The 40,529-nt window shown below is 43.9% G+C and carries 35 protein-coding genes, 1 rRNA gene and 2 pseudogenes (1 of these 38 only partly in view); 21 read left to right on the plus strand and 17 right to left on the minus strand.

From position 1 onward, the window contains the following. Positions 1-27 carry the end of a sulfate ABC transporter substrate-binding protein gene (locus Xbud_RS13300; RefSeq protein ID WP_244589955.1) on the plus strand. The gene continues 957 nt to the left of window position 1, outside the view, so only the last 27 of its 984 coding nucleotides appear in the window; its start codon lies off the left edge, out of view; it ends in the stop codon at positions 25-27. A gap of 83 nt (positions 28-110) precedes the next feature. Here Xbud_RS13300 and tpiA read toward each other — a convergent pair whose 3' ends face one another. Together tpiA and Xbud_RS13310 are read right to left on the minus strand one after the other, a co-directional pair. Beyond that, positions 111-878, minus strand: coding sequence for a triose-phosphate isomerase (gene tpiA, locus Xbud_RS13305; RefSeq protein ID WP_099136515.1), 768 nt, complete (start codon positions 876-878; stop codon positions 111-113). A gap of 133 nt (positions 879-1,011) precedes the next feature. After that, a complete protein-coding gene (locus Xbud_RS13310) occupies positions 1,012-1,632 on the minus strand; it encodes a DUF1454 family protein (RefSeq protein WP_099136516.1) in 621 nt (206 codons plus the stop codon). Between the two features lie 79 nt (positions 1,633-1,711). Between Xbud_RS13310 and Xbud_RS13315 the strand changes: the two genes are divergently transcribed. Further along, on the plus strand, positions 1,712-2,149 hold the full coding sequence (locus Xbud_RS13315; protein WP_099136517.1) for a DUF805 domain-containing protein: 438 nt from the start codon (positions 1,712-1,714) through the stop codon (positions 2,147-2,149). Between the two features lie 135 nt (positions 2,150-2,284). Here Xbud_RS13315 and fpr read toward each other — a convergent pair whose 3' ends face one another. Further along, on the minus strand, positions 2,285-3,031 hold the full coding sequence (gene fpr / locus Xbud_RS13320; protein ID WP_099136518.1) for a ferredoxin--NADP(+) reductase: 747 nt from the start codon (positions 3,029-3,031) through the stop codon (positions 2,285-2,287). A gap of 393 nt (positions 3,032-3,424) precedes the next feature. Between fpr and Xbud_RS13325 the strand changes: the two are divergent. Further along, positions 3,425-3,784 (plus strand): annotated as a pseudogene (locus tag Xbud_RS13325) (MFS transporter); the annotation flags it as partial. A gap of 132 nt (positions 3,785-3,916) precedes the next feature. Here Xbud_RS13325 and glpK read toward each other — a convergent pair. Together glpK and Xbud_RS13335 are read right to left on the minus strand one after the other, a co-directional pair. Next, complete coding sequence (gene glpK, locus Xbud_RS13330; protein WP_099136519.1) at positions 3,917-5,440, minus strand: glycerol kinase GlpK; 1,524 nt, start codon at positions 5,438-5,440, stop codon at positions 3,917-3,919. 62 nt (positions 5,441-5,502) lie between these two features. Next, positions 5,503-6,300, minus strand: coding sequence for an MIP/aquaporin family protein (locus Xbud_RS13335; protein ID WP_099136520.1), 798 nt, complete (start codon positions 6,298-6,300; stop codon positions 5,503-5,505). A 323-nt stretch (positions 6,301-6,623) separates the two neighbouring features. On the opposite strand from Xbud_RS13335, the gene zapB reads away from it, so the two are divergent. Continuing rightward, complete coding sequence (gene zapB, locus Xbud_RS13340) at positions 6,624-6,866, plus strand: cell division protein ZapB (RefSeq protein WP_099136521.1); 243 nt, start codon at positions 6,624-6,626, stop codon at positions 6,864-6,866. 92 nt (positions 6,867-6,958) lie between these two features. Here the strand turns inward: zapB and rraA are convergent, their stop codons facing one another. Both rraA and Xbud_RS13350 read right to left on the minus strand, forming a co-directional pair. Beyond that, entirely contained in the window at positions 6,959-7,468 is a 510-nt protein-coding gene (gene rraA, locus Xbud_RS13345) for a ribonuclease E activity regulator RraA (RefSeq protein WP_099136522.1), read from the minus strand. Positions 7,469-7,576: 108 nt separating this feature from the next. Beyond that, a complete protein-coding gene (locus Xbud_RS13350; RefSeq protein ID WP_099136523.1) occupies positions 7,577-8,494 on the minus strand; it encodes a 1,4-dihydroxy-2-naphthoate polyprenyltransferase in 918 nt (305 codons plus the stop codon). A 284-nt stretch (positions 8,495-8,778) separates the two neighbouring features. Between Xbud_RS13350 and Xbud_RS13360 the strand changes: the two are divergent. Further along, positions 8,779-8,997, plus strand: a pseudogene (locus Xbud_RS13360) (IS1 family transposase); the annotation flags it as partial. Positions 8,998-9,303: 306 nt separating this feature from the next. Here Xbud_RS13360 and hslU read toward each other — a convergent pair. The 5 genes from hslU to priA form a co-directional block, all read right to left on the minus strand. Further along, a complete protein-coding gene (gene hslU, locus Xbud_RS13365; protein WP_099136525.1) occupies positions 9,304-10,635 on the minus strand; it encodes an ATP-dependent protease ATPase subunit HslU in 1,332 nt (443 codons plus the stop codon). A gap of 11 nt (positions 10,636-10,646) precedes the next feature. Further along, complete coding sequence (gene hslV, locus Xbud_RS13370) at positions 10,647-11,177, minus strand: ATP-dependent protease subunit HslV (protein ID WP_099136526.1); 531 nt, start codon at positions 11,175-11,177, stop codon at positions 10,647-10,649. Positions 11,178-11,305: 128 nt separating this feature from the next. Continuing rightward, on the minus strand, positions 11,306-12,154 hold the full coding sequence (ftsN, locus tag Xbud_RS13375; protein ID WP_099136527.1) for a cell division protein FtsN: 849 nt from the start codon (positions 12,152-12,154) through the stop codon (positions 11,306-11,308). Positions 12,155-12,229: 75 nt separating this feature from the next. After that, the gene (cytR, locus tag Xbud_RS13380) at positions 12,230-13,255 is read right to left on the minus strand and encodes a DNA-binding transcriptional regulator CytR (protein WP_099136528.1); all 1,026 of its coding nucleotides are present in this window, start codon (positions 13,253-13,255) and stop codon (positions 12,230-12,232) included. 309 nt (positions 13,256-13,564) lie between these two features. Next, positions 13,565-15,763: a primosomal protein N' gene (gene priA, locus Xbud_RS13385; protein ID WP_099136529.1), complete on the minus strand. Its 2,199-nt coding sequence runs from the start codon at positions 15,761-15,763 to the stop codon at positions 13,565-13,567. A 222-nt stretch (positions 15,764-15,985) separates the two neighbouring features. Here priA and rpmE point away from each other — a divergent pair, with 222 nt between their 5' ends. Further along, positions 15,986-16,201 (plus strand): 50S ribosomal protein L31, encoded by a 216-nt coding sequence (gene rpmE, locus Xbud_RS13390; protein WP_047682798.1) that lies wholly within the window; start codon positions 15,986-15,988, stop codon positions 16,199-16,201. 112 nt (positions 16,202-16,313) lie between these two features. On the opposite strand, the gene metJ is transcribed toward rpmE, so the two are convergent. Next, positions 16,314-16,631, minus strand: coding sequence for a met regulon transcriptional regulator MetJ (gene metJ / locus Xbud_RS13395; protein WP_099136530.1), 318 nt, complete (start codon positions 16,629-16,631; stop codon positions 16,314-16,316). A 292-nt stretch (positions 16,632-16,923) separates the two neighbouring features. On the opposite strand from metJ, the gene metB reads away from it, so the two are divergent. The 4 genes from metB (at position 16,924) to Xbud_RS13420 (ending at position 24,191) form a co-directional block, all read left to right on the plus strand. Continuing rightward, entirely contained in the window at positions 16,924-18,084 is a 1,161-nt protein-coding gene (gene metB / locus Xbud_RS13400; protein ID WP_099136531.1) for a cystathionine gamma-synthase, read from the plus strand. Positions 18,085-18,086: 2 nt separating this feature from the next. Then, entirely contained in the window at positions 18,087-20,522 is a 2,436-nt protein-coding gene (locus Xbud_RS13405) for a bifunctional aspartate kinase/homoserine dehydrogenase II (RefSeq protein ID WP_099136532.1), read from the plus strand. 172 nt (positions 20,523-20,694) lie between these two features. Then, a complete protein-coding gene (ppc, locus tag Xbud_RS13410; RefSeq protein ID WP_099136533.1) occupies positions 20,695-23,331 on the plus strand; it encodes a phosphoenolpyruvate carboxylase in 2,637 nt (878 codons plus the stop codon). Positions 23,332-23,558: 227 nt separating this feature from the next. After that, on the plus strand, positions 23,559-24,191 hold the full coding sequence (locus tag Xbud_RS13420) for a hypothetical protein (RefSeq protein ID WP_099136535.1): 633 nt from the start codon (positions 23,559-23,561) through the stop codon (positions 24,189-24,191). Between the two features lie 80 nt (positions 24,192-24,271). On the opposite strand, the gene metF is transcribed toward Xbud_RS13420, so the two are convergent. Next, the gene (gene metF, locus Xbud_RS13425; protein WP_099136536.1) at positions 24,272-25,159 is read right to left on the minus strand and encodes a methylenetetrahydrofolate reductase; all 888 of its coding nucleotides are present in this window, start codon (positions 25,157-25,159) and stop codon (positions 24,272-24,274) included. A gap of 259 nt (positions 25,160-25,418) precedes the next feature. On the opposite strand from metF, the gene Xbud_RS13430 reads away from it, so the two are divergent. Next, a complete protein-coding gene (locus Xbud_RS13430; RefSeq protein ID WP_099136537.1) occupies positions 25,419-26,228 on the plus strand; it encodes a DUF3800 domain-containing protein in 810 nt (269 codons plus the stop codon). Between the two features lie 147 nt (positions 26,229-26,375). Here Xbud_RS13430 and argE read toward each other — a convergent pair whose 3' ends face one another. Next, complete coding sequence (gene argE, locus Xbud_RS13435) at positions 26,376-27,533, minus strand: acetylornithine deacetylase (RefSeq protein WP_099136538.1); 1,158 nt, start codon at positions 27,531-27,533, stop codon at positions 26,376-26,378. Between the two features lie 129 nt (positions 27,534-27,662). Here argE and argC point away from each other — a divergent pair, with 129 nt between their 5' ends. The 5 genes from argC (at position 27,663) to oxyR (ending at position 33,328) form a co-directional block, all read left to right on the plus strand. After that, on the plus strand, positions 27,663-28,667 hold the full coding sequence (gene argC, locus Xbud_RS13440) for an N-acetyl-gamma-glutamyl-phosphate reductase (protein ID WP_099136539.1): 1,005 nt from the start codon (positions 27,663-27,665) through the stop codon (positions 28,665-28,667). A 37-nt stretch (positions 28,668-28,704) separates the two neighbouring features. Further along, on the plus strand, positions 28,705-29,478 hold the full coding sequence (gene argB / locus Xbud_RS13445) for an acetylglutamate kinase (RefSeq protein WP_099136540.1): 774 nt from the start codon (positions 28,705-28,707) through the stop codon (positions 29,476-29,478). A gap of 62 nt (positions 29,479-29,540) precedes the next feature. Next, positions 29,541-30,797 (plus strand): argininosuccinate synthase, encoded by a 1,257-nt coding sequence (locus Xbud_RS13450; RefSeq protein WP_099136541.1) that lies wholly within the window; start codon positions 29,541-29,543, stop codon positions 30,795-30,797. Positions 30,798-30,831: 34 nt separating this feature from the next. After that, complete coding sequence (argH, locus tag Xbud_RS13455) at positions 30,832-32,211, plus strand: argininosuccinate lyase (RefSeq protein ID WP_099136542.1); 1,380 nt, start codon at positions 30,832-30,834, stop codon at positions 32,209-32,211. Positions 32,212-32,410: 199 nt separating this feature from the next. After that, on the plus strand, positions 32,411-33,328 hold the full coding sequence (gene oxyR, locus Xbud_RS13465) for a DNA-binding transcriptional regulator OxyR (RefSeq protein ID WP_099136544.1): 918 nt from the start codon (positions 32,411-32,413) through the stop codon (positions 33,326-33,328). Here oxyR and sthA read toward each other — a convergent pair. Beyond that, complete coding sequence (gene sthA / locus Xbud_RS13470; RefSeq protein WP_099136552.1) at positions 33,320-34,717, minus strand: Si-specific NAD(P)(+) transhydrogenase; 1,398 nt, start codon at positions 34,715-34,717, stop codon at positions 33,320-33,322. The two genes, oxyR and sthA, sit on opposite strands and share 9 nt — an antisense overlap. A gap of 210 nt (positions 34,718-34,927) precedes the next feature. On the opposite strand from sthA, the gene fabR reads away from it, so the two are divergent. Together fabR and Xbud_RS13480 are read left to right on the plus strand one after the other, a co-directional pair. Continuing rightward, positions 34,928-35,638 (plus strand): HTH-type transcriptional repressor FabR, encoded by a 711-nt coding sequence (gene fabR / locus Xbud_RS13475; RefSeq protein ID WP_244589954.1) that lies wholly within the window; start codon positions 34,928-34,930, stop codon positions 35,636-35,638. 24 nt (positions 35,639-35,662) lie between these two features. After that, positions 35,663-36,037 carry a YijD family membrane protein gene (locus Xbud_RS13480; protein WP_099136545.1) on the plus strand — a complete coding sequence of 125 codons (375 nt, stop codon included), beginning with the start codon at positions 35,663-35,665 and terminating at the stop codon, positions 36,035-36,037. A gap of 126 nt (positions 36,038-36,163) precedes the next feature. On the opposite strand, the gene trmA is transcribed toward Xbud_RS13480, so the two are convergent. Then, a complete protein-coding gene (gene trmA / locus Xbud_RS13485) occupies positions 36,164-37,267 on the minus strand; it encodes a tRNA (uridine(54)-C5)-methyltransferase TrmA (RefSeq protein ID WP_211283527.1) in 1,104 nt (367 codons plus the stop codon). 184 nt (positions 37,268-37,451) lie between these two features. Here trmA and btuB point away from each other — a divergent pair, with 184 nt between their 5' ends. The 3 genes from btuB to Xbud_RS13500 all read left to right on the plus strand — a co-directional run. Beyond that, complete coding sequence (btuB, locus tag Xbud_RS13490; protein ID WP_099136547.1) at positions 37,452-39,266, plus strand: TonB-dependent vitamin B12 receptor BtuB; 1,815 nt, start codon at positions 37,452-37,454, stop codon at positions 39,264-39,266. Then, positions 39,211-40,074, plus strand: coding sequence for a glutamate racemase (gene murI / locus Xbud_RS13495; protein ID WP_099136548.1), 864 nt, complete (start codon positions 39,211-39,213; stop codon positions 40,072-40,074). Before btuB ends, murI begins: the two co-directional genes overlap by 56 nt. A gap of 374 nt (positions 40,075-40,448) precedes the next feature. Then, positions 40,449-40,529: ribosomal RNA gene (locus tag Xbud_RS13500) — 16S ribosomal RNA — on the plus strand; the annotation flags it as partial.

The raw sequence follows: 40,529 nt of genomic DNA on the forward strand, positions 1-40,529 counted from the left end.
ATATTTGATGAGATTATCCGGCGCTAATAATGGTTAGAAGAAGTAAAATTGGAAGAATAACCGCTACCAGATAACTTGGTGGCGGTTATTTTGTAACTGTTTGAGGCGTATTATGCCTTTTTCGCTTCCGCAGCTGCTTTCACGATAATAGCAAAAGCATCAGCTTTCAGTGATGCACCACCAACCAGAGCACCGTCGATATCTGGTTGGGTAAACAATTCAGCCGCGTTGCCAGCATTAACAGAGCCGCCGTATTGGATGATAACTTGCTCAGCAATGGCTGCATCTTGTTTAGCGATGTGGTCACGAATGAATTTATGGACAGCTTGGGCTTGCGCAGGTGTTGCTGATTTGCCGGTTCCGATTGCCCAAACTGGCTCGTAAGCAATAACTGTACCTTCGAAAGCTTCTGCTCCCAATGTGTTAAGAACAGCATCAATTTGGCGTGCACATACTGCTTCAGTCTGGCCAGCCTCGTTTTCTTGTTCGGTTTCACCAATGCACAGAACCGGGATAACACCTTGTTCTTTCAGGACAGCAAATTTTTTTGCAATGAACTCATCGCTTTCTTTGTGGTAAGTGCGGCGTTCAGAGTGGCCGATGATAATATATTTTGCGCCCACATCTTTCAGCATTTCTGCGGATGTTTCGCCTGTGAATGCACCAGAAAGATTAACGCCAACATCTTGTGCACCCAGAGCGATACGGCTGCCGGCCAGTGCATTTTTTGCCAGAGAAACATACACAGTTGGTGGTGCGATAGCGACGTCACAGCCGTCAACGTTGCTCAATTCTTTACGCAGGCCTGCAATCAGGTCGTTAACCATGTGGGTACTGCCATTGAGCTTCCAGTTACCCATAACTAATGGATGTCGCATATTTTTTCCCTCCAACCAGAAAATAATTAAATTGCGAACTGAATTAATATTCTTCAATGAATGGTTTCATACCATTTAAGTGGAAGGCCGACAGTATAAAGATCATCGGCCAGAATAGCTCTGCGCTATGTCACTAATTTTCATTTACTGGCACGTCAGATAGCGATAGCTTAATCGGTTCAATAGCGAAGGTCATTATATTTTCGCTGCTGTTTACGATAATATAGCGTATTGCTCCCATTTTCCGACTGTAAAATGACTGCTTTTCTGCCATCTTAAGAAATTTCTCCATTTGCTCTTTAATTTGTTCTGGAGAAAGTGTTGGTTCAAATTGGCCGATCAGGGCAACGATATACTGTTTGGTCAGCAAAAGGTTCTGTTCTTTTTCCTGCTCATTTTGGGATGGCAGTAATGTAATTTGCAGGCTTTTGATTTTCTCATTACCTCTCTCCAGCACGGCTGAGGAGTAGATTTTTTCATTGATTTTACTGGCGGCGCGGATAAAAGGCAGTGATATATCTTTGCTCGCAATGACCTTATATTCATGCAGAAGAGTTTCAGGGTGTTTTTTATTGTATTTTTCCCGGAATGTCGGGATGGTATCTTCAAAAGCCGGGGAATCTGGCAAGAGATACATTAGTTGCGGGCGTATATCTGATGTGACAGAAGGCTCACCCGCAGCGGTTGAGAATGGTAAACCGATGCCAAAAGCGATTAATATTGTCACCAGAAGTTTATTTATGCCTGTTTTCATGTTGTTACTCGCCGAGTGTCAAGCGCGGAAATAAAGTGTAAATAGCAGAAAAACAGCATCCACAATTGGAAAAGAGTACATGACATTACAACAATGGGGATTCTCATTCAAAGGTCGCATTGGGCGACGGGAATTTTGGGTCGGAATCGGTATCTGCTTCGCTCTGATTTTTATACTCCTGACTCTGCATGGAATGAATGTTCTCCCCATGAATTATGCAGCGGTAGGCACGGCCTTGATATTGTATCCGACAGCAGCAATTTTTTCGAAACGTCTGCATGACCGCAATAAACGTGGTGGATGGACGTTACTGCCAGCATTGGCCTGGGTGTTGCTTTCCCTTGATTGGAGCGCAATGGCACCGATCTGGCAATGGGGGATTGGCCGTTTTATTCCGACACTGATTTTTGTCATGATTATACTGGATTGTGGTGTATTTCGTGGAACAAAAGGGCCAAACCGTTTTGGCGAATCGGCAGAAAGAGTTGATCACATTTCTGCTGACAATCCGGTATAAAAACGTTGATTAACTGTATATATCTAATAAATTTATATACCTAACAGATTTCAAGATACCGCCAATAAAGCGGTGTCTTGAAAGATGAAGTTCATTGAAGTAAAGGTTATAAGAAGTAAAGGTCATGGTTGTTTGTTACCAGTATTGTTCGCTGGTAACATGGCCCGGTTTACGGCGCAGGTGTTTTTCCATGCCGCGTTGTTCTTTCAGTAGTTGCCGGGTATCTCTGACCATTTGAGGGTTTCCGCACAGCATCACGTGGCTATTTTCTGCCTGCATTGATAAACCGACCGCTGCTTCCATTTCACCATTTTCAATGAGTGCCGGGATCCGCCCCGTCAATGAATTCTGGCATTTTTCCCGACTGACGATAGTTTGGATCCGCAGTTTTCCCTGAAAAGATTTCTCTAATTGCTGCATGAGTGGTAAATAACTTAAGTCCTGCCCCAGCCTGACGGCATGCACCAGAACGATATTTTCAAATCGCCCCAAATCATTCCCTTGTTGAAGAATAGAAAGGTAAGGCCCGATGGCTGTCCCGGTCGAGAGCATCCATAGGTTTTGGCAGTCAGGAATTTCATCAAGGATAAAAAAACCTGCTGCTTGTTCTGTGACCAGTAATTCATCACCTTTCTGCAAGGCAGCAAGTCGCGGACTGAGCTTTCCTTCCGGCACGGTGACTAAATAAAACTCAAGATTATCGTTATTGGGAGAATTGACGTAAGAATAAGCCCGTTGAATGCGCTCCCCTTCAACTTCGAGAGCAAGTTTTGCAAATTGGCCCGCAGTGAATTTTTCTATTGGTGCACATAGCTTGATACTGAATAGTGAGTCTGTCCAATTGATTATGTCGGTGACTTTTCCTGTAACCCAGTTTGCCATTGCATTTAGCCTCTCTACACGATACTGAGTGAATAACAATACGGAGTGAATAGATGGAGTGAACTGGCGCTCCTTTGGCGAGATTTTACGTGATTGAGAGAAATAGCCTTATCGATTACGTGTTACAGTCTAATTGACTATGTTTTTGCTATATTATCGAGGTTATATGTACACTTTTATTGATATTTATGGAGAATATGACTGTCATTTTTTCATCTTATAAAATTGTATACTACTAAGAAAAAATATAAATTGACTGGGAAAATTCAATCTAATGAAGTCAGTAAGTCAAGTTTGCTTATTAACAACCTGGAGGCTTTGTTATTGCTGTTATTCCTTAAATGAAACCGGGTACACGTGTATTTTGTTTAAATAACATTGTATGTGAATGCGATGAGAAAAATAGTACATTTTAATTTATTGCTGATGTTAATTGCGTTGGCCGCTGTCGGGCAGATGACCCAGACAATTTATGTTCCAGTTATTGCAGATATGGCGAATCACTTCGGGAAACCTGCGGGTGAAGTACAGCGTGTCATGGCGGCGTACTTATTCTCTTATGGGCTCTCACAGCTCATTTATGGACCATTATCGGATAAAATTGGCCGTCGTCCGGTTATTTTGACAGGAATGTCAATTTTTCTGGTTGCCACAACTTGTGCACTGTTTTCCGCCAGTTTATTGGTACTGGTAATAGCCAGTGTATTTCAAGGCTTGGGTACGGGGGTTGGAACATACAGTCGGATAAAGCCGGGTAGCATCGGCAGGCAACAAATATCAAGGTTAAAAAGCTCTGACAGAGCCGTACTGTCATGTCAGAAGTACGGCAATGTCAGAGTTTCATGTTTCAGTGCGGGATTTATTTCACCTTGAAGGTTTGTTTTTTTAAGCGCGATCTTCCCATTCTTGAGCGCGGGCAACTGCTTTTTTCCAACCGTTGTATTTGTGATTACGTTCTGTAGTTTCAATACTTGGACGGAATTCTTTTTCGATGGTTGCCTTACTCTTGACTTCGTCAAGATCTCTCCAGAAACCGACGGCTAAACCAGCAAGGAAAGCGGCACCTAGAGCTGTGCTTTCGCGTATTTCAGGGCGCTCGACACGTGTGCCGAGGATGTCAGATTGGAATTGCATCAAGAAGTTATTGGCAACCGCACCACCGTCTACGCGCAGTGCTTGCAGGCGTGTACCAGAATCGGCCTGCATTGCATCCAATACATCACGGGTTTGGTAAGCAATGGATTCGAGTGTGGCACGAATAATATGGTTGCTGTTTACTCCACGAGTCAGGCCGAAAATGGCACCACGGGCGTAAGGATCCCAATAAGGTGCTGCAAGACCGGTAAAAGCCGGAACAACATAAACGCCATTACTGTCTTTTACTTTTTTGGCGAAGTATTCGGAATCTGCTGCATCTGCAATAAGTTTCAGTTCATCACGCAGCCACTGAATAGACGCACCGCCTACGAATACTGCTCCTTCCAGCGCATAGTTGACTTCACCTCGTGGCCCACAGGCGATGGTAGTCAGTAGACCATGATTGGAGCGGACGGCATCGGTTCCCGTGTTCATCAGCAGGAAGCAGCCTGTGCCATAAGTGTTTTTTGCCATGCCAGGATGGACGCATAACTGGCCATAGAGCGCAGCTTGTTGATCTCCTGCGATTCCGGCGATAGGAATACGCGTACCGCCTTTACCACCGATGTTGGTCTGACCATAAATTTCCGAAGACGTTGCAACTTTTGGCAACATAACGCGAGGAATACCTAGCTCATCAAGGATTTTCTGATCCCAGTCTAGATTATGAATGTTGAACAGCATGGTACGGGAAGCGTTGGTGTAATCAGTGACATGCACGCGACCTTGCGTCATTTTCCAAACCAACCAAGTGTCAACTGTGCCGAATAACAGTTCGCCATTTTCAGCACGCAGGCGGACACCTTCAATATTGTCCAGGATCCATTTTATTTTTGTGCTGGAAAAATAGGGATCGATCACCAGACCAGTGTTATGACGGATATATTCTTCCAGACCCTCTTTTTTCTTCAGTTTGGTACAAATATCTGCTGTTCGGCGACATTGCCATACAATGGCATTGTAAACAGGTTTACCCGTCTCTTTTTCCCAGACGATAGTTGTTTCTCGTTGATTAGTGATACCAATACTGGCAATTTGATCTGTGCGGATATCTGCTTTTGCCAGCACTTCGACCAATGTTGAGCTTTGGCTGGCCCAGATCTCCATTGGATCGTGCTCTACCCAACCTGGCTTAGGGTATATTTGTGGAAATTCACGTTGTGAAATACAGACAATATTAGCGTCGTGATCAAGCACTACTGCCCGTGAACTGGTTGTCCCCTGATCCAAAGCAACGATATATTTTTTATCCGTCATATTTTCTGTTGTCATAACTATAACCTGGTCTTATTCAATAATTTTTTATCTGTTATCATCTGTCAAGGATAGCAAAACTAGGCTCCACGGGGTAAATGGCGGGTAATCAGTTTGCGGTAACCAAATGCACCCAGAATTGCACCAACAATGGGGGCTACCAGCGGAACAAGGAAATAAGGGATGTCCCGTCCACCAGTCAGAGCAATATTTCCCCATCCGGCTAAATAAGCAATTAATTTAGGGCCGAAATCACGAGCGGGATTTAGGGCAAATCCGGTCAAGGGACCAAAAGAGCCACCGATAACAGCAATCAAAATACCGATAATCAGTGGTGCCAAAGGGCCACGTGGAATGCCATTGCCATCGTCTGTTAGTGCCAGAATCAGGCAAAGCAAAACAGCCGCGATGATAACTTCAACAATAAATGCATGGAATACGGAAATTTGTGATGCAGGGTAAGTGGAAAATACTCCAGCCGTGAAAAGACTTTCTTGTGATCCACGAATAATGTTGTGAACTTGCTCATAATCAAGGAAAAGGTTGTAATACATCATATAGACGATAGCTGCGGCGACAAAACCGCCTAACATTTGGGCAATGATGTAAGGAAGTACTTTTTTTCTGTCAAAACTGGCAAATAGGCATAGAGCAATGGTTACTGCTGGATTCAGGTGTGCACCAGAAATTCCGGCAGTAAGGTAAACAGCCAAGGCAACACCAAAGCCCCAGATGATGCTGATTTCCCATAGACCCAGTTGCGCTCCTGCAAGACGGGCAGCAGCAACACAGCCTAAGCCGAAGAAAACAAGCAATGCAGTACCCAGAAATTCTGAAATACATTGACCTGATAATGTTGGAGTGGTGGTCTGACTCATTTCTATATCCTATAAAAAGTACAGAGAGGAGATTAATTATTAGTCCTTTCTTGCTGCGTTCTGGCTACGCAGAGAAAGGTGATGTGAATTTATCGTTAATGAGCGGAAACGAGAAATAGCGAAATTAAAATCTGCGTGTTGCGTCAACAAAATGAGCGAATTCGCATTTAATTGTGGTTTTATTGATCGTTGAAATGTGATCTTATATCCATTTAGGATTAGTCACTATATTTCTCGCTATACCACATATTGGAAGTATGAAACTAGACAGTCGTTAACAGGCTAAATACAATCAAGGCATTGCTTATAAGAGGGGCTCGAGAATGTCATTTGAAGTTTTTGAAAAGCTAGAATCTAAAGTTCAGCAGGCAATTGATACCATCACTTTGCTGCAAATGGAAATTGAAGAATTAAAAGAAAAGAACGCAGCGTTATCTCAGAATGTCCAAAATGTGACAGATAGCCGTGATTCGCTGGTACATGAAAATGAACAGCTCAAACAAGAACAATCAGCATGGCAAGATCGCTTACGTACCTTGTTGGGTAAGATGGAAGATGTGCAGTAAGGTATCCGATAGTTTTGCGGAAAAAGGGCGATAACTGCGCCCTTTTTTATGTATCGTGGAGATTAATGGTAGAGCTATGGTTTATCCGGATATTACATTTCATCATCGTCGCTATCGTCATCCATCTCCAGCGGAACTTCTGATAGGATCATCCCTGTATTATCTGCATAAAGATAATCGCCGGAAAAGAAAGTGACTCCACCAAAATTCACCCTGATATCACTTTCTCCGATGCCTTCGCTGTTGGAGCCAGCAGGAATAGCAGCCATTGCCTGAACGCCAATATCGAGTTCAGCAAGGTGATCTACCTGACGCACGGCGCCGTAGACGACGATACCTTCCCATTCGTTATTGACAGCAAGTTGAGCCAGCTCGGCATCGACAAGAGCCTTGCGTACCGATCCACCACCATCGACGAGCAAAATGCGTCCACGTCCGTGCTCTTCCAGTAAATCATAAAGCAATCCATTGTCTTCAAAGCATTTCACCGTGATGATTTGACCACCAAATGAAGTACGCCCACCAAAGTTGGAAAATAATGGCTCTACCACGTTTACATCTTCTTGATAGATCTCACAAAGTTCGGAAGTATCATATTTCATGGGATTTACGTCTGGTTTATGCAAGGAACGGACAGTATATCCTTTTAAGGCCAGTGTTGGCAAAATCATCAATCTTAAAACGTGTGTATAAAATTGATACGTACTCGCCTAATTAAGTATCAACCCAATGGAAAACAGGATGTTAGTCAATAACGCAGCCTTGACCATTTGTACCAGCTTGGGGCGCATACCTTCGGCAGTTGGATCGCGCAGTACCTGTAACATATGCTGCAATAACAAGGGGAAAGCAAGCAAAAATAACCAATTATACCCGTTGTTTAGATACAAGAGAGTAAAGATGACAAAGCAGAGCATGGCACTTGTAAGCAGTGCTGCATGATAGTAGCGGGCTTTTTTTCCACCTAGCCTGACCGCTAGTGTATTTTTACCGTTTTGGTGATCTGTTTCGATATCACGTAAATTATTAATATTCAACACTGCTACGGAGAGTAAACCACAGGCCGTTGCGGGCAGAACGGTATCCAGAGAAAAAGTATTGGCTTGCAGATAGTAAGTACCAAGGACACTGAGCCAACCAAAGAAAATAAGGACGGAAAGGTCACCCAACCCCATATAACCATACGGTTTAGCGCCTACTGTATAAGTAATCGCAGCGATGATCGCCAGTAAGCCCAGACCCAGAAAACCGATAATATCGCTTGGGCTATGACAGGCAACGATGATGAGAGAAATGCCTGACAAACAAGAGAGCAACACGGTAATTTTCAATGCGGCTTTCATTTGTTGTGCTGTGATCAAGCCTTTTTGCATACCACGCATTGGGCCGATGCGTTTTTCTGTATCACTACCTTTGGTGACATCACCATAATCATTGGCAAGATTGGACAGAATTTGTAGCAGAGAGGCGGTTAATAAGGCCAGTAACGCCACCGACCATTTGAAATGACCCGCCCATGATGCAAGGGCAGATCCGGTCATAATGGCTGCTACGGCAAGTGGAAGAGTTTTGAGGCGTAAGCTTTCCAGCCATGCCTGTATCTGATTGCCTGTTGTTATTGAACTCATATTGATATCAAACATTTCAGTGTAATAGATTTTGGTTTAAGAAAAAGAGAAATGGGAGGCAAGTCAGTCTCCTATTCCGGGTTTCTGGCGGGTTGTCCTCGCCTTGCAGGAGAAACATATAATCCCCCCGATGATAATGGTGCTTATAACTCTAGATAAAATAACCTCACCTCAGCAAATTTGTTCAGGAGCGAGTGCAAATATCGCGGCCCACCAGAATAAATCCAGTACGGCACACACGCCAGCAAAATTAAAAGGCAGATGAAACCAAACATCTTTCGTACATCCGATTTTATTGCACAGATGATTATGCCGTTTATGATTGCCTTCCTGAAGAAGAGTACCTTGTTGGCAAGACATTTATCCAACGTATAGAGAGAACCCTCCTCACCCACCGCCCCGAGGTAAAAAGGCTGAATCGAAAAACGATAGGCTATTCCAAATCGGAAGTGATGCACGACAAAGTAATAGGAATTTCCATTAAACGTGAAAACTATATTTAATGGGTAATCTAACTATTTAATATATGAACATTTTGGGGGAAATCTGTACTTACGTCTGAACCTGAAACACCACAAGGATGTGATGGAAATCTGTGTCAGTACAAATTACTGGAGCCGTTAATTCAGACAGTTCGGCATGCGCATTTTCGAGGGTTACTGAAAGTATAAATCAGTGTCTGTTGGGAGGGTGTTCAGGATTCTGTGTCGCGTTAAATGAACTATTATAATAAGGTTTGTCAGCGGACTGAATGAGAGGCTTGCCTCCCATTCCATTTTTCACTGCTGTTGAGTCAGGCTCTAAACCGATTATAAGATAAAACGGCTCAGATCTTCATCAGCTACCAACTCATCTAAGTGTGTTTTGACATAGTCAGCATTGATTTCAACAGACTGCCCCTGACATTCGCTGGCTTCGAAAGAGATGTCTTCCATCATGCGTTCAAGCACAGTATGCAAACGACGGGCACCAATATTTTCGGTTGTCTCATTAACCTGCCATGCAGCTTCTGCGATTCTGCGAATACCGTCAGCGGTGAATTCAATATTCATGCCTTCAGTGGCCATCAATGCTTTGTACTGTTCTGTCAGTGAAGCATTCGGCTCAGTCAAGATGCGCTCAAAGTCTTCAGTTGTCAGTGCCTGCAATTCAACACGGATAGGCAGACGTCCTTGCAGCTCTGGGATCAAATCGGAAGGGCTGGCAACCTGGAATGCGCCTGAAGCGATGAACAGAATGTGGTCGGTTTTTACCATACCGTGTTTGGTGGAGACAGTACAGCCTTCAACCAATGGTAGCAGGTCACGCTGGACGCCTTCGCGGGAAACATCCGGGCCGGAGCTTTGACCGCGTTTACAAATTTTATCGATTTCATCAATAAAAACGATACCGTGCTGTTCAACTGAATCAATTGCTTGCTGTTTCAACTCTTCAGGGTTAACCAGTTTCGCAGCTTCTTCTTCCACCAGCAGTTTGAACGCATCTTTGATCTTCAGCTTACGACTTTTTTGACGTTGACCAGCCAGGTTCTGGAACATGGACTGTAATTGATTAGTCATCTCTTCCATACCCGGAGGTGCCATGATTTCAACACCAACAGGAGCTGCCGCAACTTCGATCTCGATTTCTTTGTCATCCAGCTGGCCTTCACGCAGTTTCTTGCGGAATGTCTGGCGGGTTGAGGACTGCTCTGGTTGAGCCTCAGCTTGTCCCCAGTTGTTTTTTGCTGGTGGCAACAAAACGTCCAGAATACGCTCTTCAGCGAGTTCTTCGGCGCGGTAGAGGTTTTTCTCAATGGATTGCAGGCGAACCATTTTCACGGCAGCATCAGTCAGATCACGAATAATGGAATCGACTTCTTTACCGACATAACCGACTTCAGTGAATTTTGTTGCTTCAACTTTGATAAAAGGTGCATTGGCCAGCTTTGCCAGACGACGGGCGATTTCGGTTTTACCAACACCAGTTGGGCCAATCATCAGAATGTTTTTTGGAGTTACTTCATAACGCAGTGATTCATCCAACTGCATACGACGCCAGCGGTTACGCAGCGCAATGGCAACAGCACGCTTTGCTTTATCCTGACCGATGATATGATTGTCAAGTTCGCTGACAATTTCGCGAGGAGTCATTTCAGACATACTATCTATCCTTACGCTTTTGAGGGCAATTCTTCGAAGTTATGATTTTGATTGGTGTAGATACAGATATCGCCAGCGATAGTCAGGGCGCGTTCTGCGATTTCCCGGGCACTGAGTTTGGTGGTTTCTAGCATTGCGCGGGCTGCTGCTTGTGCATATGAGCCACCGGAGCCAATAGCGATAAGATCATTTTCCGGCTGAATCACATCACCGTTACCTGTAATAATCAGAGATGTATTTTCATCTGCAACGGCAAGCAGGGCTTCCAGCTTGCGGAGCATTCTATCTGTCCGCCAATCTTTGGCTAGTTCAACTGCTGCTTTAGTCAAATGCCCTTGATGCATTTCGAGCTTACGTTCAAACAGCTCAAACAGGGTGAAGGCATCTGCAGTACCGCCAGCAAAACCCGCGATGACTTTGTCATTGTAAAGGCGGCGTACCTTACGGACATTGCCTTTCATAACGGTATGACCCATTGTTGCTTGTCCATCACCACCGATGATGACTTGGCCATTACGGCGAACACTTACGATTGTAGTCACGAGTTAGCCTCTGGTTACAAAATAGAAGATGGCACACACGGTACTTTGGCTGACAATGCCACGATTATTTATCAAAAGCACCGTATGTTCGTTATTAGAGATCAAGATGGGGGGAATTTTTTGATTTTTCAACCCCCAGCAGGGCGGAGAATACAGTTGGAGATCCCTGTATTGGCAACGCGATTGCGCATTTTTTCCGCACTATCTTTGCTCTTATACGGCCCCAGTACAACCCGATTCCAATTGTCTTTTGTTGTAATCTTACTCTCAATACCGACCAACGCGAGGCTGGCACGGATGGACTCTGCCTGCTCTATAGTGCGGAATGAGCCACATTGTAACATTAATCTGGGTTCATTTAGCTTTGTCTTTGGTTTACTAGTCTCATTGGATGTTTGAGATTGAGGTGTTTGAGCCTGAGGTGATTGAAATTGCACCGATGGCTTATTTTCCTGTTGAAGCACAGAATTTTGCTGTGGTGTATATTCTGACGATGGTTTTTGTGCCGGTGGACTCACAAGGACACGTGAGCGAGGAACTGGCTCACTGTTATATGGCACTTCAGCCAATTGTGTTGGAGGCTGGCGCATATCTGCCTGCATTTGCTCAAGTAACTGGCGCTGTTCTGGCGTCAATTCCGTTTGCCTGTTGTTCTGTTGGTTGGGTGTTGAAGAGGGTTCCTGCATTGATGGCAGACCAACAGGTCGGTTTTCCAGCTCCTTGATATAACTCCAGCGTTCTTCTGGTTTTGGCGGCAGACCATGGCCTTTAGGCTGGTGAGTGATTGGTGGTGTACTTTGTACACTTTCATTTTTAGTATGTACGATGAAATAAAGTCCACCAATGAATGTGACCACCAAAGCGACGGCAATAGCTAATGTCGTTTTAGGTAGCCCTTGAGCCTGATTTTTTTTCTTACCAGTACCTTTCCGACGGGGATTGGAATGCCCGCGACTCACATAATCTCGTTGTGCCACTGTGTTTAATTCGCTGAGTTATTTAAAAAAATTAAGGAGTAGATACCTAATGTTACTGAACATGTGGTTATTTGCCTAGCTTTTAGGCGAACAAGTACTCTCACGAATAAGCAATTCTGCATCTAATAATCGTGAACCTTTCGAAACCATACGGCCCTGTAGCTGTTCCAGCAACAAAAGCATTGAGTTATGCCCAATTTCATAACATGGCTGTGCCACAGTTGTCAGAGGTGGTGCGCTGTATTGAGCCATGTTGATATTATCAAAACCAACAATGGACAGGTCTTCTGGTAATTTTAATCCCATTTTTTTAGCTTGCCACATTGCACCAATTGCTATGACATCACTATGGCAGAAAATAGCGCTGGGAGGTTCCGGCAGGGTAAGCAGGATTTCTGCTGATTCAGCGCCACTTTCATGGGTGAAGTCACCTTTAACTATATATTCATCACGGATAGGGATGCTGGTACGACGTAATGCCTGAATATAACCCTGAAGCCGATATTGGCACAGTGGCATTGTGTCTGGCCCAGTAATACAGGCGATGCGTTTGTGCCCGATTTTTTGCAGGTGATGGGTGGCATTGAAAGCGGAGGTCAGATTATCGATATGGACAGTAGGAAGCCCTAGTTCAGGTGCAAATTCATTAGCCATCACCATGGGAGGCATATTTTTCTGCTCTTCTTTAGAGACATCGAAAGGAACATTTGAGCCAAGTAATATCATGCCGTCAATACGTTTGGTAATCAGCAGATTGATAAAAGCATGTTCTTGCTGTTGTTGATGTTTACAGTCACCAATCAGAACCAGATAACCATGTTTTGCCGCAGTTTCTTCAATGCCGCGGATACTTTCATTGAAGAAAGGATCGCTGATATTGGGAACGATAACCAGGATGGCTCTGGACTCATTTCGCCTCAAATTTTTGGCGAGATTATGCGGATAGTAACCCACTTCCAGTACGGCATTTTCGACTTTCTGACGGGTGTGCGAAGAAACTTTATCAGGATTCATAAGTGTTCTTGATACAGTTGCGGTAGAAACACCCGCTACTTTGGCGACATCTTTCATTGTCGCTAATGCGCAATTCTTTTTTTCCATAGTTCACTCCTCATGTTCTACAGGTAGCGAAACGATTGCTATCCGAAATGAAAGTAAAAAAAACGAAAGTAAAAAAACGCCAGTCATTCCTGTGGGGATACACTGGCGGCTCGTTTTCTACAGTCATATTAATAAATCCATTTTAAACCGATTAATAGTTCAACCCGTTACTTTGTTTACATAAAAAATGTGACATGCATCATTTATTAGAGCTACTTCGCAAATTAAGGAAATAATTGTCACTGTTTTTTCATAGACTTCTGCTCAATTTGGAGTTTTTACTGCAATAAACAATTGTCTGTTTTTTTATCAACCTTCTGTGGGGTCAACATCAATATTCCATTTTACTTTACGTGCTTGTGGCAATGCGGTGATGTGTGGATAGAGCTCTGTCATCATTTTCTGTAGAAAAATGCGCGAAGGGTGTTGCACCAGTAGTTGCCAGCGATATCGGCCACCCCGTTTGGCCTGTAATGCAGGAACCGGACCCATAATCCATACGTGTTCATCATGTCGTGGATGATGTTCAAACAGTTGGCGCATTTGTTGTAAAAAAGCAGGAGCCTGCTGATTATCGTGATCTTCCGACCGTAGCATGATATGGCTGACAAAAGGGGGTAGAAGTACTTGCTGGCGCTCTTCCATTGCCTGCTGAGCAAATGCGTCATAGCCTTTCTCCAGCAACACCTGTAAAAGTGGATGTTCTGGATGGTGGGTCTGAAGTACAACCTCTCCACGTTTGCCGGCCCGTCCTGCCCGACCGGAGACTTGAGTATACAATTGCGCGAACCGTTCAGCCGCACGGAAATCGGCAGAAAACAGGGCACCATCAACATCCAATAAAGCGACTAGTGTGACATCAGGAAAATGGTGGCCTTTTGCCAACATTTGAGTGCCGATCAAAATACGGGCACCACCCTGATGAATATCGGCGAGTTGCTGTTCCATTGCTCCTTTGCGGCTGGTGGTGTCTCTGTCGATACGGGTAACCGGAATGTTGGGAAACAGTTGAGTGATACCATCTTCAAGTTGCTCAGTACCCAGCCCCACAGGGATCAGATGTGTCGTTCCGCATTGGGGGCATTGACGAGGAATGGGTCGCTGGCTATCACAGTGATGGCAGCGCAGATAGCGATGATTCTGATGCAGGGTATAGTAGTGATCACAACGCTGGCATTCTGCTATCCAGCCACATTCATGGCAAAGCAGGGCAGGAGAATAACCACGGCGGTTCAGAAATAGGATGACCTGATTATCTGCTTTCAAATGTTCGCCAATGCGGTTAATGAGAGGCTGAGATAAACCGACGGTCAGCGGTAATCCTTTCATATCCAACAGGTGTTGGATTGCTGGCAGGGCATGACCGGCTCGTTTCGTCAAAGTAAGTTGTCTGTATTTTCCATGCTTTACATTGAATAGTGTTTCCAGTGCCGGTGTTGCTGTTCCCAGAATGATAGGAATTCCCTCTTTTTTGGCGCGGAAGACCGCCAGATCACGAGCGTGATAGCGCCAGCCATCTTGTTGCTTATAAGAATTATCATGTTCTTCATCAATGATGATGACACCTAAGTGAGCGAAAGGAGTGAACAGCGCCGAACGTGTACCGATGACAATGGCGTTTTCCCTTTGTTTTGCCCTTAACCATACCGATAACCGTTCACTGTCATTTAAGGCTGAATGCAGAACATCAACGGGTGCGTTGAAACGCTCTCTGAACCTGCGGATAGTTTGGGGAGTAAGACCAATCTCGGGGACTAAGATCAGCGCTTGTTTTCCCTGTGTCAAAATGTTTTCTAGGACACTCAGGTACACTTCGGTTTTGCCTGAGCCAGTGATGCCGGCAAGTAACCAGGGAGAAAAAGTCTGATCTTCTGCGCGAACGGCTCCAACTGCGGCGGCTTGCTCTGTATTGAGTTTTAGCCGTTCACCGATGATCCGAAAATGTTTATGCCAATTTTCAGTTTCCGGTTGTACCGGATGTAAATCAATTAATCCCTTTTTTTTCAGTGACTGTAGTACGCTTTCACTCAGTTCTAATTTAGAGACTTGGTGACGGTAAATGGATGTCTGGCGCAGTTTAGCTAAAGCTTGTTGCTGTTTGGTAGAGCGTTTAAGTTGTTCAAGAGGCAATTCACGGCCTGTTTCTGTCACTTGCCATTGCCAGAGAGGTGAGAATTCTGCGGGTTTGCCTTGTCGCAGCAAAACAGGCATGGCATGAAAAAGGACTTCGCCAAGTGGATAGTGATAATAGCAGGCAGACCACTGGAGTAACTGCCAAAGATCGTCGGGAAAAAGTGAAGATTCATCAAGTAGTTCAGTAATTGGTTTGAGTTGTTCAAGGGGGAAGTCACTGTTGTCTGTAATCCCGGTAACTACACCTATTGCATTGCGTTTGCCAAATGGCACACGTACCCGGACCCCAAGGGTGGGGATCGGCAATCTTTCAGGTAACAGATAATCAAAAGAGCGAGCTAAAGGGACAGGTAAAGCAACCTGAACAACTGTCATAAGGCGATTTCCGAATGATTATTAATGGCAAGACTAAAGCAACATATAGTGACTAAGAGTATCATAGCAAATCAGCGGATTTCATTGCGCAATAAAACGATATTCTGTATGATCCGCCGCCTTTGGTATGAAAATTACCGAACTTATTTTAATCAACACGACGTGTGGTGTCTGGCGGCGATAGGGCTGGATAGCGACGCGGCCTTAACAGAGGTTTTCCCCATGAAACAAGGTATTCATCCTAAATACGAAGAAATTACTGCATCTTGCTCTTGTGGTAATGTTATTAAAATCAAATCTACCGTAGGTCACGACTTGAACCTGGACGTTTGTGGTGCATGCCACCCGTTCTACACCGGTAAGCAGCGTGACGTTGCGACTGGTGGTCGTGTTGATCGCTTTAACAAACGTTTCAGCGTTCCAGGTTTCAAGAAGTAATTCTTGCTTCCAACAAAAATGCCCGATGTTTTTCATCGGGCATTTTTGTTATATCTAATTGATTTCAAGTCGCAGTACAGCATACAAACAACGACTTGAGATAAAGGAGATATCAATATTCCCAAGTTTCGGGATCGATCCCATGCTCACGCATTATGGCTTTTGCAGCTTCAGGGATTTCATCATGACGTTCTTTACGTAAATCATCATCGTTAGGCAAGGGCTGTCCAGTGAACGCATGGAGAAATGCTTCACACAGCAATTCGCTATTTGTTGCATGACGCAGATTGTTTACCTGACGACGAGTACGCTCATCTGTCAGTATTTTCAATACCTTTAATGGAATTGAAACCGTAATTTTTTTGACCTGTTCACTTTTTTTGCCATGTTCAGCATAAGGGCTGACATACTCACCGTTCCACTCAGCCATGAGATACCTTAAATAGTTTTAAATCAAACAACTGAAATCAGAAATAAAAGGAATTATTTCTGAACTATGTTCATGTCGATAATTCGGCATTTTAGCATATTTCCCCTATCGACTATATCGCTATGGTTAATGAATTCACAAAATATGCCCTAATTTGGCATAAAAAGTGGGGGTAATGATTGGATTGTGTTATTAAACCGTAAATTATTTTGGATGTCTAGATGTATTGACGTCTATCTTTCCGGAGGTTATTCTTTTGTGACTCCGAAAAATAAGATAACGGGTAAAGATTATGGGGTGTAAACAAGCTACGGTCGCGGTACAAAGCGGTACAAATATTGATGAACAATATGGTTGTGTTGTCCCGCCTATCTATCTTTCTAGCACGTACAATTTCACTGGGTTTAATGAACCGAGAGCGCATGATTACTCGCGGCGTGGTAATCCCGGTCGTGATGTTGTCCAGCAGGTTTTGGCTGAACTGGAGGGCGGAACAGGTGCTGTAATGACCAGCAGTGGTATGTCAGCCATTCACCTGTTGTGCACCGTTTTCTTGCAACCGGGAGATTTATTGGTAGCACCCCATGATTGTTATGGTGGGAGTTACCGCCTGTTTGATAGCTTAAGCCGCCGTGGCGCTTATAATGTTATTTTCGTTGATCAGGCGGATGATTCGGCACTGAAACAGGCAATTGCTCAAAAGCCTAAATTGGTCTTGATTGAAACGCCAAGTAATCCATTGCTGCGTATTGTGGATATTCGGTACATCTGTGGTCTGGCTCGTGAAGCAGGTGCATTGACGGTAGTTGATAACACGTTTTTAAGCCCTGTGCTGCAAAAACCATTGGATTTGGGAGCAGATTTAGTTGTCCATTCCTGCACAAAATACCTGAATGGACATTCTGATTTGATTGCCGGTGCAATTATTGCCAAAGATCCCGCTCTGGCTGGGGATTTGGCATGGTGGGCAAACAATATCGGTGTGACCGGGGGAGCCTTCGACAGTTACTTGTTGTTGCGAGGCATTCGTACTTTGTCTGCGCGGGTACTTCTACAGCAAAGCAACACGGCTGCCATTGTGGAATATTTACAGCAACAGCCACAAGTGAAAAAACTCTACTATCCAGCGCTGAAAGATCATCCAGGGCATGAAATAGCTCTTCAGCAGCAAACAGGTTTTGGCGCGATGCTGAGTTTTGAACTTGATGGTGATGAACAAACAATGCGTCGCTTTTTATCTGCGTTAAAATTATTTACTCTGGCGGAATCGTTGGGTGGTGTGGAGTCATTGATTTCTCATACAGCTACGATGACGCATGCTGGTATGTCGGCAGAAGCAAGGAAACAGGCAGGGATTACGGACTCACTTCTTCGTGTCTCTGTTGGAATAGAAGATAGTCAGGATTTAATTGCTGATTTGGATAATGCATTTCAGGCAGCGGCAACGAGGTAATCATGATTGAACTGGCAACAGCAGGGGCGGAATCTGGCCGCCAGTTACATAAATTTGGCGGCAGCAGCCTTGCAGATGTGAAATGTTATAAGCGGGTTGCGGATATTATGGCGAATTATAGCCAGCCGGGTGACTTGATGGTGGTATCCGCAGCAGGCAGTACGACTAATCAACTGATTGATTGGCTGAAATTGAGTCAGAGTGACCGTATTTCAGCTCATCAAGTTCAGCAATCCTTACGGCGCTACCAGCAAGAGTTGATCCGCGGATTATTGCCAGAAACTGTTGCTGAAACTCTGATCGCACATTTTGTTGCAGATTTGGAAAGGTTGAGTGCGCTGTTGGATAAACCAATTAGTGACATTACCTATTCTGAAGTTGTTGGTCATGGCGAAATATGGTCCGCTCGCCTGATGGCCGCAGTGCTTGAATCACAAGGTATTCCCAGCACCTGGCTGGATGCGCGCCAATTTCTGCGCGCAGAACGGGCAGCTCAGCCACAAGTTGATGTCAATCTTTCCCAGCCTTTGCTGAGTCAGTTATTAGTCCAGAATTCCAATAAGCGCTTAGTGGTGACAGGTTTTATTTCCAGTAATCAGAAGGGTGAAACCGTACTATTGGGGCGCAATGGTAGTGATTATTCTGCAACACAAGTTGGTGCATTAGCTGGTGCTAAAAAAGTGACAATCTGGAGTGATGTGGCCGGGGTTTACAGTGCAGATCCGCGCAAAGTTAAGGATGCGTGTCTCCTGCCATTATTGCGTCTGGATGAGGCCAGCGAACTGGCTCGTCTGGCGGCTCCTGTACTTCACACCCGTACATTACAGCCAGTTTCCGTCAGCGATATCGATTTGCAATTACGTTGTAGTTATCAGCCTGAGCAAGGCTCTACTCGCATTGAACGAGTTTTGGCGACAGGAACAGGAGTTAAAATCGTTACTAGCCACGATGATGTTTGCCTGATTGAGTTGCACTTTTCTTCTGCCCATAACTTTAAACAAATTTATAAAGATATCGACTCGTTGTTAAAGCGTGCTCAAATCCGTCCTTTGGCGACGGGGCTGCATGCTGACTGCAATCTGATCCAGCTTTGTTATACCTCTGAAGTTGTTAATAGTGCCCTTGATGTTTTGCAGGATGCATCTTTGCCAGGAAAACTTTCCTTGCGTGAAGGATTATCATTGGTGGCTTTGGTGGGAGCAGGCGTATGCAAAAATCCGCTACATAGCCACCGTTTTTATCAGCAATTGAAAGACCAACCAGTTGAATTTATCTGGCATGCAGAAGATGACATCAGTCTGGTTGCTGTATTGCGTCTGAGCCAGACATCGCACTTGATTCAGGGATTGCACCAGAGCCTGTTCCGGGCAGAAAAACGTATTGGGTTGGTTCTGTTTGGTAAAGGAAATATCGGGTCACGTTGGCTGGAATTGTTTGCACGTGAACAGAAAAATATCTCTGCACGCAGTGATTTTGAATTCATTTTAGCGGGAATTGTCGATAGCCGCCGGAGCCTGCTGAACTATCAGGGTATTGACGCAAGTCGGGCACTGGCATTCTTTAATGATGAAGCCACCATACATGAAGGTGACGAACTGTTTTTATGGATGCGGGCACATCCTTATGATGATTTAGTGGTGTTGGATATAACGGCAAGTGAAGAATTGGCGAGTAACTACATAGATTTTGCCAGCTATGGTTTTCATGTGATTAGTGCCAATAAAGCCGCTGGTTCATCTGACAGTAATATTTACCGCATGATCCGGGATGCTTTTGTAAAAACAGGTCGTCATTGGCTATACAATGCGACCGTCGGTGCCGGGTTGCCAATTAACTATTCTGTCAGGGACTTGCGGGAAAGCGGGGATACTATCCTGTCTATCAGTGGCATTTTCTCCGGTACTTTATCGTGGTTATTCTTACAGTTTGATGGCTCAGTTCCTTTCAGTGATCTGGTAGAACAAGCATGGCAACAAGGGTTGACGGAGCCTGATCCTCGTATTGATCTTTCCGGTCAGGATGTGATGCGAAAACTGGTTATCTTGGCTCGTGAGGCAGGTTATGAGATAGAGTCGGATCAGGTACGGGTAGAATCACTTGTGCCGACAGAAGCCAGTGTTGGTTCTATTGAAGAGTTCTTCGAAAACAGTTCTGCTATTAATGAGCAAATGCTGAAACGGTTAGAAGCTGCGCGTGAAATGGGAATGGTACTGCGTTATGTTGCGCGTTTTGATACTAAAGGTAAGGCGAAAGTCGGGGTGGAAGCTGTGTGCTTAGAACATCCTTTAGCTTCGTTATTGCCGGGGGATAATATCTTTGCCATAGAAAGCCGTTGGTATCGTGACAATCCATTGGTTATCCGTGGTCCGGGAGCCGGGCGAGATGTGACTGCCGGGGCAATCCAATCGGATTTGAACCGTTTATCACAACTTTTATAAAACATGACGCTTTCGGTCGGGATATTTCGCTTTCTATCCCGACTAATCCTCCCAATTTGTTTGTTTTCTGATATGACCAAATTGTTTGTTTTCTGGTATGAATAGTGTGTTTAGAAATAATGTGTTAGAAACAAATAAAACACGCATACAGCAACACAAGGTCAGGAATCACATGAATCAGCAATATTCCGCAATGCGCAGTAATGTCAGTATGCTTGGTAAGATACTGGGAGACACGATCAAAGAGGCTCAGGGAAAAGATATTCTTGATAAAGTTGAAACAATAAGGAAGTTATCTAAATCTTCTCGTGCCGGAAACGAAGCTAATCGCCAGCAACTTTTATCAACACTACAGAATTTATCTAATGATGAATTGCTGCCAGTTGCCAGAGCGTTTAACCAGTTTCTTAATCTGACCAACGTTGCTGAACAATATCACAATATTTCCCGGCATGGTGAAGCTGCCAGCAATCCTGTGGCATTGGCTGCACTATTTGATCGACTGAAAAGTAAAAATTTTAATAATGACGATCTGGTTAAGGCAGTTAATGAGCTTTCCATTGAGCTGGTGCTGACAGCACATCCAACAGAAATTGCCCGTCGTACCCTGATCCATAAATTGGTTGAAGTGAATGCGTGTTTGGCGCAGCTTGATCATGATGATTTAGCCGATTATGAGCGTAATAATATTACGCGTCGTTTACGTCAGCTTATTGCTCAGTCATGGCATACCGATGAAATCCGCAAAATTCGGCCCACACCGATTGATGAAGCTAAATGGGGTTTTGCGGTGGTGGAAAATAGCTTATGGGAAGGCGTTCCTGCATTTTTGCGTGAATTTAATGAGCAATTAGAAGAATCTATTGGTTACAGTCTGCCAGCAGAAGCTGTTCCTATCTGTTTTACTTCCTGGATGGGGGGAGATCGGGATGGAAATCCTAATGTTACCGCAGAAATTACCCGCCATGTGTTGTTGCTCAGTCGCTGGAAAGCGGCGGATCTGTTCCTGAAAGATATTCAGATTTTGGTATCAGAGCTTTCCATGTCGGAATGTACGCCAGAACTGCGTCAGATGGCAGGAGGTGATGAGGTTATAGAGCCTTACCGTGAAATTGCTAAGCAGTTGCGGGCACAATTAAATAGTACACTGACATATCTGGAAAAACGCCTGAAAGGCGAGCAAGTTATCCCCCCTACGGATTTATTGCTGTATAACGAACAATTGTGGCAGCCACTCTATGCTTGTTATCAATCGTTGAAAGCCTGCGGTATGGAAATTATCGCTAACGGCCAATTACTGGATACCTTGCGTCGTGTTCGTTGTTTCGGCCTGTCATTGGTGCGTATTGATATCCGGCAGGAAAGTACCCGCCATACTGATGCCATTGCAGAACTGACCCAATATCTGGAAATGGGTGATTATGCGAGCTGGTCAGAAACCGAAAAACAGGCATTTTTACTGCGCGAACTGAATTCTAAACGTCCGTTGATCCCCCGTGATTGGCAACCAAGTGCCGAGACGCAAGAAGTTTTAGAAACCTGCAAAGTGATTGCAGAAACACCACAAGATGCGATTGCGGCATATGTCATTTCCATGGCAAAAATGCCTTCAGATGTACTGGCGGTGAAGCTATTGCTGAAAGCAGCGGGCTGCCCGTTATCATTGCCTGTTGCACCATTGTTCGAAACCCTTGATGACCTGAATAATGCAGAACGTGTTATCCAGCAATTGCTCCGTATCGAATGGTATCGTGAACTGATTCAGGATAAGCAAATGGTCATGATTGGCTATTCTGATTCAGCAAAAGATGCGGGAGTAATGGCTGCATCCTGGGCTCAATACCGTGCTCAGGATGCGCTGATCAGATTGTGTGAAAAAGAGAGTGTGAAGCTGACACTGTTTCACGGACGGGGAGGCACAATTGGTCGTGGTGGAGCTCCGGCGCATTCGGCTTTACTTTCTCAACCACCGGGAAGCCTGAAAGGGGGATTGCGTGTAACAGAGCAGGGCGAAATGATCCGCTTTAAGTTTGGCTTACCACAGGTGACGATCAGCAGTCTGGCGATGTACGCCAGTGCTATTCTGGAAGCTAACTTACTGCCGCCACCGGAACCAAAAGCGGAATGGAAACAAGTCATGGACACACTCTCCGATGTTTCCTGCGACATGTATCGTGATTACGTTCGTGAGCAGCCGGAGTTTGTGCCTTATTTCCGTTCAGCGACACCTGAACCGGAGCTGGCGAAATTACCGTTAGGCTCGCGCCCCGCTAAACGTCGTCCTACAGGTGGTGTTGAAAGCCTGCGGGCAATCCCGTGGATCTTCGCGTGGACACAAAACCGTCTGATGCTTCCGGCATGGTTGGGGGCGGGAGCAGCACTGCAACACGTAATAGATGTGGGAAAACAGGATATCTTGTCAGAAATGTCCCGTGATTGGCCTTTCTTCACTACTCGTATTGCCATGTTGGAAATGGTGTTTGCCAAAGCGGACTTATGGCTGGCGGAATATTATGACCAACGTTTAGTTGATAAAAAACTGTGGTCACTGGGGATTAAACTTCGTAATCAACTTGTAGCGGATATCGAAACGGTTCTGATGATCTCACAGGATGAGCAGTTGATGGCAGATTTACCGTGGATAGCCGAATCTATCGCATTGCGTAATGTATATACCGATCCATTGAACGTCCTACAGGCAGAATTATTACAACGCTCCCGTCAGCAGGAACAACCCGACCCTCGTGTGGAACAGGCGCTGATGGTAACAATAGCAGGGGTTGCGGCAGGAATGCGCAATACAGGTTAGCTTTTCGTTTACTTGATGATAAAAGCCGAACAGTTTCCCATTCGGCTTTTATCATCGGTGGGTATGGTAATGAGTTATCAAGCTGGATGGCATATCCTGAATATCGTTAGTATGGTTATTATTTCTGGGTTTATGTTTTGTTTTTTGTCAAATATAACAGCGTGTATTGATGAGAAATTGTGCATGTATATGTATAATTTTCTTGTCCAACATATGGAGGACAAAATATGAATAACAACAATAAAGATCGGAATAGTTCGATGCCATATTTGATAGAAGATGTAGACTTTAACCTTAAATTGCGTCTTTCAGACAAGAACATAGAACAGACTATTTCTTTTCTTGAGAATGGTGCAAAAGATTTTATCTTGCCTGATTTTGTTGTCCCGTACGGATATCGTTTTGTTAAGTCATTAAAGCAAGATCAATACCGAATGATCACCATCAGCGATAAACCGGAAACAGTCTATGCCGTTAAACTGATTTTCCGCAGAGATATTGTTGTTGATAAAGAAACTTGTACCCAAATTATGGTCTGGCGCACTTTTAGTCCAGAACATCAAGAGGCTGTTAGTGGTTTTCCCCGGCGTTTTTTCAGATTTTTGCTTGAGAATTACAGCATTATTGTGACAGATGAAGAGCAAACTGGTGATGGTAAACGTTTTTGGCAGATTATGATCGCCTGGTCTATGTCCGTTGGTTATCACGTTTATGTTTCTGATGGTGGTGAAATCGATCGTCCGTTAACAGTTGTATCCAGTATGGATGAACTCATTGAGAAGTGGGATAGCTTTTGTTGGGGAACAGATGCAGATTTACATCGCCATCGTTTGATTGTGATCAGTCAGGAAATTTTGTAACCCGTAGGGTGAATTACATTAAAGCCAGAATATAACCACGCCGAACTACCATCTAGTCCGGCTTTTTTTAAGGATAAAAATCAACAAGGACGAACACCTAACGTGTGGCAAATAGCGTAACTCAATTCCGCACGGTTCAGGGTATAAAAATGAAAATCCTTCACTCCTTCACGACTCAGAATTTTCACCATATCCATCGCAATAGACGCGCCAACTAAATTGCGGCTTTCAGGGTCATCATCCAATCCCTCAAACATTCTGGTCATCCAGCTTGGGATGCGAACATTAGTGATAGCGGCAAATCGCTGTAACTGACGGAAATTTGAGACAGGCAAAATCCCCGGCACAATTTCCACATCAATTCCTGTTGATACACAGCGATCACGAAAACGCAGATAACTTTCCACATCAAAAAAGAACTGGGTAATGGCGCGATTTGCTCCCGCATCAATTTTTCTTTTCAGGTTAATGAGGTCAGACTGTGCGCTTTTTGCCTCTGGATGCACTTCCGGATAAGCCGCGACGGAAATATCAAAATCCGCCTCTTTCTTTAAAAGATCTACTAAATCAGTACCATACATTTCTGGTTTGCAGCTACCATCGGGTAAATCACCACGCAAGGCCACAATATGTCGAATACCGTTTTTCCAGTAATCGCGAGCGATATCACGTAATTCTTCACGGCTGGCATCAATGCAAGTTAAATGCGGAGCTGCATCAAGACCAGTTTTGTCCTTGATTCCTTTGATAATGCTATGGGTGCGGTTACGTTCGCCGGAATTAGCGCCATAAGTCACGGAAACAAAATTAGGTTTCAGTTTGCTCAGTCGGTCAATGGATTTCCACAGAGTTTGTTCCATTTCAATGGTTCTGGGAGGAAAGAATTCAAAGGAAACACGGATCTGGCCTTCAAGTTCAGCCAGATTCTGATTTAGTGCCTCTTGATGATTTGCATGAAAAAAACTCATATCCTGCGCCCTCCTGAACAAACGGAACTTATATCCGTCTACGTTTAGATGTTTAAATGTTTAAATGTTTATATGTCTATCCATTTAGATGTCCAAATAGAATGAGCGAAGCAGGATTTTTAGTCAATTAGGAAATGGCTTATTTCCGATGAGGAATATTCAAAGTGATCAGGAAAGAAATTCATGTTGGGGATTGAATGAAAAATAACCACCGGTGTATTGGGTGTTAAAAGAAAGTTAAAGCAAGGAAAGAGAAGGTATGGATAGTACTGAGAATCAATTAGTTGTTAAAAAAGAATTAACTATAGATGAGCAAAAAAGCTTTAGCGATTTTGTCGTATACGTTGATGAAAGTGGTGATCACGGTCTCATACAGCTCGATAAAGAGTATCCTGTCTTCGTTTTAGCTTTTTGTATTTTTTACAAAGAACATTATCTTTCAAAAGTAGTGCCAGAGTTACAACGACTTAAATTTGACTATTTTGGTCATGATCTTGTAATCCTCCATGAACATGAAATCCGCAAAGAAAAAAGAGATTTTACTATTTTTAGGACACGTGAAGCAAAGAATCAATTTTTAGAACGGCTCAATAAAATAATCAATGAAAGTAATTTTATATTGTCGGCATGTGTAATTGAAAAGCATAAAATGAATATTAGCAAAGATGAGGTTCAGAACCCATATCATATCGCATTGCGTTATTGTTTAGAGACGTTATATGATTTTGTAGCAGAAAAAGGCCAGCAGGAACGAGAAACTCACGTTATTGTGGAACAGCGAGGTTCCAAAGAAGATAAAGAACTTGAACTAGAATTTCTTCAAATTTGTAATGGAGAAAATAAGTATCATAGGAATTTGCCTTTTAAGATTAGAATGGCAGCAAAAACAAGCAATTCCTCTGGTTTACAACTTGCTGATCTGGTTGCTAGACCTATTGGCAGGCATATCTTGAAACCAGAACAAGCTAATCAAGCATTTGCTATCTTGAAGAAGAAATTCTTTTGTGAAGGAGGAAGAAATAACGTAGGAATAGGTTATAAGCAGTGGGGATTAAAAGTTTTTCCTTAGTTTCAAATAGCGAAAAACCCCGATGTACTCACCGAGGTTATAACGCCGACCGGGTACTCCCAATCCATTTATGGTAACAATTGTTGCCACTTTTTGATGTAAAGTCAAGTAAGCTGCTTGATAGAAAAGGTTATTGATTTACCACCTTTAATCCACATTCAAACAAAAATGTTCCACAATCTGAGAAATCAATTTTTTCGTCGGTTCAATCATCGACACTTCTAAATACTCATCAGGCTGATGAGCCTGTTCAATTGAGCCCGGTCCCAAAACCAATGTTGGGCATAACCCCTGAATAAAAGGGGCTTCGGTACAGTAATTGACTGTCTCTGCTTTTGTTCGCAGCAGTTTTTCGATGACACCTACTAGCTTGTGATTAGTCGGACACTCATAACCCGGAATGGGAGGATGAAGCGCTGTAACATTCAGGCGTCCCGGCCAGCGCTGTTTGACAGGCTCTAGTACCTCATTCAGTGCTTCGTTCAAATCCTGCAAAGTGAGTCCAGGCAGCGGGCGGATATCCATATGCAGTTCGCAACAGGCACAGATACGGTTTGCCGCATCTCCACCGTGGATATGACCAAAATTCATCGTAGGATAGGGAATAGAGAAAGCCGGATTGTGGTAACGCTCTTGCAAAGTATTGCGTAGTTTCATCAACTGAGTGATGGATTCGTGCATCAAGTCAATGGCATTGACGCCTCGGGCAGGATCGCTGGAGTGTCCGGATTTACCTTCAATGCGGATAGCGTGGGCAACATGCCCTTTGTGGGCGCGGATAGGTTGTAATGACGTAGGTTCGCCAATGATGGCAAAATCAGGCCGGATAGTAGAATTGGCTGCGAAATAGCGTGCTCCCGCCATTGATGTTTCTTCATCTGCGGTAGCCAGAATATAAAGAGGATGAGATAGTTTGCTGGTGTCGATATTCCGCAATGCATCAATAATAAAGGCAAAGAAGCCTTTCATATCAGCAGTGCCCAGTCCATATAATTTGCCGTTGCGTTCGATCAGTGTGAATGGATCTTGAGTCCAGCGTCCGTCGTCAAATGGTACGGTATCTGTGTGACCACATAATAGTAAACCTCCAGAACCGCTTCCCAATGTTGCTAGCATATTGAATTTACAGCGGGTTTCCGGAACAGGCTGGATCTCAATTTCAAAACCAATCTCTTTCAGCCAATCAGCCAGTAGATTGATAACCACTTCATTGCTTTGATCCAATTCTTCATCCACTGCACTGATAGAAGGCGCAGCAATAAGCTGGTGATATAACTCAATAAATGTTGGTAATTTAATATTCACTGTTGACAGCCCTTATTCAAGATAGTATCAATATTAATGCAATATTATTGAATATAAATTCAATTGTATTTTTGGGTTACTACATTGGGTTAATACATACATCGGGTTAATACAAGGTGAATAAATCCCATGCTTAATACGCTGATAGTTGGTGCCAGTGGTTATACCGGAGCAGAGTTAGCAGCATATCTGCAACGTCATCCTTATGTCCATCTTTCCGGTCTGATGGTTTCTTCTCAAAGTACTGATGCAGGGAAATGTTTTTCAGAGCTTTATCCACAATATAAAGGGATCCTGGATTTACCCTTACAGCCGTTGATAGATGTTGCTGAAGCTGCGAATGGTATTGATGTCGTTTTTCTTGCTACGGCTCATGAAGTCAGCCATGACATTGCACCGATATTTTTGCAAGCGGGTTGTATCGTCTTTGATTTATCTGGTGCCTATCGCGTACGAAATACACAGTTTTATTCAGAATACTATGGATTTGAGCATAAAAATACAAACTGGCTTGAGCAGGCAGTATATGGATTGGTGGAATGGCAGGCAGAAGAAATCAAAACTGCCCGGCTTGTTGCGGTTCCGGGCTGTTATCCCACGGTTTCACAGCTTTCGCTGAAACCTTTGTTGGAAGAAGGTTTGCTGGATACAGAACAGTGGCCTGTGATTAATGCTGTCAGCGGTGTAAGTGGTGCTGGGCGTAAAGCTTCACTGAATAACAGTTTCTGTGAAGTCAGTTTGCAGCCTTATGGGATTTTTAATCACCGTCATCAACCTGAAATCACGACACATTTAGGTACAGAGGTAATCTTCACACCTCATTTAGGCAATTTTGCGCGGGGGATCCTTGCCACAATTACCTGTAAGCTGAAATCAGGCGTGACAGAGGAACAAATTAGGCAGGCATATCAGCAGGCTTATCACAATAAGCCACTGATCCGGTTGTATGAAAAAGGCGTCCCTGCGTTGAAGGCAGTTGTGGGATTGCCATTTTGTGATATTGGTTTTGCTGTACAAGGGCAGCACCTGATTATTGTCGGGGCTGAGGATAATTTGCTGAAAGGTGCAGCAGCACAGGCTGTTCAGTGTATGAATATCCGGTTCGGACTCGAAGAAACTCAGGCATTGCTTTAATTCAACAATCATTTAATACCGACAGAGGATAAATCCGATGGAGCCGTTAGTTATCAAGTTGGGTGGTGTGTTATTAGATAGTCACGAAGCGCTGGTGCGGTTATTTTCTACATTACAGTCATATCGAAAAACGCATAAGCGCCCACTGGTAATTGTACACGGAGGGGGTTGTTTGGTTGATGGCCTGATGCAGAAATTACAGTTACCGATTACGAAGAAGCAAGGTCTGCGTGTAACGCCAGCAGATCAGCTCGACATTATTACCGGAACACTGGCAGGTACAGCCAATAAAACTTTGCTCGCCTGGGCGACAAAGTACCGTTTACCTGCCGTTGGCTTGTGTCTGGGGGATGGCGGTATTGTGAAAGTTTCTCAGCTTGATGAGGAACTTGGTCACACTGGCAGAGCTCATCCCGGTAATCCGGATTTACTGAAACTTTTATTGGATCTCGGCTACATCCCCATTATCAGCTCTATTGGTATTACTGAAAATGGCGAGTTAATGAATGTCAATGCAGATCAGGCTGCTACAGCTATTGCGCAGGTGTTGCATGCGGATTTGGTTTTGTTGTCGGATGTCAGTGGCATTCTGGATGGAAAGGGACAACGAATTGCTGAAGTTACGGAAGAAAAAATAAAGCGGCTTATTGAGCAAGGAGTCATTACCGACGGCATGATTGTGAAAGTTCATGCAGCATTGGAAGCCGCAAAAACATTAGGGCATCCGGTAGATATTGCAAGCTGGCGTTATGCTGACCAACTGATTGCGCTATTTAATGGTATACCCGTTGGCACTCGCATTCTGGCATAACAAGATAGAACAAATTTGGTTTGGCGTTCAACTGAGATGAATAAAAGTAAAAGGCTATCTCTATGACTATTACCTCAACAACTATTACTTCAACAACTACTACCTCAACGAAAAGCAGTATTAAGAAAATTGTTCTGGCATATTCTGGCGGTTTGGATACTTCTGCCATCATTCCGTGGTTAAAAGAAAACTATGGCAATTGTGAAGTTATCGCATTTGTTGCGGATGTTGGCCAGAGTCGAGAAGACTTAGATGGTATAGAACAAAAAGCGTTACTTTCTGGCGCTTCAGAATGTCATATCGCCGATCTACGTGAAGAATTCATCAAAGAGTATGTTTATCCGGTACTGAAAACGGGGGCATTGTATGAAGGCCGTTATTTGCTCGGCACTTCAATGGCGCGTCCTATTATTGCCAAAGCACAGGTTGAATTAGCACTGAAAGTGGGAGCTGATGCTCTTGCTCATGGTGCAACAGGCAAAGGTAATGATCAGGTGCGTTTTGAGAGTACTTATACCGCGTTGGCTCCACACCTGAAAGTAGTTGCCCCATGGCGGGAATGGGATTTGCGTTCCCGTGAAGCCTTACTGGATTATCTGAAAGTTCGTGATATTCCCACAACCGCAACGTTGGAAAAAATCTACAGTCGTGATGAAAACGCATGGCACATCTCGACCGAAGGCGGAGTATTGGAAAACACGTGGAATGCAGCCAATAAAGATTGTTGGGTGTGGACTGTGGAGCCAGAAGATGCACCTGATGAACCGGAATATGTCTCTGTCACTGTTGAAAAAGGGGAAGTGGTTGGAGTAAATGGCAAGGTATTGTCCCCATATCAATGCCTTGATGAGTTGAATACATTGGGAGCTAAACACGGTATCGGCCGGATCGATATTGTGGAAAACCGTTTGGTGGGAATGAAATCCCGTGGTTGCTACGAAACTCCGGGAGGAACCATCATGATGGCTGCACTACGTGGTATTGAACAGCTAGTGCTGGATCGCGATAGTTTCAAATGGCGTCAGCAATTGGGGCTTGAGATGTCCTATGTTGTCTATGATGGTCGTTGGTTTGTACCATTGCGCCAGTCTATTCAGGCTGCGGCGGAAACACTTGCTGAGAATGTCAGTGGTGAAGTGATCTTGACGCTGTATAAAGGGCAGGTAACAGCAATACAGAAACAATCGCCTCATAGCCTCTATTCTGAAGAGTTCGCCACCTTCGGAGAAGATGACGTTTATGATCATAGGCATGCGGAAGGGTTTATCCGCCTCCATTCGCTTTCTTCCCGTATCCGTGCGTTGAACAGTAAAAAATAATTTCCGGGCAATCAGAGAAAAGAGGTACGCAATTATGGCACTTTGGGGTGGACGTTTCAGTCAGGAAGCCGATCAGCGGTTCAAGCAATTTAATGATTCTCTGCGTTTTGACTATCGCTTGGCGGAGCAGGATATTATCGGCTCTGTTGCATGGTCAAAGGCGTTGGTTACAGTCGGTGTTTTGACACCAGAAGAACAACAAAAGCTGGATTTGGCGCTGAATGAGTTATTGGATGAGGTACGAGCCAACCCCAAGGCTATTTTGCAAAGTGATGCGGAAGATATTCATAGCTGGGTGGAAGGGCAACTAATTGCAACAGTAGGGGATCTTGGCAAAAAATTGCATACAGGGCGCAGCCGTAACGATCAGGTTGCGACAGATCTGAAATTATGGTGCAAGGGGCAGATAGCGGATATTCAGCAAGCGCTTATAGCGTTACAACAAGCGCTGGTGATTACTGCTGAAAATAACCAGGATGCAGTAATGCCGGGTTATACCCATTTGCAACGGGCACAACCCGTTACTTTCGCACATTGGTGTCTTGCTTATGCAGAAATGCTTAGTCGTGATGAGACTCGCTTGCAAGATACTCTGAAACGGTTGGATGTCAGCCCATTGGGATGCGGTGCGCTGGCGGGAACGGCGTACGATATTGACCGGGAACAATTGGCGTCATGGCTTGGTTTTGCTTCAGCAACCCGTAATAGTTTAGATAGTGTTTCAGATCGTGACCATGTTCTGGAACTGCTATCCGACGCCAGTATCAGCATGATCCATCTTTCACGTTTTGCTGAAGACCTGATTTTCTTCAACAGTGGAGAAGCTGGTTTTATAGAACTGTCGGATCGGGTAACTTCCGGCTCATCCCTGATGCCCCAAAAGAAAAATCCTGATGCACTGGAATTGATCCGTGGTAAATGTGGCCGGGTACAAGGTGCATTAACAAGTATGATGATGATGCTGAAAGGTCTTCCCCTTGCTTATAACAAAGACATGCAGGAAGACAAAGAGGGCTTGTTTGATGCATTGGATACATGGCGGGATTGCCTGCACATGGCAGTGTTGGTATTGGATGATATTCAGATAAAACGTGATCATTGCAAGGAGGCTGCACAACAGGGTTATGCCAATGCTACTGAATTGGCAGATTATCTGGTGGCAAAAGGTATTCCGTTTCGTGAAGCACATCACATTGTTGGTGAGGCAGTGATTGCTGCGATAAAGAAAGGTAATGCGTTGGAAGAATTGTCATTATCTGAACTGCAACAATTTAGTGAAACTATTTCGATAGATGTATATGACATTTTATCGTTACAGTCTTGTCTGGATAAACGTTTGGCAAAAGGTGGTGTAGCACAGAAACAGGTGAAACTGGCCATTGCTGAGGCGAAGCAGAGGTTACATATCAATTAATTTTCTCTGACTGGACAGCCTGTTTATTATGACAGGCTGGTTTGCCATGCTGTCGTAATAATTTCTGTTTTTTTGATTTTTCATAAAATGTTTTATAAAAACGCCAGAGATCACAAGCATTTGATAGTTCTATTCCCTCGTGCATATAATGGCTTACACTAAACAATTCTATCATTGATATAAAACAATGAGGTTGGGAATGAATATCCGAGATCTGGAATATCTTGTGGCTCTTGCTGAGTGTCGGCATTTCCGGCGAGCCGCTGATTCTTGCCATGTTAGTCAACCAACACTCAGTGGGCAGATACGTAAACTTGAAGATGAATTGGGTGTGATGCTGCTCGAACGCACAAGCCGTAAGGTCTTGTTTACACAACAAGGTATGTTGTTAGTGGAGCAAGCCAAGACGGTATTACGGGAAGTAAAGGTCTTACAGGAAATGGCTGCTCTGCAAGGTGAAAGTATGTCCGGGCCACTGCATATCGGTCTTATTCCTACAGTCGGCCCTTATCTCCTGCCATTGATTATTCCTGAATTGCATAAATTGTTTCCCAAACTGGAAATGTATCTGCATGAAGCTCAAACTCAGAATTTGTTGGCTCAACTTGATAGTGGAAAACTTGACTGCGCTATTTTGGCTTCGTTGAAAGAAACAGAAGCATTCATTGAATTGCCCCTCTTTGAGGAATCAATGAAACTTGCGGTCTATGAAGAGCACAAATGGGCGAACCGAACTAGGGTCAAAATGGGAGATCTTGCAGGGGAAAAATTATTGATGCTGGAAGATGGTCACTGCCTGCGTGATCAAGCAATGGGGTTTTGTTTTCAGGCTGGAGCCAAAGAAGATACCCATTTCAGGGCAACCAGTTTGGAAACTTTGCGTAATATGGTTGCGGCGGGGAGTGGCATCACTTTATTACCCGCTCTGTCTGTTCCTAAAGAGAGAAAACGGGATGGTGTCTGTTATCTAGAATGCCATGAACCTGTGCCTGAGCGTTCTATCATTTTGGTTTATCGTCCCGGTTCACCTCTGCGTGGTCGCTATGAGCAATTGGCAGAGGCGATTCAGGCCAAAATGGGAAATTATTTTGAAGTCAACGGAACAGCATCAAAATAATCGATTTAGCCCATTGAGAGCTGCAACACGGTATGCTTCAGCCATAGTTGGGTAGTTGAAGGTAGTATTAACGAAATATTCGATATTATTGCCTTCACCTTTTTGCTCCATAATCGCTTGACCGATATGGATAATCTCTGCGGCTCGTTCGCCAAAACAGTGAATACCCAGTATCTGTTTTGTCTCGCGGTGGAATAGTATCTTGATACTACCTACATTCATTCCTGCAATCTGCGCTCTGGCCAGATGTTTGAATTGGGCTCGTCCGACTTCATACGGGATTTTCATCGCCGTCAATTGCTGCTCAGTTTTACCTACCGAACTAATTTCTGGTATGGTGTAGATGCCTGTTGGGATATCTTCCACCAGATGCATTTCAGCATCTCCGGCCATGATGGCTTTTGCTGCAATGCGCCCTTGATCGTAGGCAGCGGAAGCGAGACTTGGATAACCAATCACATCACCAACCGCATAAATATTCTCATTGCTGGTTTGGTAGACTCGGTTCACTTTCAATAAACCACGGTTATCTGTTTCCAGCCCGACATTCTCCAATCCGAGTTTGTCTGTATTACCTGTTCGGCCATTGGCGTACAGTAAACAATCTGCTTTAACTTTTTTGCCTGATTTCAGATGGATAATCACACCATCATCAAGACCTTCGATCTTTTCATATTCTTCATTATGACGGATGACAATACCGCTATTCCAGAAATGGTAAGACAAGGCGTCAGACATCTCTTGATCGAGAAATGACAGCAGATGATCACGGGTGTTGATCAAATCTACCTTAACGCCTAATCCACGGAAGATAGAAGCATATTCACAGCCAATCACTCCTGCACCATAAATAATAACGTGGCGTGGTTCATGCTCCAGTTGCAGAATAGTATCGCTGTTATAAATACGAGAGTGAGTAAAATCGACATCGGGTGGGCAGTAAGGACGGGAGCCTGTGGCAATAATTATTTTGTCTGCGCTTAATATGTCAACACTATCATCGGTATAACGTACACTGACGTGGTGTTCATCGATGAAAGTTGCTTCACCTGCAAACATCTGGCACCGATTGCGTTCATAAAACCCCTGACGCATTTTAGTCTGCTGATTAATGACAACTTCTGCATGACGTAAAATTTCTGAAAATGAGGAGCGGAGAATGCGGGAACTATCACTATAGAGGGGGTTTTGATTAAATTCGATAATACGACTGACAGCATGACGTAAGGCTTTTGATGGGATAGTGCCCCAATGGGTACAGCCACCGCCGATATTATTATAACGTTCTATAACTGCAACGTTTTTTCTTAGTTTTGCCAATCCCATTGCTGCCCCTTCTCCACCGGGTCCGGAGCCAATTACGATGGCATCAAAATGAGTATATTGCATAGAGGAAAGACCTGTTTTTACACAAAATAACAACTCTATATTAACATTGGTTGGCATAATAACCTAATGAGCATATGGCCTTTGTTTTCTGAATAAGGAATACAACAGGGAAATATGGGTTAATATCTTTAAGAGAACAATCACAGCAAATACAGCGGAATCTGATATATTTGCTCCATAATATAGTCGAGTAGATATATCAGGATTGTTGTGAATAATGTAACTGGAGTCAGAGCGAAACAGAAAGAGAAAACCCGTCGCTCCTTGATTGAAGCAGCATTTAGTCAACTGAGTGCTGAGCGTAGTTTCACCAGCCTGAGTTTGCGGGAAGTGGCTCGAGAAGCGGGGATTGCACCAACTTCATTTTACCGTCATTTCCGTGACGTAGATGAATTAGGGCTGACTATGGTGGATGAAAGCGGATTAATGCTGCGCCAGTTAATGCGTCAGGCACGTCAGCGCATCGAAAAGGGGGGGAGTGTCATCCGCACCTCTGTTTCAACCTTTATGGAATTCATTGGTAATAATCCTAACGCATTCCGGTTATTACTGCGTGAACGTTCCGGAACATCAGCTGAGTTTCGTGCTGCTGTCGCACGGGAAATCCAACATTTTATTGCAGAACTGGCAGACTATCTTGAACAGGCCAGTCATATGCCGCGTCATTTTACCGAAATACAAGCAGAGGCGATGGTAACAATTGTGTTTAGTGCTGGTGCAGAAGCGCTGGATATTGATGAAAAGAAAAGACGTCGTCTTGAAGAACGTTTGGTATTACAACTCCGCATGATTTCCAAAGGCGCTTTTTATTGGTATCGGCGAGAACAAGAAAAAACGGCTAATTCAAAAAGTACTGCCCTAAAAACCGCTGTCTCTAAACCAACTGTCTCTAAAATAATAACAGCCCCTAAAACCTCTTAAATAATCTGAAAGGAGAAGAATACGATGGAACAATACCGCCAAGATAAAAGCACAATGTTGCTGGCTCTTATCGTTGGACTGGCAACACACGGAACTTTTTCAGCATTTTTTAATTCACTGGTGCCTTTTTCAATCTTCCCGATTATCTCACTGGCCTTATCTCTGTATTGTCTCCATCAACGTTATTTGAACTACCCAATGGCAGAAGGATTACCAAAAATAGCTATCGGCTGTTTCTTTCTGGGGATTCTTGCTTATAACGCAATTATTCGGGTTAAACACCCGGAGATTGGTTCTAATTTCTTGTCTGTCGTGATTGGAACTGCACTGGTATTTTGGATTTACAGAAAAGTGAAAGGGCGCAGGCAGCAGGCCATGCTTTCAGAAAAGCAAAACTAATGACTTTTTGATAATAATTTCATGAAAACGCCATTAGGATTGATTATGGCGTTTTCTGCTTTTTGGTCTGAACTTTCTGATATGGAAAGATTCAGTAACGTGAAAGGCGTGTTATAAACGAGTTGATTAATCGCGTCTTTCTAGTAATACACCACATTCCATATGGTGGGTATATGGGAACTGATCAAAAAGCGCCAGCTTGCTAACTTTATGAGTTTGCGTCAACGTTTCTAAATTCTGGCAGAGAGTTTCTGGATTACAGGAAATATATAGAATACGTGGATATCCCTGTACCATTTTGACGGTTTCTTCATCCAAGCCGCTACGAGGCGGATCGACAAAAATAGTTTCACATTGATAACTCTTCAGATCAATTCCTTGAAGACGGTTGAACTCCCGTTCTCCATTCATTGCCTGAGTAAATTCTTCCGCTGATATACGGATAATTTGTACATTATCAATCTGATTTGCTTCGATATTAAATTGCGCAGCAGCAACGGAAGGTTTGGCAATTTCTGTTGCCAGAACGCGATCAAAATTTTGAGCTAATGCCAGGGAAAAGTTGCCGTTACCGCAATATAGTTCAAGCAGATCGCCTTTGGCATCTTTGGTAATATCTAACGCCCACTCCAGCATATGAATACTGATACTGACATTTGGCTGGGTAAAACTATTTTCGACCTGACGATAAATCATTGTCCTACCCGCAACGGGTAACTCTTCATCTATATAGTCATGATCGAGCATAATTTTAGTTTTTGAGGCACGACCAATAAGTTGAACATCAAAGCCTTCTGCTTTTAACTGATTGCGCAAAGTGATTGCATGTTCGCGCCATTCATTCCCCAGTTTTTTGTGGTAAAGCAGGGAAACAATGATTTTGTTGCTGCGGGTAGAAAGATAGTCCACTTGAAACAGTTTATGACGCAATATCAAGTTGTTTTTTACGCCAGCAATAATTGCCTGCATCATGCTATTAATCAGTTGGTTGGCAACTGGAAATTGATCAACACGGATACGCTGTTTTGTCTGTTGATCAAACATAATGTGATAGAGGTCGTCTTCCTCATGCCAGATACGGAATTCTGCTCGCATCCTGTAGTGAGATGCGGGGGAACGGAAAACTTCAGGCTCAGGTGCGCTAAAGGGGGCCATCATTCCTTTCAGGCGATGGGCCTTCTCCATCAATTGATTTTCATAATCTTCCGTTGGCAAGACATTCTGCATTATCTGGTTCTCGTATGATCACGTTAAGAAAAATTTCCGAGCGGCATTGTAGGGAAAGTACAAAGGATGTCCAGTTTTCTGGTTCATCAACTCTCTTTTTTTGATGGAGAAGCATTCTGGACACGCTATTGTCTTCATCGTAGCATGACTCTTCATAGTTAGACTCACGACGAGATTCCATTCTCTCATGACAAATAAAAAACGTACTTTTTTACCAACTGCTTCGGTCATGGTGCTTTCTTGTTGGAGTAATTTATCCGTTGCTAATAATCAAGATCCGTTGGTGGTAACAGCAAATCGTTTTAAACAACCTATTTCTTCTGTTTTAGCACCGATGACCGTAGTTACACGTGAAGAAATTGAACAATGGCAATCTAATAGCTTGGTTGATGTACTACGCCGTTTGCCGAGCATTGATATCGCACAAAATGGTGGGCTCGGACAGAATGCTTCTTTGTTTGTTCGTGGTACAGAATCTCGCCATATTTTAGTGCTGGTGGATGGGATCCGATTAAATCAGGCAGGCATCACGGGAGCTGCGGATTTTAGTCAGATCCCAATTTCAATGGTGCAAAGAATCGAATATATCCGTGGTGCGCGTTCTGCGGTATATGGCTCTGATGCTATCGGTGGCGTTATCAATATTATCACCAGACGGGAGCAGCAGGGGACGACATTGAATGTTGGGATCGGCTCATATGGATACCAAAATTACAACGGCTCAACACAACAAAAACTTGGCGAAAATACTTTATTGAATGCCGCAGCAGGATATACCTATACCAGAGGATTTGATGTTGTGGCGGGTAATGGAACTAATGAACCGGATCGCGATGGGTTCATGAGCAAAATGTTGTGGCTGGAACTTGATCATAAGTTCAATGACCAATTCAACGGGTTTATACGTACATATGGCTACAATAATAGAACAAATTATGATGGAGCCTTTACTGATACCCGAAAATTATTCAGCCGAAGTTACGAAACCGGAATTCAGTTCAATCAAGGCAATTACTCGTCTCAATTCATAGCCAGTTATAGTCACGTTAAAGATTACAATTTTAAGCATAAGATTTATCAAGGAAACACAACTTTAAGTAATTCTGAACAATACAATGTCCAATGGGGAAATGTATGGCAGATTGGTCATGGCGCAATTAGTGGAGGTGTGGACTGGAAAAGAGAATCTGTCGCGGCAGGCTCTAACAATATCCCAGTACAAAAAGACGTTGATAATACCGGAGCATATTTAACTGTTCAGCAAAAAATTCATGACTTCATTTTGGAAGGCGCTATACGCTCAGATCGCCATTCTGAATATGATTGGAACACAACTTGGCAAACCGGAGCGGGTTGGGAGTTCATTGATGGTTATCGTTTTATCGCTTCCTATGGAACTGCGTTTAAGGCGCCGACGCTTGGGCAATTATATGGTTGGGGAGCAAACCCAAATTTAAATCCAGAGAAAAGTAAACAGTGGGAAGTGGGTGTTGAGGGAGTAACGGGAGCGCTTAATTGGCGTTTATCTATTTATAAAAATAACATTGAACAATTGATAGATTTCTCTAATAACCGTTACTTGAATATAGGACAAGCAAAAATCAAAGGTATCGAATGGACAGGAACTATGGATACCGGCATTTTCCAGCATCAACTGACATTGCAGTATGTTGATCCACGTGATGGTAATAATCAGCAATTAACCCGCAGAGCTAAACAGCAAGTAAAATATCAATTAGATTGGGAAGCCTTTGATGTCGATTGGGGAGTCACGTATCAATATATTGGGCCGCGTTATGATCAAGACTTTAATATGTTTCCTCCGAAGAGATTGAAATTAGGAGGTGTTAGTTTATGGGACATCAACATGTCTTATCCAATCACTAGCCGCCTAACAATACGTGCTAGAATAGCTAATCTGTTTGATAAAAATTATGAGACAGCTTATGGCTATCGCACTCCAGGACGAGAATACTCCCTCACAGGCAGTTACAACTTCTGATTTGAATACAACTGACCGCCCAACCATTCTGATTTTTGATTCCGGTGTGGGTGGGTTATCTGTATATCAAGAGATTCGACAATTACTGCCGGATCTCCACTATATATATGCTTTCGATAATGAAGCCTTTCCTTATGGAGAGAAAACTGCGGAAGAGATCATTGAGCGAATTGTCAAAGTTGTCGATGAAATCCAGAAAAGGCATCCTTTAGCAGTTGTAGTGATCGCCTGTAATACAGCCAGTACGGTCAGTCTGCCGATATTGCGTAAGCGTTTTCCCTTTCCTGTTGTAGGAGTTGTACCTGCGATCAAGCCTGCGGCGAAACTGACTTGTAACCGTGTGGTGGGATTATTGGCAACGCGGGCTACTGTTAATCGTGGTTACACAAAAGAACTTATTGCACAATTTGCCACGGATTGTCAGGTTCATGCCATAGGCTCTGCTGAACTGGTGGAGTTGGCTGAAAGAAAGTTACATGGTAAAACTATTTCACTGGAAGAAGTGAAAAAAGTATTAAAGCCGTGGCTGAGAATGAAAGAACCACCAGATACCATTATCTTAGGATGCACTCACTTTCCTTTACTTGCAGAAGAGCTGTCACAAGTTCTGCCCGAGGGAACACGATTGATTGACTCAGGTGCCGCTATTGCACGTAGGACAGAGTGGTTGATTAAAAATCGAGAAAATTTATCTTCAACGACAGAAAGTAACTTAGCTTATTGCACCAAAATAGACCCTAATAGCGAGTCTTTACGACCAGTTTTACAGGGTTATGGCTTCATGACGCTGAAAAAACTACCAATTTAAGTCAAATTTGGTGCAATAACCAGCAGTCGATAAAGTTTTTCAAAAAAACTATTGTCAGCGCCGGAAAACGCCCTATAATGCGCCCCCACTGACCGACGCTGAGCTGAAACACGCCGCGCCGGCCAGGGAGAAAAAAGCGAAAATAAAGGCTTGACTCCGGAGGCAAAAAGCGTAAGATACGCAGCCTCGCAACCCGGAACGAACGTTCGGTTGCACCGCTCTTTAACAAGTTAATCAGACAATCTGTGTGGGCACTCGCAGGACACTATCGAAAAGCCGCAAGGCAAAAAAGATAAAAGTCTTGAAGAGTGACTGAACAGTTAATTCATTATGAACTAACAGCAGACAGTTTAATGCTTTGAGCAGCAAACTTTTAATTGAAGAGTTTGATCATGGCTCAGATTGAACGCTGGCGGCAGGCCTAACACATGCAAGTCGGGCGGCAGCGGGAGGAA

The sequence above is a fragment of the Xenorhabdus budapestensis genome, from assembly GCF_002632465.1.
Taxonomy (GTDB): domain Bacteria; phylum Pseudomonadota; class Gammaproteobacteria; order Enterobacterales; family Enterobacteriaceae; genus Xenorhabdus; species Xenorhabdus budapestensis.

What these genes read in the sequence shown, in the direction of transcription:
- glpK (WP_099136519.1), bottom strand. Translation starts at nt 5,440, where the DNA reads ATGACAACAGAAAATATGACGGATAAAAAATATATCGTTGCTTTGGAT.
- Xbud_RS13420 (WP_099136535.1), top strand. Translation starts at nt 23,559, where the DNA reads ATGAATAACAACAATAAAGATCGGAATAGTTCGATGCCATATTTGATA.
- btuB (WP_099136547.1), top strand. Translation starts at nt 37,452, where the DNA reads ATGACAAATAAAAAACGTACTTTTTTACCAACTGCTTCGGTCATGGTG.
- metF (WP_099136536.1), bottom strand. Translation starts at nt 25,159, where the DNA reads ATGAGTTTTTTTCATGCAAATCATCAAGAGGCACTAAATCAGAATCTG.
- fpr (WP_099136518.1), bottom strand. Translation starts at nt 3,031, where the DNA reads ATGGCAAACTGGGTTACAGGAAAAGTCACCGACATAATCAATTGGACA.
- murI (WP_099136548.1), top strand. Translation starts at nt 39,211, where the DNA reads ATGGCTATCGCACTCCAGGACGAGAATACTCCCTCACAGGCAGTTACA.
- Xbud_RS13310 (WP_099136516.1), bottom strand. Translation starts at nt 1,632, where the DNA reads ATGAAAACAGGCATAAATAAACTTCTGGTGACAATATTAATCGCTTTT.
- sthA (WP_099136552.1), bottom strand. Translation starts at nt 34,717, where the DNA reads ATGCAATATACTCATTTTGATGCCATCGTAATTGGCTCCGGACCCGGT.
- Xbud_RS13335 (WP_099136520.1), bottom strand. Translation starts at nt 6,300, where the DNA reads ATGAGTCAGACCACCACTCCAACATTATCAGGTCAATGTATTTCAGAA.
- Xbud_RS13480 (WP_099136545.1), top strand. Translation starts at nt 35,663, where the DNA reads ATGGAACAATACCGCCAAGATAAAAGCACAATGTTGCTGGCTCTTATC.
- metJ (WP_099136530.1), bottom strand. Translation starts at nt 16,631, where the DNA reads ATGGCTGAGTGGAACGGTGAGTATGTCAGCCCTTATGCTGAACATGGC.
- Xbud_RS13315 (WP_099136517.1), top strand. Translation starts at nt 1,712, where the DNA reads ATGACATTACAACAATGGGGATTCTCATTCAAAGGTCGCATTGGGCGA.
- argH (WP_099136542.1), top strand. Translation starts at nt 30,832, where the DNA reads ATGGCACTTTGGGGTGGACGTTTCAGTCAGGAAGCCGATCAGCGGTTC.
- ppc (WP_099136533.1), top strand. Translation starts at nt 20,695, where the DNA reads ATGAATCAGCAATATTCCGCAATGCGCAGTAATGTCAGTATGCTTGGT.
- oxyR (WP_099136544.1), top strand. Translation starts at nt 32,411, where the DNA reads ATGAATATCCGAGATCTGGAATATCTTGTGGCTCTTGCTGAGTGTCGG.
- rraA (WP_099136522.1), bottom strand. Translation starts at nt 7,468, where the DNA reads ATGAAATATGATACTTCCGAACTTTGTGAGATCTATCAAGAAGATGTA.
- Xbud_RS13450 (WP_099136541.1), top strand. Translation starts at nt 29,541, where the DNA reads ATGACTATTACCTCAACAACTATTACTTCAACAACTACTACCTCAACG.
- Xbud_RS13350 (WP_099136523.1), bottom strand. Translation starts at nt 8,494, where the DNA reads ATGAGTTCAATAACAACAGGCAATCAGATACAGGCATGGCTGGAAAGC.
- priA (WP_099136529.1), bottom strand. Translation starts at nt 15,763, where the DNA reads ATGACAGTTGTTCAGGTTGCTTTACCTGTCCCTTTAGCTCGCTCTTTT.
- zapB (WP_099136521.1), top strand. Translation starts at nt 6,624, where the DNA reads ATGTCATTTGAAGTTTTTGAAAAGCTAGAATCTAAAGTTCAGCAGGCA.
- metB (WP_099136531.1), top strand. Translation starts at nt 16,924, where the DNA reads ATGGGGTGTAAACAAGCTACGGTCGCGGTACAAAGCGGTACAAATATT.
- argC (WP_099136539.1), top strand. Translation starts at nt 27,663, where the DNA reads ATGCTTAATACGCTGATAGTTGGTGCCAGTGGTTATACCGGAGCAGAG.
- tpiA (WP_099136515.1), bottom strand. Translation starts at nt 878, where the DNA reads ATGCGACATCCATTAGTTATGGGTAACTGGAAGCTCAATGGCAGTACC.
- Xbud_RS13430 (WP_099136537.1), top strand. Translation starts at nt 25,419, where the DNA reads ATGGATAGTACTGAGAATCAATTAGTTGTTAAAAAAGAATTAACTATA.
- rpmE (WP_047682798.1), top strand. Translation starts at nt 15,986, where the DNA reads ATGAAACAAGGTATTCATCCTAAATACGAAGAAATTACTGCATCTTGC.
- argB (WP_099136540.1), top strand. Translation starts at nt 28,705, where the DNA reads ATGGAGCCGTTAGTTATCAAGTTGGGTGGTGTGTTATTAGATAGTCAC.
- Xbud_RS13405 (WP_099136532.1), top strand. Translation starts at nt 18,087, where the DNA reads ATGATTGAACTGGCAACAGCAGGGGCGGAATCTGGCCGCCAGTTACAT.
- cytR (WP_099136528.1), bottom strand. Translation starts at nt 13,255, where the DNA reads ATGGAAAAAAAGAATTGCGCATTAGCGACAATGAAAGATGTCGCCAAA.
- hslU (WP_099136525.1), bottom strand. Translation starts at nt 10,635, where the DNA reads ATGTCTGAAATGACTCCTCGCGAAATTGTCAGCGAACTTGACAATCAT.